We start from the raw sequence: 57,671 nt of genomic DNA, 5'->3' as shown, positions 1-57,671 counted from the left end.
GCTAATGCTGTCACGCTTTTATTTCCAGCATGGGTTTCACACCCATTGATTACTTTTTCTTTCAGGTCTTCCGTTAATTCCGGTGCTTCCAGTTTTGTCCAGGGCAATTTCAAAGCTGGTCCGAACTGTTTTAACATATGGCGCATTCCTGCTTCACCGCCGGCCATATGAAAGGTTAGAAAAGGACCCATCTGTGCCCAGCGCAGTCCCGCTCCATAGATAATGGCGGCGTCTATTTCTTCGGTGGTGGCTATATCTTCGTTGACAATATGAAGGGCTTCCCGCCAAAGAGCTTCCATCAGACGATCGGCCACATGGCCTTCTACTTCCCGCCGGACAATCAGTGGTTTCATGCCAATTTCCTTGTAAAAGCTTTCTGCCCGGGTTAGTACTGCCGGTTCTGTTTTTTCTCCTGCCACTAATTCTACCAGTGGTAACAGGTAGACTGGATTAAAGGGATGTGCCACTAAAAGCCTTTCCGGACAGTGACAACCTTGTTGTAACACGCTGGGCGTAATACCGGAAGTGCTGGAAGCAATAATGGCATCCTTCCGGCAGGCCTGGCTGATGGCTCCCAGGACTTGATGTTTTAGTTCCAGAACCTCTGGAACATTCTCTTGGATAAGATCCGCTTTTTCTACGGCTTTTGCCATGTCGGTCTCAAAAATAAGATCCTCCGGAGAAGTGCCGGGACTGATGCCCGTTTTTTCTAAAGAAGGCCAGGCTTGTTGCAAGGATTTTCTAAGATTTGCTTCTGCATCCGGTGCCGGATCTGTGGCAATCACCTGAATGCCATGGGCCAGGCAACGGGCAATCCATCCAGCGCCAATAACGCCGGTTCCTACCACGGCTATTTGAGATATGTTTGTCTTTTGATTCATCAAATGCTCCCTTCTGTACAGCTTTATTTCAATTGTAGTAATGCTTTTGCTTCTTGGGGTGTCATAGGTTCTTTGCCGAGTTGTTGAAGAATATCAATGCCTTTTTCCACCAGGGTTTCGTTTTTGGCAAGCACACCCTTGGACAGGTATAAATTATCTTCCAGACCCACACGAACATGACCGCCCAATAAGGCTGCCTGAGCTAGGATTTTCATTTGCATGGCTCCAATGCCAAAGGCAGACCAGGTTGCTTTTTCCGGTATCCGGTTACGCAGGTACAGCATGGTTTCTGTATCCGCGGCGGCTCCCCAGGGAATTCCCAGACAAAACTGGAAATGAGGGTTTCCATCAATAAAACCTTCCTTTATTAATTGATTGGCAAAACGCAAATGTCCGGTATCAAAGCACTCCAGTTCTGCTTTGGCACCACTTTTCTGAATCAGCGCCGCCTGCTTTCGTAACCATTCGGTTGGACTGATATACACCATATCTCCAAAATTAAGGCTTCCGCAATCTAACGTACACATTTCTGGTGCGAGAGTGGCTATGGGTTCATGCCGTTCTTCGGCTGTCTGTAAATCGCTATTTTTTCCGGCCTGATAAGGGTTTTCTTCATCCGGATCAAAATCCCCACCGCCTCCGGAAGTAATGTTGATAATCAACTCCGGATCGGCTTCTCTGATCCGTTGAAGGATTTCTCGATATTGTTCCACATCATGGCTAATCCCTCCGGTTTTTGGATCTCTGGCATGAATATGAACTACGGCTGCCCCTGCTTTTCCTGCCGCCAGAGCCGAGCTTGCGATTTCTGCCGGTGTTACCGGAACGTAGGGATTTATTTTAGTCGTATCTCCAGCTCCTGTAACGGCACAGGTTAGCATTACTTTATTCTTTAGGTTAATGGCTTCTGTCATTCTCTTTCTTCCTCCTCTCTCATCAAGGCTGATTGATTGTCAGCTGATGATCAATTATCTGACATATTAAACCGTCCAGACGGTTTTCTCTTGCACGACTATATCATGAATTTTTTGGAACATCAAGAGGAAATTTTTTTCAGACACATCCGACTATATTGACAAAAATATGCTAGGATGGTAATCTATTAGTGTTTTGTGTCTCTTTATGGGTATTTTTTAGATATCTGTAAAAAAATAATGAAAAGGAGGATTATCAATGTTCAAAAAGTTTACAAATGCTTCTGTAAAGTTGGTTCAACGTTTTTTGCCCGACCCGTTTTTATTTGCTGTTATCTTAACCCTAATTGTTTTTCTTCTGGGTATTTTCTCAACAGGCCAATCTCCTATTAATATGGTAAATCATTGGAGTGGCGGTTTCTGGAACCTGCTGGCATTTTCTATGCAGATGGCCTTGGTGCTGGTCACCGGTCATACCCTGGCCCAGGCGCCTATTATCAAAAGAGGGCTTCGAAATCTGGCCAGCGTGCCTAAGTCTCCCGGATCGGCGATTTTTGCAGTTACGCTGGTTGCTTTAATCGCTTCCTGGATTAATTGGGGTTTTGGTCTGGTTATTGGTGCCCTTTATGCCAAAGAGCTGGCTAAGAAAGTAAAGGGGGTGGACTACCGCCTGCTGATTGCTTCCGGTTACTCCGGTTTTGTTATCTGGCATGCGGGTTTCTCCGCTTCTATTCCCCTGACATTAGCAACCGCCACCGCTAATTTGGAAGAAATGACCCGTGGTGCTGTTACAGAACCGATTCCTACCAGTGAAACCATTTTCGCTTTGTTCACTGTAGTACCAGTATTGGTATTAATCGCCACCATTCCTTTTATCAACAAGGCGATGCATCCTTCACCCGAAGATGCGGTAGTGGTGGATCCGAAGCTGTTAGAAGATGATATTGAACCAGAAATTCCTGTGAATCAGACACCGGCGGAAAAAATGGAAAACAGCCCTGTGCTGTCCATTGCCATCGGTTTAATGGGGGTCACCTTTGTGGTTCAGCATTTTATTCAGAATGGCTTTGATCTGAATCTAAATGTGGTTAACTTTATCTTCCTCTTTACCGGTATTATCTTACACGGAACTCCCCGACGTTTCTTAAATGCGGTAACAACCGCCGTAAAAGGTGCTGGTGGTATTATTATTCAGTTTCCTTTTTATGCAGGTATCATGGGAATGATGACCGGAGCCAGTGCCGAAGGGCTTTCTTTGGCACAACAGATGTCTACGTTCTTTGTGAGCGTTTCCACAGAAGTAACCTTTCCATTTTTTGCTTTTCTGAGTGCTGGAATTGTTAACTTCTTTGTTCCTTCCGGTGGTGGGCAATGGGCCGTTCAGGCACCTATTATGATGCCGGCCGGTGCTGAGCTTGGTGTGGATGCGGCCAAAACAGCCATGGCTGTTGCCTGGGGAGATGGGTGGACCAATATGATTCAACCTTTCTGGGCACTACCGGCGCTAGGAATTGCCGGTCTGGGCGCTAAAGATATTATGGGCTATTGCCTTATTAATTTAATTTATGTCGGTGTGGTGGTCAGTCTGTTTCTTGTCATCCTTTAGACAACTTTTCCCTGGAGGAAAACACACCCTGTTAACCATTGAAGAAGACCTTATTAAAAGTCTTTTTCAATGGTTTTTCTTTTCCAAAACAAGGATGCTAGAGTCTGGCGTTAAAGCATGTTATAATAGGATAATAGCCTTAGTATTTAATCATTCCTAAGCATCCTATTGATCCTTCATCCGCCTTATTAGTGAGGAGATTTATTTTATGATACAACAAGCCTTCAGAAAACTCTATTTTCTAAACCGCCTACTGATCAAAGACCCTTGGGTAGTAATCATGCTCAGCGGTTTTTTTATCTATATCCTGGCGGTTTTTCGCCATGCGGATCTTTTGGCCAACACCACATCCGTGCTTACCCTTTTCAGTGCTTCCTATCTTCTTTACCGATCCGTTCAGAAAACTTCTTATCCTTATGATAAATGGTTGTTTGGCTATGTTTTCTTTTGGTTTTTTGCCGACACGGTTTGGTTTGTCTTAGCCTTAATGCCTACAAAAGATCCCATGCTCTTTCCTTATATGGATCTTATTTATACCATCCCGCCTGTTTTTTTGGTGATGATGATCATTCACTGGGTAGCCACTGAAGCCAAAAGATGGAATCTTTACCAGCTTTTTTTAGATTTTGCGGCGGTTCTGTTTCTCCTGCTTTATCTGTTAGGTCAGCGTTTTTACCAGCACTTTCTTATGGAAAGAAGCTTGGGTTTTGACGATATCGTGATGGCTCTCTTTACCTTCATGGGTCTTTTTATTCTGGTCTCCAGTGTCACTCTTTATCTGTCTTCCTATCGACGTGAAAAAAGCATTGCCTTATGTGTCATTCTTATAGGTTTGATGCTTTATGGAAGCATTGAATTTCTTTATGCTTATTTGAGTTTGTTGGATCTATATATCGCTAATTCTTTTATTGATATTCTTTACTTAATACCACCTGTTCTTTTTACACTTTCGCTTTACCATCAACAAAATCATCAGCCCCACCATCATCAATATCCGACTGTCACTGATCCGCCGGCTCCACACCATCCCTTAACCTTGCCGGATAATTATGGAAAGCGTAAAGCTCCCTATGTTTTTTTACCCCTTGTGCTTATCCTGTTTTTCTTTGGTGACATCAGACCTGGAAAGCTACTAACCACGCTTATTCTTCTTTTTCTTTATTATATGATGTCTCAGAACATCCAACTGTCCATTAAAAACTATCATTTATTGCAGGAAGCTAAAGAAGCCAACCGGAACCTGGAAGAAAAAGTGCAGGAAAAAACCAAAAGTTTGGAAGAAACCAACCAAGTACTGGCCTATTATTCCTATTTAGATCCTTTAACCGATCTTTCTAACCGACGGGCTTTTATTGAATACATGGACGCGCTGACCATTAGGCAACAATCGGCTTTTCACCTTTTTTATATGGACTTAAACCGATTTAAGTATATTAATGATACCCATGGGCATGATGTAGGAGACAAGGTCTTAAAGACCATTGCCCGGCGTCTTTCAGAAGACTGGACAAAGAAAGGAAGGCTTTTTCGGATTGGCGGAGATGAGTTTGCTCTCATTGTAGAAGGCTTTTATCAGCGACATGCCCTGTCCGACATTGCAAAAAGAATTGTTCAGGTCGTTGAAATGCCTATTGCCATTGATCCTTACCATTTTTACCTAGGAATCAGTATTGGTATTGTTTCTTATCCCAAAGATGCTAATACAAGAGAATCACTGATGCGGTATGGAGATATGACCATGTATCAGGCAAAAAACGCTTTCGCTCAAAGCCATTATTATTTTTATGATTCTTCTATCAAAGACCTGATTCATGAAAAACATGTGCTGGAAATGTTACTGAAACAGGCAAATGCCAACCAGGATTTTTTTCTTGTGTTTCAGCCCCAGTATGAAATTGATGGAAAAAAACTGATCGGTTTTGAAGCCCTTTTACGTTGGAATCATCCAGATCGTGGATTTATCTCTCCGGCCCAATTTATTCCTGTAGCGGAAGAAACCGGATTGATTATCCCTCTTGGAGAATGGGTCTTGAAGGAAGCTTTTCGAAACATTAGAGAGATTAATGAAACCTATGAGACACATTATCGGATCTCTATTAACGTCTCCCCTGTCCAATTGCAAAGCCAAAAATTTATGGACACCTTATTAGATCGTATGAGGGCTGAAAAAATTTCTCCTTCCTGGATTGATCTGGAAGTGACGGAGGGAGCCGCCTTCCGGCAGGGTCATAGTGTCGAAGCTTTTTTTGATCATCTTAGAGAACTAGGCATCAATGCTTCTCTGGATGATTTTGGTACCGGCTATTCTTCTCTAAGTTATATTAAGCGATATGATATTGACCGCTTAAAAATTGCCAGAGAATTGATCAACGGTATTCATGAAGAGGACAGTGCTAAGGAAATTGTCCGAGCCATTATTTTAATGGCAAAAGGCCTGCACCTTACTATCATTGCGGAAGGGGTCGAAGAAGAAGCTCAGCTATCCTTATTACAATCCATGGGCTGCCATGAAATACAAGGTTATCTGTGGAGTAAGCCTGTCCCCAGGCATGAACTGGAAGAAAAAGTGATCAAGCCTTCCTTAGTTAACACACGAAAATAGAAAAACGTTGACAAAGAACACCCCGATTGTTATACTGTTATACGCAACTATAACAGTATAACAATCGGGGTGTTCTTTTATGATTCAGTGTGATCATATACATTTTCGTTATCAAAAACAATCTATCTATCAAAACTTTCATTGGGAATTATCATCAGGAAGCATTTGTGGCTTTCTTGGCCCTAATGGTGCCGGAAAAACCAGCTTATTCAAACTTTTAACCGGGTTAATGTTCCCTCAAGAAGGAAGTATTTCTGTCTTAGGGCATGATCCAAAACATCGAGAAGGAAGATTTTATCAAAAAATAGCTTATGTGCCGGAAGATTTACCTGTCCCTGAGATGAGCCCTGAAACCTATGCTCATTTTTGTGGACCAATGTACCCTAACTACGATGAAGCTTCTTTTCATCAACTTTGCGATGATTTTGAAGTTGACAGACAGAAAGCCTTTACCCATTTCAGTGCCGGTGATCTTCGAAAAGCATGGCTTTCCTTTGCTTTTTCCTGCAAAACCGACCTGTTTATTCTGGATGAACCCTCTAAAGGGCTTGATATTCATGCACAATCCACTTTACGAAAAACCTTGACCGATATAGCTGCCGACGGTTCCACTATTTTACTCTCTACCCATCATGTTCGCGAAGTTGAAGGATTGTTAGACCACGTTACAATGATCAACCGGAGTGGTCAGCTTCTTCTCAATCTACCTATTACTGATCTTCACAAGAGCTTCCGTCTAAAACGTACTTTGTCAAAAGAAGCCTTCCCTGAGAATTCTTTAGCTTGTCGTCGTGATGCTTCTGGATGGACTCTTTTACTAAATGAACCTTCTGCTCTTTCGGAAGATATCCCTCTGGAATTACTGTTTACAGGGCTTTGTCGTAAAGAAAAGGAGCTTTCTGATGAGTAGAAGCAATCAATGGCCTAAAATAACATTTTTTTTGTCTCTCTACCCAGGTTTCTTGTATTGGCGATACTTGATCTTACCTTTTCTTGGTGCTTTTTTAGCTTTTTCAACTTTTAATACTAGTTCTCGATTAGTATCTATTGGCTTTTTCCATGCTTTATCCTTCCTTTCCATCTTTTATGTTTTCTTTCTCTTGGCACTGGGATGGATCGGTTCTAGCTTTAGAGACAGTATTTTTGGACAACGAACTATTGATGCGATTCTTCTCATGCCCATGGGCCGAACAGAAACATTATCTTGGTTAAAGATGAGAAGTACCTGGATTCCCGGTTTTTTAACCTTATTCGGGGCAATGGTATACCTTTTCATTGCAAGACTGGATGCCTTCTATTCTTTACTGAGATCAGCCCCTTATGCTTTGGCTTCTCTTTACCTGCTAAGCCATTTGCTTTGGAAAGGATCTTTTTATTCCGTGGATGCTGGTACCTTTGTTGGAAAGGTCACTGAACGGGAAGATAACAGAATCTTCGCTATGAATATCTGTTTTACTGTTAGTCCCCTTCTTCTCTCCTTTCTCCCTTACCAAGCTCACACTATTTTGGGGCTGTTTTTGATCGTCATAGGATTTTTCTGGGGAGAGTCAGACAGCCATGAACTTCAATCCTTTGGTAATGCTCCTATTCTGAATTCTTTAACAAAAAAAGAAACGACTAATACCTTCTCTGCTCTAACTTCTATTCGTCCTTCTTTTTTTCGTTATTTACATTATCGTTATTTGTCACGTTTTCAATATCCACTAACCTCTTTTTTGATTCAGTTAGTATTAGTGTTATTGCTCACAACGCTTTATTATGCCATAGGCGGTTTATATCTAGTAAGCAACGATATTTCCCTTTTTCATCGAAGCCTTTATCTCAGTTTTCTTGTTTGTTTTGCCACGATTTTTCTGTTTCATGACGGAGGAACGACCCGCAATCATTATGATATAAAACTATTGATTCCTTTAAGCCAAAAAGAAAAAATAGTTGCGGATTCCTTAGGAGATACTTTTATTACAGGGCTTTACACATGCCTCAATCTTCCGATAGTGATCTTTTTCATTGGCATTTCTCATCGCTTATTATCTCTGTTTACGTCACAGCCAATGATTCCTATAGATAGATTAATCATAAGCTCCGCTGGATTTGCTCTCTCTTTTTTCTTTTTATCCATTTTATCTTTCAGCTTGATCGATTCGTTCCTAACAAGCCTAATTGTTTTCTTTCAAAAAATAAGTTTCTTTAAGACGGGTTACTGGTTGCATCGTATTGGCGCTTTCTTTCTATACCTCATCCCTCTTATCGCATCGATTGATCTGAAACACGAAGAATATATAAGTCTTGAACGTTTTTTAGGATATCCAATGATCCTTGCTTATTTCGTTTTCTTCTTCATTAGTCAATATGGCCTTTACTGGGCTGAAAAAAGGATTCAGGTGATTCACCTATGACACCAGACTTTAACGAAGAGTTAACCATCTATCGGCAAATTGCTCTTAGCATTGAAAATGCTATCCTTGAAGGGATCCTAAAGCCAGAAGAAAGGCTTTCCTCTTTACGAGAGAGCGCTGTCGAAATGGAAGTAAATATTAATACCATTATGAAAGCGTATCATTTATTGGCGTCAGAAAATATTCTTATCAAAAAAAGAGGGCTTGGTTTTTTTGTCAGCCCAAATTCCATCGATATTATTCAACAAAAGCGACGAGAAATATTTTTTTATCAAACTGTTCCAAAAATATCAAAAACCATGGAATTATTAGGAATTCAGATGGACGAATTAATCCATGCCCTCAAAAAAGAACCCTAACTTCATGGAAAGAAAGGAAAAATGAATGATGTTTATCTTACTTCTTTTCACGTATCAGATGTTTCGACTGCTTAATATTCTTTACATCAAAAGGACGAAAGCTGGAAAAAAACTGGCTTCTTTCTCCCAAAAGAGTGGGCTTAGATGGCTAAGCGCCGGACTGTTTCTACTGGGTCTCCTTATGAATTACTTTGCTTACTTAAACCACTGGCATTCTTTGCGTGGCATCCTATTATTTCAAGGATACCTTTCCTTATTATTATGGGAAAGTTGGAGTTTTATCCATTTTTATGAGAAAGGAATTGTTTTTTCTGGCCGATTTGTTTCTTGGAAAGATATTAAAGAGTATAAAAAACTGGATGACGACTCTTATTTATTAGAAATTGGAAAAAGCCCTTTAAAGGCGATGACCTTTCGAAAGGTTTCTCACAAAAAAGCTCTGGAAAGGTTATTGAACCATCAATTAGAGGTTCAACATTGAATCATCATGACGGATCGCCCTATCCACTGATCGATCATTCGTTTTTGTAATATTTTGTATATTCTGTTTTATTTATTTTAGCATGGGTATTTATATTGACAAGCATGCTGACGTTTCTCAAAATACGTTTATACTACTTTCTTTTACTACCTACCTTACTTATTGTTACGATGCCACCACCAAGCTAATATGATCTTTCATAGGAAAGCAGCTTCAGAGAAAGGGTGATTAAAATGAGTATAAAGAAAACATTATTACTATCAGTAGGATCTATCGTTTTTTTACTGGTTGTTAATGCCACCATTATGACCTTATTAAAAACCACACAGGATAATCTGAGTTATCATCAGGAAATTCGGTATGACAGCTATCTGTTAGCTGATGAACTGCGACAGTCCTCCGATGATTTAACCAGATTAGCCCGACTATATGTTGTGGAAAAAGAAAATGATCCGGAACAGGCCGCTGAATATTTGCGACAATATAATGCGATCTTAGACATTCGTAATGGCGTCATTCCAAGACCAGCACAGTATCATCTGATTTATTGGGATCTTGTAGCCGTAGATGAAAATCCTCCAACTCCTGATTCCAATGTAACCCGTTCCCTACTGGATCTTATGGCCGATTTGAATTTTACAGAAGAAGAGTTTGAATATTTAGCTCAAGCAAACGCCAATTCTGATGGATTGGTTGAGACAGAAGTTACTGCAATGAATTTAGCGGATAACAATATCGGACCTTCTGAAAGAGACGTTATGCAACCAGGAGAATCTCCCAGAGATACCGCCATTCGCATTATGCATGATAAGCAATATATGACTTACAAAGCCGAGATTATGCGTCCCATTAATGATTTTTTTATTGCATTAGAAAACAGAACATCTGGTACTGTGAACGCTCTCGAAGCAAGGGTAGCAAGGTTAACCATTGCTGGAATTGTTAGCCTTATCCTTTCAATTTTGATTAGTGTATGGCTTCTTTACCGACTCATTTTCACCGTACTTAAGAATATCCGCATCCTTCAGCATAGTGTGCAGGAGCTTGCTCAAAAGGGTGGCGACCTGACACAAAGTATTGATATTAACACAAATGACGAACTTGGTCTGCTTTCCTCCAGTGTTAATCAGTTTATCAAAAACATTGCTGGCATTATTGGAGGCGTCTCCCATTCAGTAGAACAGGTTAACACCCACGCAAAAGAAGTCTCCACCAATGCAGAAAATGCCTTATTATCGGCTCAGGAAAGTGCCCGTGTCATTAATGAAATTGCAAATAGTTCCTCTGAACAAGCAAAGGATGTAGAAGTATTGGCAACTTCTGTCAATCAAATTGATCATTCGTTGAATAGCGATTCCGAACGCATGCATTCTCTTAATCAGGCAACAATGGAAATTGACAAACAAAAAGAAGATGGTTTTACCATATTAGCCGATCTTATTCAAAGTGCTAATCAAAGCGATCAAACAATGAAAACCATTGATGAAGTTGTACAAAGTTCTAATGAGAGTGCCGAAAAAATTGAAAGTGCCAGCACCATGATTCAGAGTATTGCGGACCAAACAAATCTATTAGCATTGAATGCCGCCATCGAAGCTGCAAGAGCAGGTGAAGCAGGAAAAGGTTTTGCTGTTGTAGCCGAGGAAATTCGAAAACTTGCCGAACAATCTAATAGTTTTACTAATGAAATTAAAACCGTTATTGATGAATTAAAGTCCAAATCTTTGGATGCAGTTAAAACCATGCAAACGGCTAAGGATATTTCTAAAGTGCAAAATCAAAGTGTATCGGCTACCGAAGATAAGTTTCATGCTATCGCCAAAGCCATTGATTCCATCAAGGATATTATTAGTTTACTGAATACTTCCCGAAAAGAAATGACTGAAAATAAAAACCGTATTGTTGAACTGACACATAACCTTTCTGCCATATCAGAAGAAAATGCGGCCAGCACAGAAGAATCTTCTGCCGCCATGCACGAGCAACAAGAACATATAGAGCGAATCGTGTCTTCACAAGCAGAAGTTGCTAATTTAGCCGATGAGTTAAGTGAATTAATTAAAAAGTTTACTGTATAAAAGCACAGTAAACCATGACTTAAAAAGAGTTTCGCTCACTTGTTTTATAGCCCCTACCTATTGAAGGCAGGGGCTAATTATTTTTGCATCAAATGGTTTCTATTTGAATAAAGATGTCTGCAGGTTTTCCAGCGGCCTTCCTTCTTTAAAAGCTTTAATATTTCGATAAGCTAACTGAAAAGCCCGTTCCGGTACACTGGTAGAAAGAAAAGAAACATGAGGTGTCACTAATACTTTTGGATGACTCCACCATAAGCTTTCTTCCGGTAAAGGCTCTTCCTGAAAAACATCCAAAGCGGCACCTTTTAGTCTTTCTCGATTTAAGTGATCCATCAGCGCTTCTTCTACAATCACAGGTCCCCGGGAAACATTAATCAGCAGCGCTTCTTTTTTCATCTGTGCTAGTATTGCTTCGTTGATCAATCCCTCCGTATCTTTTGTGAGAGGAAGTGCCAGCACTAAGATATCCCATTCTCCTACCACTTTTGCCAGATGGTGAATGGAATGACATTCATGAAACGCCTCTATTTTTCGTCCATCCCGGTTGATGCCTACCACTTTTGCTCCAAAGCTATGAAACCGTTTTGCTGTCTCTGTTCCAATACTTCCAGTACCCACAATTCCCACGGTTTTTCCATATATTTCTTCCATCTCCCGATGTTTTTTCCATACTTTTCCTTCCTGAGCCTTTTCATAAAATCGGCTATTTCTATAGATTTCCATGGTTTTTAAGAGCACCCATTCGGCAATGGGAATACTATAAATGCCCCGAGCATTGCAAAGCTTAATGTTTTTTTCACGAAGATATTCCATCGGTATATGATCGATCCCCGAGCTGGTTAGCTGGATCAGTTTTAGGTTATGAAATCGTCGAACATCGGTATAGTTAAACACCTGATAACTAAAAAGAATGTCCGCATCCCAATGTTCTTCTGCTACCGGTTCTTTTTCTTTTGGCCAAAGGACCGGTTGACAACCGAGATCTCTTAACAAATCCAGCTTATCTTCCGATAAATGGTACCCGGCGGTTATCAGTATTTTCACGTCTATTCCTCCCTATTTCATCTCATATTTTCTTCCATTTACTCGTATTTTCTTAGTATTTCATTTATCTTCAAGAAGCTCCTTATCCTCTATATCACTATGATATACCTCTTAGCGGTTACTGAATCTTTACCCTTCTTTAATGCATTTTATTTGCCTTTGTTTCCAATCCTTCTTTCATTAGAAAACTAGCTGTAAAACCAATGATGGCGGCCAAAAGAAAAAGAAGAGCTCCTGCCTGATAGGTTGCCGCCGTTTCTTCTGTTCTTAAAAACCAGGCAAACAAACTGTTAATCACCGATGTTCCAAAAAAAGGAGCCATGTTCACAAATCCGGTAGCAATACCGGTATATTCCTGTGGAATAAGTTCCTTGGTGTTCGTAAAGCATAGCATAGGGCTGATGGATACAGAACCGGTAATAAAGAGGACCGGAATTAATAGCCACATTTTTTGAAAAGCCGGTAGAATCAGAATCATCATCGCCCATCCTGCCACTAATAATAGCAATGCAGTCTGCAATACCCGCTTTCGTTTTTGTAACCGGTCAGAGATCATTCCAATCGCCGGGGAACCAATCAAAACGCCTGCCATGTAGATCATAATAAGGTTAGCTGCCTGTTCCAAGGGTATTTCGTAAACATAGCGAAGAAAATGAGGACCCCATAGGCCTGAAAAACTCATATAAGATCCAAAAACCATAAATAAAATAACCGCATTGACCCATGCATAAGGATTAGAAACCACTACTTTTAATCCTTCTGTAATCTTTTGTGGCTGCTTTTGTAGCTGCTTTTGTGGTTGCTTTTCTGTACTTTTTTCCAGTTTTTTATACTCTTCCTTCCCTTCTTCTGCGTCATTTTTTGCTGGCGGCCGATCGGTAATCCAGCCGTAAATGATCAAAATAGGCATTAAGGTAATAATGGCCAGTATCAGATGCCCACCTCTCCATCCTAAAGCATTGGTTAAATGATAAAAAGGTGCCGTTGCCAGCATCCCTCCCACATTACCAATGACGGCTGTCATACCGGCAATGGTGGCAAATTCCGTAGGCTTAAACCATAACGCCTGAATCTTAAATATGGACGTAAAAACCGTAGCCGCACCAAAGCCTATCAACGCTCTGGCGATATAGAGCAAAATGGGCGTAGGGGACAAGGCAAAGAAGATGGATCCTATGAATACAGCTGACATCCCCATAAGTACCACTCGTCGTGGCCCCTGTGCATCTACCATAATGCCGCAGGGTATCTGTAAAAAGCCATAGGTATAAAAATACATGGAGGATAATAAGCTAATCCCAGCCGTTGATAAAAGCAAGTCTTCCCGCAGAGGATCGGCAATAATACCAATGGAATACCGATGAAAAAAGCCAATCATAAAGGCCAGTCCAAAGACCAGCCAGACCACATATTTAGAAGAAATTTTTTTCATAATTTCAAAGCCTCCCGCTGAGATTTCAGCCAATATTCGCCGTTTTTTATTAATGGAACTGGATCATCCTTGCTAAAATAATAGAGACTGGATTGATTCATAACATCGCTCCTTCTTCCTGATTATATATCATTCCGTCTATTCTATCAGAAGGAAGATGCTTTGAAAATCCTTTAAAGATCATTAAAAATTTTCATCATCAAATTTGCGGCATTAAGATTATTTAGAATATCCACGGGTAATGGAATAGTAAGTATTTTTCATTTACAATTGCTATACTACTTATCCTATCTTTCGTCCTACCAATACCCTACTGCTATTATTTTACCTTTTAGGGGGTTATTCTATGGAAGAAAAAAAAGCACCCATGAACCATGATGTGCTCCTGGAAATTGCCAAAAGTATTCCCGGCTCTCTTTTTCAATGTGAGTACAATAAAGCTGATGGTTTCTCCATTACATATGCTTGCCCTGAATTTTGGAATATTTTTCAAATGAATTCCCAACCTCTTCCTTATTTTCCAGACTCCGATTTTTTTGACATGATTTTAGAGGAAGATTTAACAGCCCTCTACCAGTCCATGACTAAATCCATGGAAGATCAAGATCTTTGGAGCCTCGATTTTCGAATTCAATATCCCACCAAAGAAGTCCGATGGGTACATGCTTGGGCTAAAGCATCAGATCAAAACAAAAATGATTTTTGCTGGAACGGATATATAAAAGATATCACTGATGATAAAATGCAACGTTTATCCTTAATGGAGGACCAAAAAAGATGGCGTTTTTCTCTTGAAGAAGCCGGTGCCGGGTTTTGGGAGTGGGATATCAAGAATGAGACTATTTATCGTTCTGCACAAACCCTTCGGATGATTGGTTTTGAAGAAGGTGAACTAGCCAGCAATACTCAGTCCTGGTTTGAACGCATCCATCCGGAAGATCGACCAGACTGTCCAGACTGTGATATTCCTTATCATGAACTAAAACGATGTGCGATTTGTCCCGATGGATGGTTCGATTCAACCAATACCATCGAAATGACGTATCGGATTCGAAAAAAAGACGGTGCTTATCTTTGGGTTTTAGACCGAGGAAAAGTGGTGGAACGAAATCCAGATGAAACACCCCGGCTTTTTTTTGGTTATATTATCGATATTACCAGTCAAAAGAATCTCGAAGAATCTCTTAAAGCTGAACGTGCCTTATTTGAACATGGTCCAACATCTATTATCAGAATAAAAAACAAAGAAGAATGGCCGATTGTCTATTCCTCTAAGAATATTAGTAACCTAATTGGATACTCATCTTCTGAACTAACGCTACAAGAAAAACCTTTTTTAGATTTAATTCATCCTGATGATCAGGCAAGAGTCTTAAGAGAAGCGAAAGACATTGAACGAACCAATAAAGTGTCCCAAAATTTTATCTATCGTTTAATTAATGATCAGAGAGAGCCTGTATGGGTTTCCGTTGTTTCTAAAAAAGATACTCGTTTTGAAGATTCAGAAGACCATTTTATTGGGTATATTAATGACTTTACCTATATCATGCAATCAAAACGTCAGATGAAAACCGTTATGAACGCTGTCAAAACCCTTATTCTTGTTATTGATCCATCAGATGATGCTATTTTGTTTTCCAACGAAGCCGCCCATCAGATTTATGGAAAGCTTGAAGGCAAAAAATCAATTGACCATTTTTGGTCATATCACCAATTTTCCACTTCCGGAAAAAAATATCCTTCTGAAGAATTGGATGAAATGGATTTTGTCACTTTTCATCCAGAATCCACTAAATGGTATGAAACTAGTGTGGCAACCATCGAATGGATCAATGGAAAGTATGTACATTTAGTGATTCAAAACGATGTCACTGAATTAATAGAGGCTTTGGATTCTTTGAAACAAAGTGAGGAGGAAAAAGAGTCTTTACTCAGAGCGATTCCAGATAATATTTTCATCTTAAATACTCAGGGGAAATGTCTGAAAAGTTTTATCCGGTCCTCAGAATCAACAAAAAAGAAGGATTGGATCATTCAGGAAAGACCATTGGAAGATTGTTTTTCCAATGCGGTTGCCAAGGAATTATTAGCCGCTTGTCAACAAGCAATACAAACCAATGAAATTATCTTCTTAGAATATGAATTAACCATTGACCATAAAACCAAACAATTTGAAGCACGATTTCTGAGACTGAATCAAGATACCATTCTAATGATAGAAAGAGACATGACTAACATCAAAGAATTGCAGCAAATAACAGAAAATGCTCTAAATGTTGCTCAGGATTCCGTTCAAGTGAAAAGTCAGTTTTTAGCAAATATGAGCCATGAAATACGAACACCGATGAATGGTATTATTGGATACGTAGATCTTCTGTACGAAACGTCTTTATCGAAGAGCCAGGAGAAGTATGTTCAGGGGATTAACGCCGGAATTGAAACCTTAATGCATACGATTAATTCTGTTTTAGATTTATCTAGAATTGAATCTGGTCAGCTAGACCTTGAAAAGGTTCCTTTTAACCCACTAGAAGAAGTGGCTTATATTGTTGAAAGCTTTTTGCCCTATGCCGAAAAAAACAATAACCAGATAACCTTCACTCATAAGATTCCCTCTTCTTTACATGCTACGCTACTCGGGGATGCATACAGACTTCGTCAAGTATTGAATAATTTAATTAGTAATGCCTTGAAATTTACTTCTAAGGGATCAATCACTGTCTCATTGGACATGGTGCCTATTGACAATCAAAAAGTAAAGCTAACGGTTTCTATTACAGATACAGGAATCGGTATCCCTTCCCACCAAATCAACAATCTATTTCAACCATTTATGCAAGTGGATAGTTCTACGACAAGAAAATATGGAGGATCCGGACTTGGTTTACCCATTGCAAAACAAATTGTTGAGCTTATGGGTGGACACATGACCGTAGAAAGTGAACCCTTAAAAGGAAGTTGCTTTAGGGTTGTCTTACCCTTAGAAACAGAAACTCCCTTATCTGATCAGCTGTCTATCAATCATCAACTATCCATTCACAAAACAAAAGAACCAATGGATACCATCCTTATCATCGAAACTAAGCAAAACCGATCTCTTTTTCAACGGTTACTGCTAAAACAACAGGTTCTTTGTGATTTTTCAGTACATCTTCAGGAAGCTATCGAGTGGATAGAACAAAAGAACTATTCCGCCATTTTTATAGAAAACCAGTGTCTCAATGATGAATGGCTAGGTCAAATTTCACAAAATCATCCTGAACTTCCTTTGTTTCTATTATTGGATGATACAAAAAAATCACCCTCCCTATTCCAACATATTCCACAAATACCCTTACCACTCACAGCTAATAAAGTGCTTCAAGAACTTGAAAAAACAGGAAATACAAAGGAGGATTGATTATGAGCTCTTATCAACCAATTAACACAGAATTATCCTTAGCCCTTATGGAAATAACAAAAAAACTACCGGATGCGGTCTGTGTTATTGATGAAGAAAAAAGGATCCTTTTTGCTAATGAAAGTACGTTCTCCTTTTTAAGCCTAACACAAGAAGATGTATATCATCTGAACCTTGCCAGTTTTTATCCTGAAGAAGTTCAGCCATTTTTGGAGTCGCGGATCAAGCATGCAAAAAAACATGGGTTTTGGCGTGGTGAAACCATCATGACTGATAAAACAGGAGTAAAAATACCTGTTTCACAAATCATTATCAGTCATGATGAACACACGAAAGATGCGGCATTTTATTCAACGATTATTCAAGAAATTGAATCTCTTAAAACATCCGAAGTCATTTTGGCAGAACAAAAGGAAGAATTACAGCTTGTTAACCATCAGCTTAGGACAGCCCTTCACAGTAAAGATGAATTTCTGGCAAACATGGGTCATGAGCTTCGTACCCCTTTGAATGCTATTTTAGGCATGACAGAAACCTTGTTAGACCATGTATATGGTTCCTTAAATGAAGACCAGCATCATTGCCTAAAGGTGGTAGAAGAAAGTGGTCATCATTTACTTTCGCTGATTAACGACATCCTTGATATCGCCAAAATTGATTTAGGAAAACTAAGCCTTGATATTCAACCCTTTGACCTGAAAAAAATTTGTCAAAGCGCATTGGATAACATTATTCCCTTAGCAGAAGAAAAAAAAGTGCACGTTTCTTTTGACTATGATGACGCCATCACTCTTTTATTAGGAGATGGACGCCGTATCAAGGAAGTGTTAGTAAACTTATTAAAAAATGCTGTGAAATTTTCTCATTCCTCAGGCCGGATTGGACTGGTTGTCCGTGGGATTAATCCGGAAGAAAAAATAAGGATAGAGGTGTGGGATATGGGCATTGGGATTAATAAAAAGGACATGGATAGAATTTTCGAACCCTATCAGCAAGTAAGCAGCAGCCTTGACCGTCATTATGACGGGAGTGGATTAGGATTACCCTTATCCAAAGGAATTATTGACTTGCATCAAGGGGATCTAAGTATTGAAAGCATTCCTGGTGAAGGAAGTATTTTCACCCTTCATCTCCCATGGAAAAACCCAATCACAACGGATCCAGTAATAGGGACAGACAATGACAAAACCGATCTTTATTATCAAGAGCAGCAACAGCCTATCCGCATACTATTAGCCGAAGATAACGCTGCGAATATTGAAACCTTTCAACTTTATTTGAAAAGCAAAGGCTTTGTTGTTGAAACAGCTTTAACAGGAAATGAAGCGATTTCTAAGGCCATTTCCATTGATCCGGCATTGATCTTAATGGATATTCATATGCCTGAGTTAGATGGACTAGAAGCTATTCAATACTTAAAATCTAAAGAACATACAAAAGATATTCCTATTATTGCCTTAACAGCTTTAGCTATGCCTCAGGATCAAGAAAAATGTCTAAAAGCAGGTGCTGATTATTATCTTTCAAAACCTATCCGCCTTCATCAGTTATATCAAAAAGTCTTGGAAACCCTTCATAAACACGATTGATGATCGTTATTTATGCCATAAGCTTAGAATGGAGGTAGAAAACAGATGAATCCACGTATTTTTATTGTTGATGATGAAAAAAATTCTCGATTAACCATAAAAGCATCTTTACATGGATTAAGTTATGATCTTTTTTTTGCTGAAAATGGCTATCAGGCTCTTAAAGACTTGCCGCAAATAGATCCTGACCTAGTTCTCTTAGATGTTATGATGCCGGATATGACCGGATATGAAGTGTGTAGAAAAATTCGTGAACTTTCTGATCATAAAGAAGTGCCTATTGTTTTTATCACTTCTCTTGATGATAAACAGTCTTTATTTCATGGTTTCGAAGCCGGTGGAGATGATTTTATTACCAAACCTTTTAATCGCATTGAACTATTAGTGAGAATTAATGGCATTCTTCGCCTAAACCGTTTTCGAAAATTACTGGGAGAACGCAAACGCTTTCAATGGCTCATTGACCGAGCTGATGAAGGTTATATCAGCATCAATGATTCCTTTCATATTCTTTATGCCAACGAATCAGCTCAAAACCTATTATCATTACCAGACCATTACTCCAATCCTCCTTGTCATTTGCTAAAAATTACGGATAAATACTTTAACCGAAAACCGTTGCCTGCCTGGGAAGCGTTTTTAAGTGGTTCTTATCCCAATGAACCTCTTTACCTGATTCGACCTGAAACAGACCAACATCCTTCTCTTTGGCTTGAAATCACTTGTATTTCACAACCAGAAGATGATCATTATTTTTATCAGATCAAAGATGTAACTTCTAAAGTTGAGCTAACCATGGAGATAAAAAAATTTCATAACTTTGTTTCCCATAAGTTAAATACACCCATGAATCATCTGCTTCCTTTTCTTGAATTATCTTTGATAAGCCTTCAGGATCAAAACTATGACGATGTTTCAGAATATATTCACTGTGCCCAAAATGGCGCTTTAGAACTTCATCAGCAGGTTCAACGTATTCTTCAAACATTAGGATCAAAAAATGCCAGTTCCAATCTTACTTTGTCAATGAACGAAGCTAAGGACTTGATGATGTCCGTTTTTGACACCCATGAAATTGATCACTCTAAAGTAACTCTCTCTTTACATCAAGATCCTCAATGTGTTTTGCCTTTATCATCACAAAACTTTCAAAGCCTTTTTCATGAAATTATATGGAATGCTGTGAAAAATCATCCTAAAAAAAATCCAACCATTGATATACAATCTTTCTGTAATAATGAAAAAAAAGAAACTACTATTCTCATCCGAAATGATGGTACTTCACTCAGCCCTCATGAATTAAAATCTATCGGCCATTTTTCACCCTACTTTCAGGGCGAAAAGTATTTTACTGGTCAAAAGGAAGGAATGGGGCTTGGTTTAAGCGGTGTCAAAATAATGCTATGGAATATAGGAGGAAAGTTTAAGATAAGAAATGGTTCTGATGAAGAAAGTGTTGAAGTGACTATTTCAATCCCTTCCTGTCAAAAATGCCAACCTTCGATAGAAGCCCGACCTGATGAATCGTAAAAAACCCCTCCTTTTTTAGGAGAGGTTTTTTCTACTATCTAATGTTTCTATTCAGCTTATCTTCTATGATGATGTCTCAGACCTTCATGTTGATGACCATCACCTTGACGATGACCTCTTTCACTGGTTCTTCCAAAACCAATGCCTAAAGACCGATGATCTTCTCTTCCGGAAGCATCTCCCAGACAATGTTCCATTCTTTCTTGTACTATTTCCTTAAACTCAAGGGCTTCTTCTTCTGTTAAGCGTTCTAGCTCAACCAATTCATCAATGCGTTGTATTTTCATTTCTAATCGTTCTTCTGTGGTAGCGTCCAGATTTTTCCATTGTTCTCCGTCGGCGTTTCCTCTACCCGAGGTATCGGCAAATACCATACTGGCACTCAATCCTACTACCAACAAACTTAAGGCGGCACCTTTTAATACATTCTTCATTCTTACCATCTCCTTCTTCATTATTTGATTTGGTTTCTTTCATTCTTTAGTCCCTCTCCGTACCATCTTTTTCAGAAGGCTCTTTCATCGGAGGTGACTATGAAACTCATTATAAAGAAAGATTGTGTCCATTCTGTGAAAAAACAATGAAGAAATGAAGAAATAAAGAAAAAATTTTATTACCTATATTAAGAAAGCTTCATTTTGAAGAAAAAAGCCACTCCATTTTCTTTGTTTTCCACTCCATAATCACTGTCATGAAGATCTAATACGCTTTTTACAATAGCCAATCCTAAACCATTACCTGCCCGTCTGTCATCGCCACGGTAAAAACTTTCCCATATCAGCGATATTTTTTCTTCTGGAATGGGATCTCCCGTATTAAAAACCGTTACCTTTGCCTTTTTTTCTTTTCTTTCCAATGCCAAAGAAAGAATACCACCTTGATAGCTATGGTTAAGCGCATTTTTTAGCAAATTGTACATTACTTGTTCTAACCGTTGATAATCACCAATAACGATCACTGGTTCTTTGGGCAGAATGATTTTAACTTGGAGGTTTTTTTCTTGAAAAAACAATTGGAACCGGTCTTTTGTTTCTTCCAGCAACTCTTTTAGATCCAAAGGTTTTTGTTCCACTCGAAAAACACCGGATTCCAGTTGTTCCAAATCCAGTAAATCTTTTACAATGCGGCTCATCTGATGGCTTTCTTCCTGAATCGTTTCCAAGTATTCCTTGGCTTCTTCCTCTGTGGATGCCACTCCATCTTCTAGGGCTTCAGCATATCCTTGAATCAACGCGATAGGAGTTTGTAATTCATGAGAAACTCGGGCTACAAACTGTTTTCTCAGTTTTTCCAGATTCTTCTCTTTATCTAATTCCATTTGTAAGGCTTGAATGGTTTGATCTAACTCATGGGTTAACTGTTGAAAAGACATTCCCAGCTGACCAATTTCATCGGCCGGTATTTTTTTCCAAGGCAAAGAAAAACCGGTGGTTGATTTTTGCTGAACGGCATGATTTAACTGAAGCAAAGGTCTGGTAATGCTTTTTGAAAAACCTAGGGATAGAAATAAAGCAAGGACCAGTGCCAGTACGGCTAGCAGCAAATTAAACTGTGCTGCAATTCCTAAGACTTCTTCCATAGGTTGTAGGGGTACTTGAAAAAATAGATAATAGGGTTCAATAGGTGTTGTTAAGGTTAGAAAATTTTGTGGACCACTTTGGCCCTGAGTTTGATGCATGGATGCCCTTCCTTTTTCCATATGCCGCATCATAGAATGATGAGATGGCGAAGAGTGATGCATCCGTCCGCCTCTACCAGAAGTTTCTTCATTGGCTTGTTGAAGAATGCGACCGTCTTCGTCCATCAATAGAATCCAACCATGCAGTTTTTCAGCCATTTCATCCATTGCTTCTTGCATAGGATCTCCTAAGCCCGTTTCTTCCATTAATCCTTTTAAGTGTTGTTCAGCATTTTCAATTTGTCCGGATTTTTGATAAATATAATAGGGTTCCAAAAAAAAATTCTGAGCCGTCCATACCAGTCCCAGAATCAGAAGTGCGAAAAGAGTAAATAAGAAACTTATTCGTTTGGCAATGGATATGTTCATTCCTTCGTCACCTCAAAAATGTACCCAACTCCCCGAAGGGTGCGGATTCTCTGACTAACATCCCCTAATTTGTGCCGCAATCGTTTGACATGGGTATCGACAGTACGATCATCTCCGTAATAATCGTAACCCCATACTTTATTTAAGATGGTTTCCCGTTCCATTGCCTGGTTACTGTTTTTTAAGAAAAGTAATAAAAGTTCATACTCTTTAGGTGTCAGGTCTATTACCTTCCCTTTCACTTCAACATGATGCCGATCTGTATCTACCCACAACTCACCAATCTGATATTGTTTTTCTTCTGAAACCACACCACTTCGTTTTAGCAGTGCTTTGCTGCGGGCCATCAGTTCTTTGACACTAAAAGGTTTTGTCATGTAGTCATCGGCTCCCAGTTCAAAACCAAAAAGCTTATCATTTTCTTCACTGCGAGCGGTTAGCAAAATCACTGGAACCTGACTTTCTTCTCTGATTCGTCGGCAAACCGTCCATCCATCATAGCCAGGCATCATAATATCTAAAATCACCAGATCCATAGGATGATCTTCAAACAGGGTGACACCTTCCACACCATCAGCGGCTTCAAAGACCTGATAATTTTCTCTTTTGAAGTAGGTAGCTACCAGTTTTCGCAGTTTTTCTTCATCTTCAATGACCAGTACAGAAGGGTTATGCATTTATTTCACTCCTTATGTTTTAAAAGAGTCTGATAAGAAAGGGTTACGTGGATTCTTTCGGGAGAATATCTAATTTTTTTAATGTTGCTTCCAGTTTTTCTTTCGTATATGGTTTTACCAGATACGCATCGCAACCCTCTTCAAAGGCTTTATAAATATTATCCGTTTCTTCCAAAGCCGTTACCATGATGATTCGTGGTTCTTTTTTATTTTCATTCTTCATTTTTTCCTGTATCTTTCGAATCGATTGTAAGGTCTTTAATCCATCCATTTTAGGCATTAAAATATCAAGGCAAATTAAATCAAAACCCTCCCCTTCTTTTAGGGATTGAAGAAAGCTATTAACAGCATCCATGCCATTTTCTACAAGAGTACATTCTCCATAGATTTCCAGAAATTTTTTCAGTACATAACTGGAAGGATGATGATCTTCAGCAATCAATATTTTCATTATTTGCCTCCTCTACTTCTTCTGCTCCTTTTACTTCTTCACCAGATTTCCAGGCAATTAATATTTTTCGGATCATTTCTTTTTCATTCTGGTATCGAATAATATGTTGTATTGGGGTAAAAAAGCGTTGGCCGGTATATACTCGTTTATTTCTTTTCCCGTCATGCACCAAAAACATGCTGATTCCCATATCTTTTAACTTTTGATATACGGTTTCAAGAGATTGCATTTCGTCTTCTCTAAGTTTTGATAACAAGCTGATATCAATCAACAGTATTTTATAACGTTCTGGTTCCATTTCTAAGGTGATATTCTGGAAGGTTAGGATCATATTCTGTCCTTCTTTTACTTCCATATACCGTATGATAATTTCGTTTTTTATCATACGGTATACTTCTTGCAACAATTGCAAAAACATTTTTTGAAGAATAAAAAAAAGTGTTTCATGATCCAGAGCATCCACGGTTTCATCTCTTTGCTTCATATTTACCAAATCTTTGATGATGTCTAAGTGATCTTTTAGCTGATCATAATAAAAATCATTCTCCAACAAAACCGATTTTGAATGGATTTTAATTATCACAAATTCTACTTTTTTCCAAAAAGAAGGATCCATGGTTTTCTTTTGTTTTTCATTAATCAACTGAATCACTCTTGATATTTCACGAAAAAAATAATCAAAAAAATCTTTATCCGATATAGTTAGAACATGTTTTTGATAGGCTTCTTTTAGATCAATAATAACAAAATCCTTAATATAGCCTATTTCTATTTCTTTATGAAGTTCGTTTCGATTTAACGCAGTCTGGAAAATAAACTCCATTTCAAAGTGATGGTTCTCTTCATCCATATTCCTTATCTTTTCTACAGATGGTTTTGCATAATCAATCACACCATTTTCTTCTAAACTTTTTAGAATCAGAAATTGGGTAACGGCTGGCATTGGATTTTCTGGCTCCATCATAATCTGGATAAAGTATTGGTTAGGGTAAGATAATGTCTGTTCTTCCACCTTGTTTTCGTGGATAACCTGTTTAGAAGCTATCTCTTCTTTTTCTGCTTCATCCTTTTTTTGTTTAACCGTCTTCTTTGTTGTCTTTTGTGCTCCAAAGGCACCGATTTCTTGTTTAAGGATTTTCGATTTTTCTATTAACTGAGCAACCAGGTCAGGCTCTGTAGCAGGGTTTTTTCTGTTTTCGACCATTTGATAAATGGTATCAACCGCCTGATAGGAGATATCCAGAATGTCTTTACAGATGGATAATTGTTTTGAACGTATCAAAATCCAGATATCTTCCAGTTGATGGGTCAGGTCTTTTACTTCTTCATAACCCATGGCATCTGACGAGCCTTTAATAGAATGGGCGCATCGGAAAAACTGATTAACATATTCTTCAGAATATCCTTTTTCCAAATGCTGCAGGCATTTTTCACATTGATCCAATTGTTCAAAGGTTTCTTCGAAATAAACCATCACCATAGAGTCCACAGAAGCACCTTCCTTTATCGTTTTATTCTTTAGGTTTTCTTCTTAGGTTTCTTTCTATATGTTTATCTTTTACCTCTTATCTCTTTCCTTAAACTTTTTTTCTTTGTTTAGAAAATGCTGCCTTTGCGCTACAAATCCTTGTCTTTATTAATCTTTTAAGTTGCTTTATTTTTCTATTTTTTCCATACCTCCCATATAGCTTCTTAAGGCTTCTGGTATGATTACGGAACCATCGGCTTGCTGGAAATTTTCCAGAATAGCGGCTAAGGTTCGGCCTACAGCCAATCCGGATCCATTTAGGGTATGGACAAAGCTTACTTTTCCGCCGTCTTTAGGCCGGTAGCGGATATTGGCTCTTCTGGCCTGAAAATCTTCGAAATTACTGCAGGAAGAGATTTCTACATAGCGGTCATAACTTGGCATCCATACTTCTAAGTCATACTTAAAGGCAGCTGTAAAGCCGAGATCTCCTGTAGCGATTTTCACAATCCGATAAGGAAGCTGAAGGGTTTGCAACACTTTTTCTGCATTTGCCACTAAGCTTTCTAATTCTTGATAGGAAGTTTCCGGAGTAGTGAATTTCACCATCTCTACTTTATTAAATTGATGCTGACGGATCAGACCTCTTGTATCCCGACCGGCTGATCCGGCTTCAGAACGAAAACAAGGGGTATAGGCGGCATAGTATAAAGGCATGGCTTCTTCTTCCAGAATTTCATCCCGGTAAATATTGGTAACAGGCACTTCGGCTGTTGGAACAAGAAAGAAATCTTTTTGAGGAATCCGAAAAGTATCTTCCTCAAATTTAGGCAATTGACCGGTACCAGTCATACTTTGACGGTTGACCATAAAAGGTGGTAACACTTCTTCATACCCGTGTTCGTTAATGTGAAGGTCCAGCATAAAGTTAATAAGAGCCCGTTCCAGCCTGGCACCGGCTTTCTTATAGAGAACAAAACGGGACCCGGTTACCTTGGCAGCTCTTTCAAAATCTAAGATATCCAAATTGCCACCCACATCCCAATGGGCCTGATGTTCAAAATCAAAGGCTGGTTTTTCTCCCCAGGTTTTTACTTCCACATTATCTTCATCTGTTTCACCTTGTGGCACTTCCGGATGAGGAACATTAGGAATACGCATCATTTTTTCATGCAAGGTTTCTTCCACCTGTGTTATCTTGGCGTCCAAATCTTTTATACTGGCTGATAGTTCTTTCATTTGCGTCATAACTTCTGTTGTATCTTCCCCGGCTTTTTTTAGTTTTGGAATTTCTTTTGATACTCGGTTTTGTTCGCTTTTCATTTGTTCTACTTCCTGAAGTCGTTTTCGGCGTTCTTCATCTAAGGCTACTACTTCGTCCAGGTCGATATCGGCTTCGCCTCGCCGATTCATAGCAGCTTTCATACTATCCAGTTCATTTCTAATACGTTTCATATCTAACATTTGTTTTTCCTCCTTTTTTCTTCACAAAAATAGCCTTCATCCCCTGAAGGGACGAAGGCCTTGATCTCCGCGTTGCCACCCTGATTGACTTTCTTTGTTCAGAAAGTCCTCTCTAAAACCCGATAACGGTGGGCTGCCGGCTTTTTACAGCAACTCCAGGCTGGTTTCAATTCTTTCCTTTATCGACTTTCAGCCACCGTCGACTCTCTATAAAAAGAAAAGGAATTTACTGGACCCTTCTTAGTTAATGGATACATTTTTCTGTATTTTATCATATCTACGTTCACTTGACAATTCTTTCAAAAAAGATAACCTCTATTTCTTTCTCTTTGTTACTGGCTTTCCAAGCGTCTTAAGGCTTCTTCCAAGCGGTTTAAAGCTTCTCCGTAAGCTGCCCAGTCTCCTTGTTGAGATGCTCTCTGTGCTTCGTCAAAAGCACGGTTGGCTTCTTGGATAATCTCCTGAACCGTAGCATCGGTAAAGTCATAAGAGGGCGTTTCTTCTGGTCTTTCGGCTGGACTTTCTTCCGATATGTCATCTTCCTCTATTACTTCCTCCGGTAATGCTTCTTCTGGCACATCATCTTCCTCCGGTATGCTTGGTGGCCCAGCACCGAAAAGACTTTCCAAGGCTTCTTCCAAGGTGTTTTCCATCACAATATCATCCCCAAAAGCAGCAATCACCTGTTTAACTTCCGGTGGGCTTTCAGAATTTGCCGCTCTTATATAAAGGGGTTCTACGTATAGCAGACTGTTTTCAACAGGAATGACTAACAGATTACCTCTTATTACTTCAGAACCTCCTTCTCCCCAAAGGGTTAAGCTTTGTGAGATTCTTTCGTTTTGATCGATACGGGCTTCGATTTGCCTTGGCCCATAAATATTTCGGTCTTTCGGCATCCGGTATAATACCAGTTCTCCATAATGTTCTCCATCACTTCGGGCTACCAGTTTAGCAACCATATTATTTAACCGGTTAGGGGTATAGGGTACGGATAATAAAAACTCTTCTTTTTCCTCCTCCGGCAGGGAGTAGATCATATACTGGGATTCTACAGGCTGAAATTGACCGGAATATCTTTCCTGAGCGATATTCCACAAATCCTCGTCTAAATAAAAAACAGAAGGATTACTCATATGATATCTTTCATACACCACGGTTTGGATATCAAATATTTCCTGAGGGTAGCGAATATGTTGTTGAAGTCCTTCCGGCATGGCTTCCAAAGGCTGGAAAAGTCCTGGAAAGATATTGCTGTAGGTTTGAATCACTGGATCTTCCGGTTCGGCAATATAAAAGTCGGTGGTGCCATGATAGGCATCAACCACTACTTTCACTGAGTTTCGGATATAATTCTTATTTCCTTCCATATAAGGAGTAGCATAAGGATATTTATCGCCTAAAGTAAAGGCGTCCATCATCCAGTAGAGGCTTCCTTCATGAATAATAAGATAGGGATCCTCATCGTAATGAAGAAAAGGAGCTATTTTCGTAACTCGATCCATCACATTTCGGTCAAAAATAATACGGCTTTCTCCGGAAATGCTGCCAGATAGAAAAATACGGAAATTTCGTTCTCTCAGAGCATACAGTGCTCGATTAATTCCTTTTAACTCAATGCCTGCCTCTCCTTCAAATCTGGTTTCTGCATTATCTTCACCCATTGGATAATCAAATTCCATTTCATCCGTATTCACAATAATATAATGGTTGGTCAGTTCTCCAAAATATATTTCCGGCCGGGTAATTTCTTTGTCAATCATACTGACTGGTGGAATGTTACGGATAAATAATTCTGGTTGTCCCTGTGTTGTTACCTGATTGACCGGTGACAGCACCGCCCCGTATCCATGGGTATATTTTAAGTGCATGTTTAACCAGGTTTTAGCGGAGTCACTGATGCGATCCATATTCAGTTCTCTGGCGGATAAAAAAACCTGCCGGTATTCATCATTAATGGTATACCGGTCGATATCAACATCCTTAAACTGATAATAAGGTCTTATCGCCTGCAATTGATTATAGCTCTCCAATGCTGGTCGATAATCGTTAATACGGATATTGTTAATGGTTTGAGGGTTTTTCTCCAAGTCTTCTCTTGTTAGCCGATAATCCACATCAAACTCCATTTCATAGACGTCATCCAAGTTATAAGCTTTTCGGGTAAATGCTATGTTTCTTTCAATATAAGGGGTTTCACGGGCTAATACATTAGGTTCTACCATAAACCGTTCCACACCAATGGAAAGGATTTGCCCCAGGATAGAAACCACTAGTAATAATATAGGTGCAGCGATCATTAATTTCTTTTTCTTTTTCTGGTACCCTAGCCATAATAGAAGGGCCGCCGCAACACTAACAACCATTTGAATCCGGTACAGCGGAAGGTTTACCTTAATATCTGTAAAACTGGCACCATAAACAGCTCCCTGGGGAGAATAAAGAATGTCGTAAAGACTGACAAAAAATCTTGCTCCAGTGGTTAAAAAAAACAATACACCCAGTACCACTAAATTACCGGCACCAAAAGATAAGAACCGGTTAAGCATTTGTGTTCGTGGATTTTCTCCTTCGGATACTTCTACTAAAGTTGGTCTTCTAAGAAAAACCATTGCTCCAAAAAAGATAGCTGTAATGAGAACCAGTAGAAATAGAAGGGTAATAAAAGTACCCAAGCCTTCTCTAAGCAATGGCCATGTAAAGAAATACCAGGCCAGATCATTCCCAAAAACCGGGTCATTAATCGCAAACGGTACTTGATGGCGAAAGGTTAATAATTGCCACCAATACTGTCCGGCAATGGAGGTAGCTGTTATAAACGCCATAAGGCTTGCCGGTAGTAATAGCCATCGGTTAATGGTTTTATTGGATACGGTTTGATGAAAACTGGCTATTTTTTTTTCATAGCGATTTTTCATAAACCGGAAATAGTAATAGTAAAAAAATCCGGACAGGAAAAAAATGGGTACTCCCAGCATTAGTTGGGTTTGTATTTTTTTAAGAAACACCCTTTCATAGCCTAGGTCTTGAAACCACTGTAAATCAGTGATAAAAAGAATGATTTCATTGAAAAACAGCGTTCCAATAATAAACGCCGCTATGAGGATACTGATTACTTTTTTTCCTTTTGTCATACGTTTTTCACCTGCTTCCTAGTCATTCAGCAAAATGTAACGGTTTGTATAAGATAACTTTTTACCTTGCATCATGGTCTTTACATCATGGTTTTTACATCATGGTCTTTTTTAGCTCTTTCTTGAATTTTTCAATAATTTTTTTCTCCATCCGTGAAACCGTCATTTGAGAAACTTGTAAGGTAGTTGCTACCTGCATCTGGGTTTTATTCTCAAAAAACCGATCTTGAAGTACGATTCGTTCTACTTCGTTAAGCTTTTCCATGGCCTGATAAATAAAATCACGATTTTCAATAAAATCAAACATTTTATCAGGTTCACCGATCAGGTCCATAAACTGAATATCCTTATCTTCCCCTTCATTATCGTAAGTCAGGTCTAGGGATTTTGGTGTATATACCTGATTAGCCTCCATGGCTTCGATGACTTCTTCTTCCGTACAGTTAAGATACTCGGCAATGTCTTTTATTTTAGGAGTTCGTTGAAGTTCTTGTTGCAGAGTGGATTTAGTGGTGTTGATTTTTTTTGATAATTCCTGAATTCTTCTGGGCACACGAATGGACCAGCCTTTATCCCGGAAATATTTTTTGATTTCCCCGATAATGGTTGGTGTGGCAAAACTGGAAAATTCATAACCTCTTTCCGTATCAAATCGTTCAATCGCATAGATTAAACCAAGGGATGCCACTTGATAAATATCTTCATAGTCTATCCCTTTATTAAGGTATTTTCTGGAAAGAATTTCAGCGATAAACAAATGTCTTTTTACCAATTCATTACGGATATATACATGCCTGTTATCTTTGTATAATAAAAATAATTCTTTATCACTGAGCGAGTCCATCGGTGGTATCTCTTTAAGATCAGATTCTTTTTTTGAAAAAGATGTATGCATCAGGACTCCTCCCTTAGATTTTTTATCATTCTGATAGATGTGCCCTGGTTGCTTCCAGAATCAATATGTACATCATCCATCAGGGATTTGATGATAAAAATCCCCAGTCCTCCTTCTCTGAGTTCTTCCGTATTAGGTTCCGGAATACTCTCTTTTTGATATCCCTTGCCAAAATCAGAGACAGAAATCGTTAAACGTGCTTTTTCCAATAAAAACTGGACGATAAAATTATCATCTTTAGGACATCCTCCATGCATAATAGCATTGGAGCAGGCTTCTGAAAGGGCCACTTTGATATCTTCGATATCTTCAATATCAAACCCCATACGATTAGCAATTGATGCAACCGTCAGTCTTACTAGGCTAACATACTCAGCTCGATGAGGGATTGAAATTTCAATCATCTCTTGGGTGAGCTCTTTACTCATTTGGCTTAACTCCTTTGTTTTCAAATTCACAAATCATCCCACACTTTTCTTATAGTTATTTTATTCTACCACTATTATTTTATCCAATCCTGTGATATTTAATAATTTTTTTATGCTTGGCTTCATGTTTTTCAGAATAATACTCTTGTTTTCTTTTTGTAATTTTTTAAGTGCACTAATAAAGACACTGAGGCCTGTACTATCAATATAATCTAACCGATCACCTAAAATTTTAACATCTTCTGTTTTTTCGCTCAGCATTTGATTAACCGCTTCTTTCAGTTGGTCTGCTGTATGAAGGTCTACTTCTCCTTCAAGAACCATAATCCATTTTTCTTCTGATTCGTTGTATGTTTTTTGAATTGTCAGTGCCAATATACTTCCCTCCCTTTGTCGTATTAGGTATGCTTTTCGTATATTGTTTTCAAAAAAGAACACTTATAGGTAATTATAACAGAAGATACCGAATTTCACCATGTTAACCATAAAATAGAGTGTAAAATTTTCTTAATATGGGTATCTTCTTATGTCATCAAAGAAAAAAGCATGTCAGTCTTCTTCTTAGAAGACTGACATGCTTTTATTCCTCGCTTTGATTCTCTATTTCTGTTTTCTCTTCTTTCTGTTCTGTCTCTTCTTCCTGTTCTTCATCGATCCCTTTATCCATCGGATCTTCTTCTCTTCTAGGTACCAATGCCATCGAGATGATGTAATGATTTTCATCTGTTCTCATTAGTTTAACCCCTTTGGTTCGTCGATTAAGGCATGGAATCGGCTGCATATCCAAGCGTATAATACTACCATCTTGATTAATCAGCAGCAGCTCATCATCATCATAGGTAAGCCTTGCACCAATGATTTCACCGGTTTCTTCACTATATTGGTAGGTGTATAGTCCTTTCCCACCTCGGGACTGAACTTTATATTGGTTGATATCGGTTCTCTTTCCATAACCTCGTTCACTCACTACCAGTAAATCGCCGTCTTCTTCAGAAACAACCATGGACACCAGTTTATCATCTTTTTTCAGTTTAATGCCCCGGACACCCATGGAACTTCTTCCTGTTTCTCTTATATCTTTTTCATTAAATCGGATGGCGATCCCTTTTGCCGTCACCAATATGATTTTTTGATCATCATTCACCATACGAACGCTGATCAGTTCATCATTTTCTTTTAGATTAATGGCTATTAATCCTTTTTTACGACCTCTTTCAAACTGGCATAACTGGGTTTTTTTCACCAGCCCTTTTTGAGTGGCCATCATTAAGTACTGTAACTGACAATTTTTATTTACCGGAATGGTGGCACTGATTTTTTCATCTGAATCTAATTGTAATAAATTCACAATGGCCGATCCTTTAGATTGACGTTTACCTTCCGGTATTTCATAGGCTTTCATTTTGTAGACTTTTCCTTTATTGGTAAAGAAAAGAAGAGAACTGTGGGTAGAAGTGATAATAAGCCTTTCCACAAAATCATCATCTCTTGTACTCAAACCACTAATTCCTTTTCCGCCTCTTTTCTGGCTTTTATAAATATCCAGTGGTACTCGTTTACAATAACCAAAATGTGTCATGGTAATGACCACGTCTTCTTCAGCAATAAAGTCTTCCATATTGAGTTCATTTACATCTTCTTCAATATCCGTACGTCGGGGGTCCCCATACTTATCACGGATTTCTGTTAATTCATCTCTTATAATATCGTTGATCAAGGTTTCACTGGCTAAGATTTCTTTTAATTCTTTGATTAATGCCAACGTCACTTGATAGTCTTCCATTACTTTATCGCGTTCTAAGCCGGTTAAACGTTGCAGCCTCATATCTAATATTGCCTGAGCCTGTCGGTCTGAAAGTCCGAACTGATTCATCAGCCCTTCTTTAGCTTCTGCTCCTGTGCGAGAACCTCGGATTAGTTTGATGACTTCGTCCAGATGATCTAACGCTATTTTAAGGCCTTCTAAAATATGGGCTTTGTCTTCTGCTTTTTTAAGATCAAATTGTGTCCGCCGGGTAATAATTTCTTTCTGGTGTTGAATATAATGGTGAATCATTTCTTTCAGGTTTAAGATTTGTGGTTGCCCGTCAACTAAGGCCAGCATAATAATGCTAAAGGTGTCTTCCATTTGAGAATGTTTATATAATTTGTTTAGAATAACATTGGCATTGGCGTCTTTTCGAAGTTCAATCACAATACGCATACCAGTCCGGTCACTTTCGTCCCGTAGGTCTGTGATTCCTTCTATTTTTTTGTCCCGGACTAATTGAGCTATTTTTTCAATTAGCTTCGCTTTATTTACCTGATAAGGAAGTTCTGTCACAATAATTTGTTGTTTTCCTTTATCCATTGGTTCAATAGCAGCTTTTGCCCTTACCTTAGCCCGACCTCTGCCGGTACGGTAGGCTTCAATTATTCCTGCTTTCCCAATAATGGTAGCACCGGTTGGAAAATCCGGTCCTTGTATAAAGGTCATCATTTCTTCCAGGGATATTTCCGGATCATCCATATACTGAATGGCACCATCAATCACCTCACCTAAATTATGAGGAGGAATAGAAGTAGCCATTCCGACGGCAATTCCGTTAGATCCATTGACTAATAAGTTTGGATAACGGCTAGGAAGTACTTGTGGTTCTTTTAATGTTTCATCAAAGTTGAGTGTAAAATCAACGGTTTCTTTTTGGATATCCCTTAACATTTCAACAGCAATTTTTCCTAACTTTGCTTCTGTATAACGCATAGCCGCCGGGCTATCACCGTCAACGGATCCAAAGTTTCCGTGCCCATCCACCAGCGGGTAACGAATTGAAAAATCCTGAGCCATCCTGACCATTGCAAAATAAACAGCACTATCTCCATGAGGATGATATTTACCTAAAACATCCCCGACAATACGGGCTGATTTTCGATGTGCTTTTTCTGGTGCTAATCCCAGTTCATTCATGGCGTATAAAATTCGTCGATGGACAGGCTTAAACCCATCTCTTACATCTGGCAAAGCACGACCCACAATAACACTCATTGCATAGTCGATATAAGATTTTTTCATCTCTTCCTCGATGCCTATCGGGAGAATTTTATCCATTTCTTGTTCCATCGCCTATTATCCCCCTCTTATATGTCAAGGTTGGTGACATATTTTGCATTGTTTTCAATAAACTGTCTTCTTGGTTCCACTTTTTCTCCCATCAAGGTAGTAAAAATTTCGTCCGCCACAGCGGCTTCTTCTATACTAACTTGTAATAAGGTTCTTGTCTGTGGATTCATGGTAGTATCCCATAGCTGTTCCGGATTCATTTCACCAAGCCCTTTGTAACGCTGAATACCAACGATACCTTCTTTTTCTGGGCTCATTTCCTGCATCTGTTTTTTCATTTCTTCATCCGAATAGGCGTATCGCTGATCTTTCCCTCGGCTCAGTTTATATAAAGGCGGTTGAGCAATATAGATATGACCACTTTCCACTAAGGATTTCATATGACGGAAAAAGAAAGTAAGTAATAGTGTCCGAATATGAGCACCGTCTACATCCGCATCCGTCATAATAATAATTTTATGGTAACGCAGCTTATTTAGGTCAAATTCATCCCCAATGCCGCAGCCAAAAGCTGTGATCATGGCTCTTATTTCAGAAAAATTTAACATTCTGTCCAACCGGGCTTTTTCTACGTTAAGAATTTTTCCCCTTAAAGGTAAAATCGCTTGGGTAGCCCTATCTCTGCCTTGCTTGGCACTACCTCCCGCACTATCACCCTCGACAATATATATTTCACAAAGAGACGGATCTCTTTCAGAGCAATCAGCTAGTTTTCCAGGAAGTGCTGTGTTTTCCAGGACCCCTTTACGACGGGTAAGTTCTCTGGCTTTTTTAGCCGCTTCTCTGGCTCTTTGGGCACGAAGGCATTTATCCATGACAATTCTGGCGTCAGCCGGATTTTCTTCCAGAAAAGAATCCAAAAATTCGCCGGTAAAACCTTCCACAATTCCTTTTATTTCACTGTTGCCCAGTTTTGTTTTTGTCTGACCTTCATATTGTGGGTCCATTAATTTCACAGAAATAACGGCGGTTAATCCTTCTCTTATGTCTTCTCCCAGCAGGTTAAGGTCTTTTTCTTTCAGGTATCCATTTTTTCGGGCATAATCATTAATAACCCTGGTCATTGCTCCTTTAAACCCACTTAAATGAGTGCCACCTTCCTGGGTATTGATATTATTAGCAAAGGTGAAAATATTTTCTGTATAGGAATCTGTGTATTGCATGGCAATCTCTACAATGGTATTATCCCGTTCTTTTTCAAAATACATAATGCTTTCATGGATGGCTTCCCGGTTTTTATTAATATGACGGACAAATTCTCTAATCCCTCCATCATAATGAAAAATGCTCTTTTTTTCTTTTTCTGGTCGGGTATCTTCCAGATTAATCCGAATGCCTTTATTAAGAAAAGCTAATTCTCTTAATCTATTTTCTAAAGATTCATAACGAAACAATACTTCTTCAAATATTTCCGGATCCGGCTGAAAAAACATGCTGGTACCCGTTTCTTCTGTTGCTTCTTTCTGACATATTTCTGATAAAGGAATGCCTTTTTGATATTCCTGCACATGCCGATAGCCTTCTCTTTTCACTTCCACCTTCAAGTATTCTGATAAGGCGTTAACAACTGAAATTCCAACACCATGAAGACCACCGGAAACTTTATAGCCATCACCGCCAAATTTTCCACCGGCATGCAAAATAGTCATCACCGTTTCCAGTGTTGATTTTCCTGTTTGGGGATGAACTTCTACCGGAATGCCCCTACCATTGTCCGATACCTGGATGGCATTATCATCACTGATAACAACCGTAACTTCCGTACAGTAACCAGCTAAAGCTTCATCAATACTGTTATCAACGGCTTCATAAACCAAATGATGAAGTCCCCGGCTTCCTGTGCTACCAATGTACATACCAGGTCTTTTTCTTACTGGTTCTAAACCTTCCAAAACCTGTATCTGATCTGCATTATAGTTAGGCTGTTGGTTTTCCATAATTTCCCTCACTTCTATTCTTTTGGTATTTCTTATTTAACTATTGGAAACACGGTCTTTTAAGGTCATTGGCGAAATAGAAGAAACCAGCACAATATGCTCTGGTCCTTGTTGATCCTTCCTCTTCTGTTGCCCTCGTTGGTTTCTTTTTTTTTGTCTTGTTAAAGAAGGTGATAAAATAACCAAAGATTTAACAGATTCATCACCTTTATGAAAACAAGTCAGTGTTGATTTTTCTGCATGACTTATTTTTCGAATGTCCATAATGGCGATGATTTCTTTTTTTCGGACCAATAAATTATCTCCAATATGTAAATACATAGCGAATAGGGATCAACTCCTCTTTGAATTGTCCTTAACATATTCATTATATCGTTTTTGTTGATTTTTGGAAAGCTTTCCGGAAGGAAAGCTGCAGGTTGTAGACAAAGTAATTTGAACTCGGTTATAACACTACGATCTTGTGTGTTTTGGTCGAAAGGTCGAAAACAGAAATCCAAACTCACTCGTGCCCTGCGGGTACTCTTTTCAAACAAGGATTTCTACCGGTTTTCTCTCTTTTTCGAAAAACACATACAAGCTCTTTGTTAGATGTCCTCGCCTCAAATTACCATGTCTACATAATTTGTCTTCAGTCTAAGCTTTCCGGAAGGAAAGCTAATTTACCATGTTTTTTTCTTTATTTTTCCATCTTGAATCAAAAAAAAGCTACCTTCAGAATTTTTTTTCATTTTTTCATCAAAATGAGTGGTCGTGATAAAGGTTTGTATTGGTTTTAGATAATGCAGTAAATATTCTTGACGTTTATGATCCAATTCACTGGTGACATCATCTAACATCAATACAGGATATTCGCCAGATTCTTTTTTTACCCATTCTAGTACCGCCAATTTAAGGGATAAAACGACGGTTCTTTTTTGTCCCTGTGATCCAAATCGCCTTACTTCCATCCCATTAATCATAAAATGAATATCATCCCGATGAGGGCCTAAATGTGTTGTCCGATGGTAAAGGTCCTTTTTTCGGTACCTTTCCATTTCCCCTTGAATATAATCCCTTAAATCCACTTGTGCATAGCGATACCAATCCTTTGGTAATTTTATCCCCGGACTGTATTCCAGATCTAAAGCTTCTTTTCCTTCCGTTATTGCTTGATGAATTGGTTTTGCCAAGGCTAATAATTCTGATAAAAATTGGTGTCGCAACTGTAGAACCATACTGGCATATTCGGATAATTGCTGATCCCACACCATAAGTTGTTCTTCGTTGACATCCATTTTTTTAAGTAATTGATTTCGTTGCTTTACTATTTTTTGGTAGCTTTTAAGGCTGTGATAATAACGTGGTGAGGTTTGAATGATTTCGCTATCCATAAACTGTCTTCTTTCCAAAGGGCTGTCTTTAACAATTTTAAGGTCTTCCGGCGAAAAAAGAACGGCTTTCACCGTTCCTAATAAATCGCTAATTGATGTCACGCTTAAGCCATTCTTCTTAACCCTTTTCTTCTGATCTTTTTTTAACAGCATTTCCAGGGTTTTTTCGCCTTCTTGACTGCTTACTTCCAGTTTAATATAAGCCTGATCTTCCTCTTTTTTTATTAATTCCCTATCTTTTCTGGTTCGAAAGGAACGAAGGGTGGCACATAAATACAAAGCTTCCAGCAAATTAGTCTTCCCTTGAGCATTTTCGCCAATAAAGACATTCAGACCAGGACCAAATGTCATTTCTTCCTGATCATAATTCCGATAATTTTTTATTTTAACGCTGTTCAGAAGCAATCTATTCACCTCTTTTTCTTCAGGCTTTTAGGTGATCTTGATCTGTTGATGGTCTACCGTCACTTCATCGCCAGGATATATTTTTTTCCCTCTCTGGTATACGATTTCTCCATTTACGGTGACAATACCAGCATTAATAAATATTTTTGCCTGACCACCACTATCCACTATTTCAGCCGCTTTCAGTAATTGATCCAGTTTTATCCATTCCCCTTCAATCTGAAAAGATTTCATTCCTTCTCCCTCCTCTTTCAATCCGCATGCGAATGAACACTATTCATACTATTCACATTATTTATTCTTCTTCCGTTGTTGCCATTCTGACAGGAAGAACTAAGTGTAAATAGTGATCTCCTTCTACCGGCTTAATAAGTGCAGGGCTTCGGTGATTAATGATATGAATGGCAATTTCTTCTTCTTCAATAACTCGTAAAGCGTCCATTAAGTAACGGGCGTTAAAAGCAATCTCCATATTATCTCCTTCTTGCTCCACCGTCACCTTTTCTTTCATCTGACCAGTTTGTGTATGAGAAAACATCATTAATTCACCATTTTCAAGGTTCCATTTCATTAAGCTGCTTTTTCCTTCGCTTCCCAATAAAGAAGCACGATCTACCGCACTTTGAAGGGCATCTTTTCTTAGAACCATTCTGGTTTCGTGTTCATTTGGCAAAATATTTTCATATTCAATAAAGGCTTTCTCAATTCTTCTGGAGATCATTTTTGTATTGTCCAGAGAGAAAACAATTTGTTTATCCGTAAAAGCAATCTGCATGGGAGACGGTGTATCTCCTGTAATCTGAATTAATTCATTCATGGCCTTTACAGGTATGGTAAAACCTTCTTCTAAATCAGATTCTACCGGACTGTTTCGATAAGCTAACCGAAACCCGTCAACACCGATTAACCTTAGGTTCTGGTCTTTTAATTCGACTCTTAACCCTAGCAGGGAAGGTTTTGTTTCATCCTGAGAGGCACAAAATACCGTTTGGTGTACCATGCTTTTAAATAACTCCTGTGGAATCGTAAAAGAGTTTTCCGCCATCACAATAGGTAATTCCGGAAACTCTTCTTTTTCCAGTAAATGCAACGTGAAAGAAATATGGTCACAGGATATGGTTAATTGATTCTGTTCATCTACCGTAAACGTCACTGGTCGGGAAGGTAGTTTTCTTATATAAGAGGATAATAACTTTGCATCAGCAACAAAAATGCCATCTTCTTCCACTTCTGCAGAAACAAAATGTTCAATTCCTATTTCCAGATCTGTCGTGACTAATTTCAAGTAGTTTTCTGACGCTTCGACGAAAACACCTTTCAGAACAGGAAGGGTTGTTTTGCTGGAAACGCCTTTTTGAACCGTAGATAAACTTTTCATTAGGTCCTTTTGATCGATGGTGAAACGCATTGTGGATAACCTCCTTTTATTATATGGAACTCGAAGAACAGACAACAAAAAAGTAAAAGTTAGTAGTCATAGTAATAGGCCCTGTGAATTTGTTTAAGATCCGGTCAAAATCTTGTTTTTTCAACGTTTTGACCTGTGAAGAAACTTGTGTAAAAAATGTTTTTTTATCCACATTTACCACAGTCAGGTGCAAAAAATTAATGGATAAAAACTTATCCACAATTTATCCACAGCCTTTTCACATTTTTTACACATGGTGATGGGGATAGGTTAATCCCCACCTTTTATTTCTCTTAACATTTCTTCAACCCGTTGTTTTAAGCGATCATCTTTTTCCATTTCTTTGACAATTTTATCATGGGCATGCATCACTGTTGTATGATCCCGATTACCAAATTCTTTACCTATTTTAGGTAAAGATAAATCGGTCAGTTCTCTGGTTAAATACATGGCGATTTGTCTGGGAAAAGCAATAGAACGAGTACGTTTGGTAGAATCTAGATCTTCTGCTTTGATGCTATATTGATTAGAAATATATTCTTTAATAAATCCTACATTAATCTGTTTTGACTGAGTAGTGAAGACTTCATTAATAATACGACTGGCGGTATCAATATTCAGTTCATTATTATTAAGTTTGCAATGGACTACGATTCGGTTTAAGGCTCCTTCTAACTCCCGGATATTGGATTGTATTTTTTTAGCAATAAAGAGTAAAACATCATCAGAAACATTTAATTGTTCTAAATGAGCTTTTTTTCGCAGGATGGCAATCCTTGTTTCATAATCCGGCGGTTGAATATCGGCAATTAAACCCCATTCAAATCGACTTCGAAGCCTTTCTTCCAAAGTAGGGATTTCTTTTGGTGGTCGGTCACTGGAAATAATAATTTGTTTATTATATTGGTGAAGGGCATTAAAAGTGTGGAAAAACTCTTCCTGGGTTCTTTCTTTATTAGCAATAAACTGGATATCATCAATCAGTAATACATCCACATTTCGATATTTATTTCGAAATTCAATGTTTTTATCATCCCGGATTGAATTTATCAGTTCATTGGTAAAGGTTTCTGAAGATGAATAAAAAACTTTCATTTGTTTATTACTTTGTAAGATGTGATGGCCAATGGCATGCATCAGATGCGTTTTTCCTAAGCCGACACCTCCATAAATAAAGAGGGGATTATAGGCTTTTGCTGGTGCCTCAGAGACAGCTACCGATGCGGCATGAGCAAAACGGTTACTGTTACCAACCACAAAGGTATCAAAAATATACTTGGGGTTAAGATTATTGTTAGCTGTCTGAATCGTTGTGGCTGTTTGAGTTTTCTCTGTGGAAGATTGATTGTTTCCTGTTTTTTCTTCTTCTGTATTAGTAACTAAGGTTGTGCTATCAACTGTTTTCACTTCATCAGGGAGCTGAAAAACCACGTCATAAGAACAGGATGTCACCTCTTTGATGGCATTTTTGATTAGGATGAGATAACGGTCACTTAAAATATTTTTAATAAACTGATTGGGGGCACGAAAAATAATTTGATTTGCATCGTCCTGTACCCTTAAAGGTTCGATGACTTTAATCCAGGTATCAAAACTAACACCGGTCACTTCCTGTTCAATGACACTAAGTGTTTCGTCCCATATCTGTGATAACTGCTGATCCATGCTGTAAACCTCCTGTAGCTTTCCATAATAATAAACCCGCAAAGTTATTTGCCTGTGAATTTGTGTATAACTCTGTGGATTAATTGTTAAAATCTTGTTGATGAGTCCTATTATATAAAGAGTGGCGAAAGATAGCAAATAAGCCTTTATCCACAAAACATATTTTCTGTTTCTTTTTTGATAATGAGTTTTTATCAGCAGGATAGCTTATTTACCCACAATTTTATCCACACCCTGTGGATAAGTATGAATAAAATGACAAAATTCATTTTAATTCTTAAAGCTACATAAATCAAGGAATTTATCCACATTTATTCATGAAACACATTAATTTTTTTATGGTTTATCCACATTTACTTGAGTAAAAATTTTTTTCCACATTTTTTGTGGACTTACTTTTCCACAGTTTTCTTTTCTTGACACTAGAATAGGATATCGTTATAATCTATGTGTATCAGTGTCTGATTCATCAGTTGTTTATGTGGATTTTATCCTTCGCCGCTGACCAGATGTAAAGGGGGTGCATTCACGGTGAAAAGAACTTACCAGCCAAAAAGAAGACAAAGAAGTAAAGAGCATGGCTTCCGGAAAAGAATGAGAACAAAGAGCGGAAGAAATATATTAAGAAACAGAAGAAGAAGAGGAAGAAAAGTGCTGACTGCATAAGGCCGCGGGATGTGGCCTTTTTCTGTATGGGATTTATCTCTAGATAAGATTTATCTCTATAGAATGAAAAGAATACTTTCAGCGGGAGGGAGGAAATAAAGTGAAACCCGTCCCGACTATTAAAAAGAACAAAGAATTTCGTACGATTTATCAAAAAGGAAAATCGGTGGCGAACCGTAACTTAGTCCTTTACTATCGAAAAAATCCACAGGTAGAAACACGAATAGGCATTACGGTATCAAAAAAAGTCGGAAAAAGTGTGGTACGGAACAAAGTAAAACGACGGCTAAAAGAAATATTACGGGAAAAGGGTGACCAGCTGCCCAAGGGCTATGATTTGGTATGGATAGCTCGTATAAGCTGCAGTGAAGCAGATTACCACACGCTGCAAAAAGCCGTTACACATCTTCTGAACAGAACTTTCTTTTCGAAAAATCGATCCTCAAAAAAATCGATGGAAAAAGGATCTGCAGAATAAAAAAGGATCATGGATAAGGATTGAACTGATGAAAGCAGGTGTTACCTAATTGTGGATAAAGCGGATAGTCATTTTCCTTATTAAAGGATATCAGCGTTACATATCACCACTAACAGGAAGCGTCTGTCGCTTTTATCCTACCTGCTCTCAGTACAGTCTGGAAGCTTATGAAATTCATGGGTTTTTGAAAGGAACATGGTTAACCCTAAAACGTCTCTCAAAATGTCATCCATGTCATTCAGGAGGAGTGGACCGGGTACCTGGCAAAAAGTAATAGATATAAAAGCAGTTAATAAAGCAGTTAGTAGAGCAGTTAAATAAAAGAAGTTAATAAGAGCAAATAATGAGAGTAAGTTAATGAGACTCATTAATAGGAGCCTTTAGGTAAAAAAGAAGATATTAATAAAGATATTGAAAAGGTATTAAAGAAGGTATATTGAATATTGGAGGTTATGATTTTGAGATTTTTCGCTGAACCCTTAAGTCAGCTGTTACATCTTGTGTATGGTGTAGTTGGTGATTATGGAATTTCCATTGTTATTTTTACGATTTTGGTGAAGCTTGTTTTAATTCCCCTTACGGTGAAACAGACCAAGTCGATGAAAAAAATGCAAGATATCCAACCAAAAATCAAAGAACTACAAAAGCAATATAAAAACGATAAAGAGAAAATGAACCAAAAAGTGATGGAGTTATATAAAGAACATAATGTTAACCCAGCTGGTGGTTGTTTACCTCTGCTTATTCAATTTCCAATTATTATTGGTCTATTTACTGTCTTAAGAGTACCAGCCGATTACGGCTTTACACCTGAAATGGTTCAACAAGGATTTTTATGGATAGAAGATATTTCCGCAACTCCTAATATTGTCTTCAGTGAATTCTCAGCATCAATGATTCCTGAAATGATTATGCCTTTATTAGCAGGAGCGACCACCTATCTTTCCAGTAAAACCATGCAGGCGGCCAATAAAGGTGGCGGAAATCCACAACAGGAATCGATGCAAAAGATGATGCTTTATTTCTTTCCTTTAATGCTTATTTATATGTCGATGCAATTTCCGAATGGTTTAATTTTGTATTGGGTGGTAAGCAATTTATTCCAGACGGCACAGCAATTGATCATTAACCGACCCACCCCCTTATCTACCGGTAAAGGAAGTGAAGCCTCGTGATCCAAAAAGTACATGCAACTGGAAAGACGATTGAAGAAGCTGTAGAAAACGGATTGAAAGAGTTAGGTTGCTCCCGTGACGATGTGGAAGTAAAAATTCTTGAAGTACCTTATAAAGGATTTTTAGGTGTTTTTGGAAGCAAAGAAGCTGAAGTGGAATTAGAGCGGAAAGATCAGACAGAAGAAGTAACTAAACAATTTTTACAATCTTTATTTGAAGCCATGAGTTTAGATGTGACCATTGATATGAAGATTAAAAGTGATCAAATGGATATTGAACTCAGCGGACCGAATATGGGCGTTGTGATAGGAAAAAGAGGACAAACCTTAGATTCTATTCAGTACCTTACCTCATTAGTCGTTAATAAACAACGTGATAAATATATGAAAGTTCATATGGACACAGAAAATTATCGACAGAAGAGAGAGGAAACACTTGTTCGATTAGCTCATAAAATGGCTAAAAATGTAAAAGCTACCAGAAGAAAAATGGTATTGGAACCAATGAACCCTTATGAACGAAGAATCATTCATGCCGCTCTTCAGAGCGAACCGAAAATTCAGACGTTTAGTGAGGGAGAAGAACCTTACCGTAAAGTAGCCATTGCATTAAAGAAATAAACAATTGCATTCACATTCTAAGAGGAACCCGGTGAAAACCGGGTTCTTGTTGATAAAGTAATGATAGAAAGGAAGAAGTGGATCATGGAAGATACCATAGCGGCCATTTCAACAGCTTCTGGAGAAGCTGGCATAGGGATCATACGAATTAGTGGAACAGAATCGCTGCAAAAGGCGCTTATGATCTATGAAACAAAAAACGGAAAAAAAGTAACAAGGCTTCAGGACCGAAGACTTACTTATGGAAAGATCATGGATCCACATACTGGAAAGATGATTGATGAAGCATTGGTCTGCTATATGAAAGCGCCTCATACCTATACAACAGAAGATGTGGTGGAGATTCAATGTCATGGTGGTTATATCTCCTTAAAAAGAATTATGGAAGCTTTGTTAGATCAAGGAGTTCGATCAGCGGAGCCCGGTGAGTTTACAAAAAGAGCTTTTTTAAGTGGTAGATTAGATCTTTCTCAGGCAGAAGCCGTTATGGATTTAATTGGTTCCAAAACAGATCTTAGTCATGAAGCAGCTCTCGGACAATTAGAAGGGTTTTTATCTGGCAAAGTAAAAAAAATGAGGGAGGAACTATTGGATCTGATGGCAGCCATGGAAGTGTCCATTGATTTTTCGGAAGAAGAAGATATCGATGAAGTAACTTTTGAGGATGTTTATGAAAAAACCATCCCTATAATGGATGATATCCAGTGGTTAATCGATTCAGCAAAAACAGGAAAAATCATTCGTGAAGGATTAAAAACCGTTATTATTGGGAAACCGAATGTGGGAAAATCCTCATTAATGAATGCTTTGCTGAAAGAATCCAGAGCCATCGTGACAGATATTCCAGGAACTACCCGGGACGTCATTGAAGAACAATTGAATTTAAGAGGGATTCCCTTGGTTTTAATGGACACCGCCGGCATCAGAGATACAGAAGATGTGGTAGAAAAAATGGGAGTCGAAAGAGCAAAACAATTATTTGATCAAGCTGATTTAGTAATGATGATGTTAGATGCCTCTACTCCCGTTACTTCTGAAGAAGTGGCATTACTCAACATGGTACAGAAGCGGAAAGCCTTAATCATTATTAACAAAACGGATTTACCATCGGTTTTAGATGAATCTTCATTGCCAGAATGGATCGATTCAGATCAAATTCTTAAACTGTCTTTACTGGAATCCTCCGGATTGCTTCAATTAGAGGAGGCTTTAGAAAACCTGGTTTATGATGGTGAAAAAAATGCCAGAGAAAAAGAAATGGTGACTCATCTCCGGCATCAGCAAGCCTTGGAAAAAGCATATGATTCCTTAAAAGAAGGTGTGAAGGCATTGGAATCAAGAATGCCGCTGGATTTTGTTCAGGTAGATTATCAGGAAGCAATGGACCAATTAGGAGCTATTATTGGTGAAAGTGTTAAAGAAGACCTGATTGATCATATTTTTTCTAATTTTTGCATTGGAAAATGATAGGATTTCTGAAAAAAGAAGGTTTGTGCCTAGTTTGTCCCTATAGAGGGATAAGAGGTAGAAATTGGAATTTTTGTGACTGCAAGCTTATAGTAGGCTTGTAGCCTGTAAGAGAATAGAATAGAAGATTAAAAATACAAATCATGTCATTAAAGTATCGTGTTGGTAGTATGATAACGCAATATTAGAAAGAACGGGTGAAGGAAATGAAATTTGATGCAGGTAATTATGATGTTATTGTAGTAGGAGCAGGGCATGCTGGTTGTGAAGCTGCTTTGGCACCTGCCAGAATGGGATATAAAACCTTATTATTAACCATCTCTTTAGACGCGATTGCAATGTTAGCCTGTAATCCTTCTATTGGTGGAACAGGAAAAGGCCATCTGGTGCGTGAAGTAGATGCCCTTGGGGGGCAAATGGGATTAACGACAGATGAGGTTTTTATTCAAAGTAAAATGCTGAACACAGCCAAAGGTCCAGCCGTTCATTCATTAAGAGCGCAGGCTGATAAAAATCAATACCATCAGTCAATGAAAAAAACCATTGAAAACCAGGAAAACTTAGAATTAGTGCAGGCAGAAGTGGTTGATTTAGTGATTGAAGACCAGAAAACCAAAGGTGTTGTCGCCCGAAGTGGTGCTATTTATCGAAGTCAGGTCGTTATTTTAGCTACAGGCGTATACTTACAGAGTAAAATTTTTATTGGAGAGATCAATTATGCGTCCGGCCCCAGCGGTATGTTTCCTGCCCAGTACCTTTCTGAAAAGCTAGAGTCATATGGAATTAAATTGAGACGTTTTAAGACAGGAACTCCTGCCAGGGTAGATGGAAAGACTGTGGATTATAGTAAAATGAAAAGAGAAGACGGAGATCAAGAAATAGTGCCTTTCTCGTTTCTAAACGAAAACATAGATATCCAGCAAATTCCTTGTTGGTTAAGTCGAACCACAGAAGAAACAAAAGCTGTGATTGAGGCAAACCTTCATCGCTCAGCCATGTATCGGGGAGATATTCATAGCACTGGAGTTCGTTATTGTCCTTCTATTGAAGATAAAATTATTAAATTTAATGAAAAACCGACCCATCAATTTTTTCTGGAACCAGAAGGAAGAGATACCTGTGAAATGTATGTTCAGGGAATGAGTACGTCTCTTCCGGAAGAAGTACAGCTTCAAATGTATCGGACAATGATCGGTTTAGAAAATGTTAAAATGATGAGACCTGGTTATGCCATTGAATATGACTGTATTGATCCTACCCAACTGCATCTGTCTTTGGAAATGAAAGATATTCAGAATTTGTTCTGCGCAGGACAGTTTAATGGTTCTTCCGGATATGAAGAAGCCGCTGCACAAGGATTGATTGCTGGCATTAACGCCGTGATGAAGATTCGTGGAGAAGAAGCCTTTGTCCTAGATCGGTCAGAGGCTTATATAGGCGTACTGATTGATGATCTGGTGACAAAAGGAACCAACGAACCTTATCGGATGATGACTTCCCGTGCAGAATATCGATTAGTCCTAAGGCAGGATAATGCTGATGAAAGGTTAACAGAAAAAGCTTACCAAATAGGATTAGCCACAGAAGAAAGGTATGAGCGATACCTTCAAAAGAAAGAACAAGTAAAAAAAGAAATGAAACGCCTGGAAAAAACAGTGATTCCGCCAGATCAGATCAACGCTTTTTTAAGAAAACATAAAAGTGCAGAAATAAAGGTAGGGATTTCTCTTAAAGATGCTATCAAAAGACCAGAGATAAGTTATGAAGCCTTAAAAGAGATTGATAGAGAGCGTCCTTCTGATATCAAAAGAGAAGTGGCACATCAATGCGAAGTACAGATTAAATATCAAGGGTATATAGATAAACAAATGAAGCATGTGGAACAGTTTAAGAAAATGGAACAAAGGCCACTATCTCCGGAACTGGATTATGGCTCCATAAAAGGATTAAGGTTGGAAGCACAGGAAAAATTGTCTACCATTAAACCCACCTCCTTAGGACAGGCTTCCCGCATTACCGGCGTATCACCGGCAGATATACAAGTCTTATTAGTCTTTTTAGAACAACAGAGAAGAATGAAATCATTATAAAAATTTCAAACTGGAGGTGAGATAAAGAGAATGAATGAGCACCAGAAAAAAAGAATGAAAGAAGGTATGGAAGAAATTGGGTTTTCCTTAAAGGATCACCAACTCCATCAGTTTAGAGATTACTTAGAGCTTTTACAGGAATGGAATCAAAAGATGAATCTGACAGCAATCAAAGATGCGGATGAAATTCTTACTCATCATTTTCTTGATTCGGCCACCTGTTCCCTTTATCCATCCTATGGAGAATGCCACCATATTTTAGACTTAGGGACAGGAGCTGGTTTTCCTGGAATTCCTCTAAAAATTTTATTTCCAGAACAGTCTTTTGTCTTAATGGATTCTTTAAATAAAAGATTGGTTTTTTTGGAAAAAGTGAAGGAAACATTGGGCCTCACCTCCTTAGAATTAGTTCATGCTAGAGCAGAAGAAGGGGCCAGGCAAAAACCTTATCGTGAAAATTTTGATGCGGTTGTTTCAAGGGCAGTAGCTTCCTTGCCGGTGCTATTGGAATATACCATTCCATTTTTGAAAGTAGATGGATGGTTCTTTTGTCAAAAAGGACCTCAATGGAAAGAAGAAATAGAAGAGGCTAAAAAGGCTATGCAGGTTTTTTCTGTTCGATTAGAAGATAGCTTGGAAGTAAAGGTCCCTTTTACAGATTTAAATCATCAATTATTAGTATTTCGAAAAACAAATGCCACTCAAAAGACTTACCCAAGAAAAGCAGGAACTCCCTCCAAAAAACCAATACTCAATTCGCTGTAAAATACAATAAAATGCAACACTTAAAAAGCCTCTATAGATTGATATAGAGGCTTTTTAGCGAAGTGTTTCACGTGAAACACTTCGCTAATTGGTATAAAAACAAGAAGAGTATCCTATAGAGAGGTGAACTTAATGAGCTATTTCTTATTATTAATAGAAGTAGAAGTGAAGGATTTTTTCTCTCACTTATGACTCTAGTATAATAAAGAAGATACTTTTCCAATACTAGCAAGAAATAGAAAAAAAGCAGCATTCAATATATTGATTCTATAGTTATTAGATTGCTTTTTATACCTCCATTCCATCAACGCACGAAAGCTATAAAAGATAGCGATCGCTCCCATTACATAATAAAATCGGAAGGATTGAGGATAAGCAAAGACGAGTAAATATAAAACAAAAATTATTACTATCGTTAATTCGGACCATTTATGCGTTTTATTCACATGCTTATAGAAGGTGTTTTCGTCTTTGATGTTATACTTTTCTTTAACCTTCATATATTGGTGTATAAAAAACCCACAGCCAGTAAAGAAAATAGTCGATAAAAGAATAAACGTAGCAAACGGGATAATGATCACCTCGCATCAAAAAATAATTGTCATATATAAATGATAACAGATAGGCTCATTATAATACAAGGATAGCGAATGCGATTAAACAGAGGGATAGGATGACATTCTAATGAACTTTAAAAAATATACCAAGAAGGAAAAACCCGAGTGTTTCACGTGAAACACTCGGGTGAAACCTTTGGCATTTAAGAGGTGTAGAGAATTTTGGATTTTATTTGGATAAATCTGGGAAGTGGTTATACAAAAAATCTGTATAATCTTTTGAAACAAAAAATCCATTTTTATAAGTAATTTCTATCCGCAACTTCTCTAAGGAATCCGAAGAAAAGGCGGGGAAAGATAAGGCCCATACTTTAGAATAATAATCAGGGAATTCACCCGGAGGCATATTGCTCTTTTCTTTTTCTTCTAACGATAAATCTTTTTCGATTACCTGTCCGTCAATATGAAAATAAGCCTTTGCTTTTTCTGGAATAAAATTCAAGGAGGGATGGGGCTCTCTCGGTGAATAAGGATCATTATAATAATCTTTCTGGTAAAACATAGAAAAGCCTATTTCCACATCTCCTTCCTTAAAATCAGGTTTATTCTGGTGGCTGATCGAAGTAAAAGCAGGCACTAAATCTGGTGGTTGGTGTAAATAAGAGGGAATAGAAATGGTTTGACTGGAATGCTGATAGTTTCCCTCAGAAACAATTTGAATGCGATAATCCTGAAGAGCTGTTACCTCAATAAAAGCCCGGTAGGAATTAATGCCAATGGAAGTAGCAGGAAGTTTTTTCCAATCGCCTGCTGGTTTTTGATCTTTCAACAGGGGTTGAACCTGCAAACTAATTTCAGCCTCATCGGTTGTTTCGGATAAAGACCATTCGTATTGAAGGGTGATCGTTGAGTCATCATCATTGATTTTACGGATCTGCCAGTGATCATAGACAACCCAGTGGTCTTGGTTTAGTGTTTCTTTTATATCATCTAGGACTCGAGAAACATCATTTCTATTGGAAGTGAAGAGAAGTTCTTGATGAATATCGCCAATACTCTGGCTTAAAGACATCTGTTGATACAAAATCAAACAGAGTAAACCTAAAACAAGCATTTTAGGTAACACTTTAGTCAGGTGGGATGGAGTGGGTTTCATTTAAAAGCCTCCTTTAAATTTGTTGAGCATAGATGCGGATCAGCATAAGTAGAAGGGAGGATCTGTTGGTATGTCGCTTAACCTTTGATGAAGAAATACTTGATCCATTAGCAGTGTACCCTATAAATCTTTAAATTGCAAAAATAAAAAATTCCAGTCTTTCTGAGTAAAGACCGGAATTTTTTTCAATATCCTTTATAGTAGGGTTGAAGTTCTATAAAAATGATTTTCAGCTTCTAGTGGATTTTTCTTTTAAGATAAGCCTTTGAAGTTAAGTAGGTCTTTAATATTCACACCTACCTGAATAATTCCTCTCTTGCTCTGTTTGGAAACTCCGGTGAACTTATAGTATTCACCGTCAATATCTCTCTTTTGAATACTTTGAACCACTTCTTTATTCTTGTCTTCAAGTATTTGATAAAATTCATAAGCTTGGGATGCTGGATCATTTTCTATGGTAAACCCAATTCCCATCGGATTATTACAATATTCCGTGACTCCTTTTTCGTTCAAAATATAAAACTCGGAAATATTCGCTTCTTTGGCAAGTTTTTCCAGATAAGCATTATCAATAAACCCTTTTGATTCTAACTCAGCTACTTTGCGAGCTACTTTTAGCAGTTCACTGTCTACCTGTTGTTCCAGTTTTTTAGTAAAAGCAGAAAAACGGGTAGAGACATCCATAATATCCTGGGCGTGATGTATGTTTTCTTTTTCGTTCGTTACCTGGGATTCGATTTTACTTCTCATTTCACTCATCATTTTTTCTAAATTATTGGTAAATAAAGCATTGTTGTTAATATTGGTAGCTAAGCTTTCAATCGCTACGTTTTGTTCTTCCATACTGGAAGAGATTCGGTGGATTTGGGCAGTGATTTCTTCCATAGAAGATTGAATGGTAGTTAATTCTCTTCCTGCATTTTCACTTTGATCTTTAATAGAAACCGATTGTTTTGCACAAGTAAAAGCTCCTTGCTGCAAGTTTTTGAAACTTTTTTTAATCTGATCCAAATGGTCGCCTATTCGTTGAGAAGTTTCATCGCTTTCCTCGGCTAATTTTTTTACTTCCTGTGCCACTACAGCAAAACCATGACCCGCACTTCCACTACGGGCCGCTTCAATAGATGCATTGAGAGAAAGTAAATTTGTTTGTTCGGAAATAGCTTTAATTTCATTGCTCATTTCACTGATCATCATTAAAAGATGCTCTAAATTTTTCACTTCCTCGGCGGTCTCACTCATTAAAGATTCAATAGCCTTTGCTTCATTAAGGGTTAAATCAATCCCTTTGGTGTTATGTAGAATTTTCTCTTTTGATTCATCGGTTAATTCCTTAAAGGTTCTGGTGTTTTCAAGGGATTCGATGTTTGTACCTAGTAATTCTTGGGAAATGGAAGCATTTTCTTCTGCTTCCGTAGCACTTTTATGAAGGTCTTGATTGATGGTTTCAATATTTGTAAAAATTCCTTCCATCGCTTCCAAATTCATAGAAGCAACTTGCCTTAACTGACCGGCAAAATTCTTAAGCTGTACTTCTGAAAGTAAGACTTGATATAAAAGGCCCTTCATGGTTTCTTCCAATTTGGGCAGGGTTTCTATTAAATCCTTTGCAAAACTGGAGCCGCAGGGAATATTCTTTGTATCAGATAAAAAGTTACCATTGCTATAACTCCTTAACATTTCTGTGATGGATGCCAGATCCTGAGCTCGCAATTGATCTTCCCACCGATGATACATGTAAAGAATTGCTGTATTGACAAGGATTCCTGCCAACACTTGAACGCCAATCGATAGACCGGTTCCAAAGAGATGAAAAATGATCAGGTTTGCTGCTACCAGTATTAGACCGGTTCCAGCCAGGAAAAGGGTTCTTTTTTTCATTGTAATCCACTCCTTTTTTCATTCAACATAGCACATTAGTTAGATCATTAGTGTTAGATCATTAGTGTTAGATCATTAGTGTTAGATCATTAGTGATGAATTGTTTATGTTTTTCCCCCGCCTTTCTGGAAATAGAATTTTTAGCTTCTGGTAGAAATACACTCATTACTCGAAGTGTATCCTAAAATAAATCCAATTGCAAAAGCATTTTTAGCGAAAATCTTTGAATATGAAACGAAAAAGCCGAAAATGGTCATTTTTAGTCTATTTTGAAAGCCTATAAACCTGCAAAATACTAGGGTTTTCAGAAAGCATTGTTAAAGAGTTCTAAAAACTCTATATATTTTCATGAAATGTTGTGACTAAATAACAAGGGGTGGTTTGATATAATAAAGAAAAAGTAGAGAAAATAGAATGTTCTTAGAGTTATCGGAAAATTGAAAAGATCAAAAGATACCAAATCAACAGGCAACACAGGCAACACAGGCAACAACAGGCAACAACAGTTAACAACAGGTATCAATAGATATAGATGATGGGGGTATTACAATGAATTCTTTTGAGTACTGTAAACCTAAAAGTGTTAAAGAAGCCATTCAACTTCTTGCCGAAAAACCAGCTACAAGTCATCTGCTCAATGGCGGGACTGATTTAGTTATCAGAATGCGCCAGCAGATCACAGAGCCGGAAAGAGTGGTAGATATTGGAGGGATTGAAGAACTTAAAAAAATCAGCTTCTCTAAAGAGGAAGGGTTGTTTATAGGAGCTTGCGTGTCATTGGCGGATATGGCTCATCATCCGGCCCTTGTCGAACACTACCAATGTTTAGCGGATGCAGCTGAAATGGTGGGGTCTGGTCAAATTAGAAACGTGGCAACGATGGCCGGGAATTTATGCAATGCTTCGCCCTTAGCGGACACAGCAACACCGGCCCTGGTATTGGAAGCCGTTATGATTGCAGAAGGCGAAACAGGAACCCGTGAAATACCAATCAAGGAATTTTTCAAAAATGTACGGGTGACGGCTTTGGAAAAAACGGAAATCGTTAAAGGGATTTATATACCTTATCATGAAAAGGCAGTAGGAAGTTTCCAAAAAGGCTCCAGACGCAAAGAAGTGGATCTGTCCACTGTATGTGTTAGTGCGCTTCGTTATGGAGAAAAGGTAAACGTTGCCATTGGTGCCGTTGCACCAACGCCCATTCGATTACCAAAAGTGGAAGCCTATCTGAAAGGAAAAAAAGTGACCAGTTCTCATATGGAAGAGATAATGAAATTGGTCGAAGAAGCAATAGCACCAATTGATGATGTTCGCAGCACAAAAGAATTCCGGATACATTTGGCAAAAACCTTGGTACAGAGGTGCTTGGTACAAATCGGTTTGGCGGAGGTGTAGAGAATGAACATTAAATTTACATTAAACGGAGAAATAATAGAACATCAGGTAGAACCTAATAAAACGCTGTTAAAAATGCTGAGGGATGATTTTGACCTTACCGGTGCAAAAGAAGGTTGCGGCGAAGGAGAGTGTGGCGCCTGCAGTATTCTTTTTGACGGAAAACCGGTGACTTCCTGCCTGATGTTGGCTGTTCAGGCAGATGGTCATGAACTCACCACGATTGAAGGATTATCGGAGGGGAATCAACTGGATGAACTCCAAAAATCTTTTATTAATACAGGAGCGCTTCAATGTGGTTATTGCACCCCCGGAATGATAATGACAGCAAAAGGATTGTTAAAAAATAATCCAGATCCATCCAGAGAAGAAATTAAAAAAGCGCTAAGCGGAAACTTGTGCCGATGTACCGGTTATAAACGAATTGTTGAAGCGGTGGAGCAAGCTGCAAAAAATAGCCGGTAAAGGAGAGATAGAGATGAAATATGTTGGTCAGAATCAATTGCGAGTAGATGGCATTAAAAAAGTGACAGGAGATCTTAAGTTTGTTGACGATCTAAAAATGCAAAAAATGCTCTATGCCAGTGTCAAGCGAAGTCCTCATGCTCATGCAAAAATCATCGATATTGATACCTCTTTAGCCGAAAATTACCCAGGGGTCAGAGCCGTGGTAACAGGCAAAGATTTTCCGAAAAGGGCAGGTTTATATCTGGCAGACAAAACTTTTTTTGCCGTTGATAAAGTACGTTTTACCGGAGAAGCCGTTGCAGCCGTAGCGGCGGATACGGAGGAAATTGCAAAGAAAGCAGCAGCATTGATCGAGGTAAAGTATGAACTATTGCCAGCGGTACATGATGCCAAAGAAGCTATGAAAAGTGATGCGCCGATTCTTCACCCGGAGTTGGGAGATTACAAAGTAGTACCGATCTTCAAAACCGTACCCGGTACTAATATCAGTGAGCATTTTAAGTTAAGAAAAGGAAATGTGGAAGAAGCTTTTGAAAAAGCGGATATGGTTTTTGAAAAAGAATATTATGTTCCTCATATCCAACATGCACCGATTGAAAATCATGTAGCTATTTCTCAGTTTGACCGGGAAGGCAATTTAACGGTCTGGGCTAGCTGTCAGTCTCCTTATGCGGTTAGAGCTGCTTTGTCCGATGCTTTTGATATTCCACTGCATAAACTACGAGTAATTTCACCAGCCGTTGGCGGTGGTTTTGGAGCAAAAGCTGGTACAACGTTGGAAGGTATCATTATTCCACTTTCAATGAAAGTTGGCAATAGACCAGTTAAATTAACCTATAATCGAGAAGAAGAATTTATCAGTTCTTATGTACGACAGGCATTACATTCTAAATTTAAGACAGCGGTCAATAAAGATGGAAAAATCCTTGCTGTGAAAAATGAATTTATATGGGATGGTGGTGCCTATACAGAATACGGTGTTAACATTGCGAAATCAGCTGGTTTTGCAGCGGTAGGTCCTTATGATGTGGAAAACATTCATTGTGATTCCTACGCTGTTTATACGAATAATCCGGTTGGGGGTCCTTACAGAGGTTTTGGAATGGCAGAAATTCATTTTGGTATTGAGCAGAACATGGATTATATTGCCAGGCAACTAGAAATGGATCCGATTACCATCAGAAAAATCAATGCACAAAAACCAGGCGGTACGACAGCGACAGGAGCAAAAGTAGACGCAGCCTGCGGCCTGACCGAAACCTTAGATACGGTGATAAAAGAAATTGACTACTATACTCCTTCCGTACAACCAAAAGACCCGGATAAAGTAAGGGCTAAAGGAATTGCCTGCGGTATGAAAGCACCTTCTATGCCAAACAACGCTGGTTCTGCCGCCATTGTAAGAATTAATGAAGATGGATCCGTGATGCTTTCTGTCAGTGCTCAGGATTTAGGCCAGGGATCTGATACAGCCTTAGTTCAAATAGCGGCAGAAGCATTACAGATTCCTCCTGAAAAAATCAGCATTAAAACAGGAGATACGGATCATACGCCTTACGAGTGGCAAACCGTTGCCAGTAGAATTACTTATTCTGCCGGAAATGCGATTATTAAAGCATGTGAAGATGCGACACAGCAGTTAACACAACTTGCTTCCCAAAAAATGGATGTTCCACAGGAAGAACTATTCTTAGAAGATGAGCATCTTATATGGAAAAAAGATCCGGACAAAAAAGTGGCGGTTAAGGCTCTTGCCTTGGGGTTACAGTTTGAAGATGGATCGGCGATTCATGGGCCTATTATTGGCAGAGGATCCTTTGTACCAGAAGGGGTTGTTAACTTTGATCCAGAAACAGGCTTATCTGAAAAACCAGTAGTTTTCTGGACCTATGGTGCTTATGGTGTGGAAATCGAAGTAGATAAGAAAACAGGAAACATTCAAGTATTAAAAGCAACGACATGTTTTGATGTTGGAAAAGCCATTAATCCGGAACTGGTAAAAGCTCAGTGTGAAGGAGCTGTGGTTCAAGGTCTTGGTTCAGCAATCTTTGAAGAAATCATAATGAAAGATGGAAAGTTCAAAAATCCAAGCTTTGCGGACTATAAAATCCCGACAGCTGATGATATGCCAGAAATGACGATTCACATAGCGGAAAACCCGCAATATGACGGACCTTATGGTGCCAGAGGAATGGCGGAGCCAGCAATGATTCCGGCAGCACCTTCCATCGTCAGTGCGTTTTATAACGCTACAGGAGTAGTGGTAGAGGAGCTACCCTTAAGTGCTGAACGAGTGGCAAAAGCATTAAAAGAATAAGCGATGATGAATGGATGTAAGCCGTTATCAGCAAGGCAATGAAAACTGGAAAAGTATCCTCGAAAGCCAGCAAGGTATCAAAAAGAGAAGTAAGAAATGAACCAAGAAATGTATTAAGAAAAGAAATTATTTCAAAAAATACTCAAAAGAAAAAATAGGTGTAAAGGAATCATAGAAGACATGATACAATCATAAAGAAGTTTTCGGGGATACTTAATGATAAGAAAGGAGAACGTTGTCATTAAAACCAAAAAGAGGAGGAAAGTACATGAGTAAAGATGCTGAAAAAAATCAAGTAATGGGGAAAGACCCGGAGTTTGCATCAGCGGAAGATTTATCAGGGAATTTTAACAAAGGGCAGCAGGTTCTGCTAGGCTTTCAACACACCTTAGCTATGTTTGGTGCTTGTATTTTAGTCCCTCTGTTAACAGGGCTCAGTGTATCCGCAACATTATTTTCAGTAGGGGTTGGAACACTGATCTTCCACTATTTTACAAAAGGAAAAGTGCCAGGATTCCTAGGATCCTCCTTTGCCTTTATTGGCCCCCTCATTATTGCAGGTGAGCAGGTAGGACTCCAAGCAGCCCAGGGCGGTATTATTCTGGCCGGTCTTACATATGTCATTGTAGGATATCTGATGGAAATAGCCGGACCTGAAAAAGTAAAAAGAATTTTCCCGCCGGTGGTTACAGGCCCTATTATCATGATCATTGGTTTAAGTTTGGCGCCAGTAGGGATTGATATGGCCAGCGGTCACTGGGGAGTAGCCTTAATCACTTTGGGTGTTGCAGTTATCGTCAACATATGGGGACGAGGCATGATCAAAGTATTACCGATTGTTATCGGCTTAGTAGCAGGATACATCGCTTCCCTAGCTTTCAACTTGGTAGATGGTTCACAAGTAGCGGAAGCCAGCTTGGTAGGAGTTCCAGGGTTTACCCTTCCAGTATTTAATTCAACGGCCTTATTATTAGTAGCCCCGGCCGCCATTGTTTCAATCATTGAGCATTTTGGAGATGTATTGGCTATTGGAAGTACTATTGGTAAAGACCTTCGAAAAGACCCGGGAATTCCAAGAACCTTTTATGGTGGCGGGGTAGCTACGATGCTATCTGGTTTCCTTGGTGGTCCTTCGCTGACCACTTACGGAGAAAACGTAGGGGTATTAGCTCTGACAAGAGTTTATGCTACTTTTGTTGTCAGTATGGGAGCTGTTTGGGCCATTGCCTTATCCTTTATTCCTAAGATCGAAGCAGCGATTCATACGATTCCAGTACCCGTTATTGGTGGAATATCAGTCTTACTATACGGAATGATCGCCGCTGTTGGTGTTAGAACTGTTGTTGAAAACAAAGTTAACTTTATGAAGTCTAGAAACCTGATTGTTGCTTCCGTTATTTTAGTACTTGGTGTTGGTGGGGTTGGTTTTCAAATAGGAGATATCGAGTTTAGTTCTATGGTTATTGCCGCTGTATCTGGAGTGTTGCTAAATCTAATTTTACCAGGTGCTGATGTAGAATAACGCCTTAGAAAAAACGCCTTAGAAAAAACCATGTTGCCAGAAAAAGCAATCATCAAAAAGATAATGATCACAGCCTTTTATAGCCGTGATAGAAATCAACTACAAGTATCCATATCATCTATATGGATACTTGCTCTTTCCCAACAAAAAATCCAATAAAACATAGGAAATCAAAAAACATAGGAAAAGGAGGTGCAGCTGATCAAAAGATCAGCTGAAGAAAAATGAGAGATAAAAAACGAATTGTTATCGCCCTGGGAGGAAATGCCCTGCAGGCAGATCCTAATGATACGACAGCTAAGGCTCAGTTAAAGACAGCAAAAGAGACCGCAAAACCTATTGCCGACTTG

At 38.6% G+C, this 57,671-nt stretch carries 47 protein-coding genes and 1 other annotated feature (2 of these 48 cut by a window edge); of the genes, 23 read left to right on the top strand and 24 right to left on the bottom strand.

Annotation, left to right across the window (positions count from 1 at the left end; translation table 11 throughout):
- Together BLV55_RS10950 and BLV55_RS10945 are read right to left on the bottom strand one after the other, a co-directional pair.
- Window positions 1-881 carry the 5' portion of a 3-hydroxyacyl-CoA dehydrogenase NAD-binding domain-containing protein gene (locus BLV55_RS10950; protein WP_093314354.1) on the bottom strand. 85 nt of this gene lie to the left of the window's left edge, so only the first 881 of its 966 coding nucleotides appear in the window; its start codon is at window positions 879-881; its stop codon lies off the left edge, out of view.
- A gap of 23 nt (window positions 882-904) precedes the next feature.
- Window positions 905-1,795 (bottom strand): beta-keto acid cleavage family enzyme, encoded by an 891-nt coding sequence (locus BLV55_RS10945; RefSeq protein WP_093314352.1) that lies wholly within the window; start codon window positions 1,793-1,795, stop codon window positions 905-907.
- A gap of 259 nt (window positions 1,796-2,054) precedes the next feature.
- Here BLV55_RS10945 and BLV55_RS10940 point away from each other — a divergent pair, with 259 nt between their 5' ends.
- The 7 genes from BLV55_RS10940 (at window position 2,055) to BLV55_RS10910 (ending at window position 11,317) form a co-directional block, all read left to right on the top strand.
- Window positions 2,055-3,401: a short-chain fatty acid transporter gene (locus BLV55_RS10940; RefSeq protein ID WP_093314350.1), complete on the top strand. Its 1,347-nt coding sequence runs from the start codon at window positions 2,055-2,057 to the stop codon at window positions 3,399-3,401.
- A 208-nt stretch (window positions 3,402-3,609) separates the two neighbouring features.
- Window positions 3,610-6,003: a putative bifunctional diguanylate cyclase/phosphodiesterase gene (locus tag BLV55_RS10935; RefSeq protein ID WP_093314348.1), complete on the top strand. Its 2,394-nt coding sequence runs from the start codon at window positions 3,610-3,612 to the stop codon at window positions 6,001-6,003.
- Between the two features lie 79 nt (window positions 6,004-6,082).
- On the top strand, window positions 6,083-6,913 hold the full coding sequence (locus BLV55_RS10930; protein ID WP_093314346.1) for an ATP-binding cassette domain-containing protein: 831 nt from the start codon (window positions 6,083-6,085) through the stop codon (window positions 6,911-6,913).
- Complete coding sequence (locus tag BLV55_RS10925) at window positions 6,906-8,399, top strand: hypothetical protein (protein ID WP_093314344.1); 1,494 nt, start codon at window positions 6,906-6,908, stop codon at window positions 8,397-8,399. Before BLV55_RS10930 ends, BLV55_RS10925 begins: the two co-directional genes overlap by 8 nt.
- Window positions 8,396-8,758: a GntR family transcriptional regulator gene (locus BLV55_RS10920; protein WP_093314342.1), complete on the top strand. Its 363-nt coding sequence runs from the start codon at window positions 8,396-8,398 to the stop codon at window positions 8,756-8,758. The genes BLV55_RS10925 and BLV55_RS10920 overlap by 4 nt, the downstream gene beginning before the upstream one ends.
- 28 nt (window positions 8,759-8,786) lie before the next feature.
- The gene (locus tag BLV55_RS10915) at window positions 8,787-9,239 is read left to right on the top strand and encodes a hypothetical protein (RefSeq protein WP_093314340.1); all 453 of its coding nucleotides are present in this window, start codon (window positions 8,787-8,789) and stop codon (window positions 9,237-9,239) included.
- Between the two features lie 233 nt (window positions 9,240-9,472).
- Window positions 9,473-11,317 (top strand): methyl-accepting chemotaxis protein, encoded by a 1,845-nt coding sequence (locus BLV55_RS10910; protein WP_093314338.1) that lies wholly within the window; start codon window positions 9,473-9,475, stop codon window positions 11,315-11,317.
- A gap of 99 nt (window positions 11,318-11,416) precedes the next feature.
- Here BLV55_RS10910 and BLV55_RS10905 read toward each other — a convergent pair whose 3' ends face one another.
- Window positions 11,417-12,361 (bottom strand): NAD(P)-dependent oxidoreductase, encoded by a 945-nt coding sequence (locus BLV55_RS10905; RefSeq protein ID WP_176968381.1) that lies wholly within the window; start codon window positions 12,359-12,361, stop codon window positions 11,417-11,419.
- A gap of 139 nt (window positions 12,362-12,500) precedes the next feature.
- Window positions 12,501-13,793: an MFS transporter gene (locus BLV55_RS10900; protein ID WP_093314334.1), complete on the bottom strand. Its 1,293-nt coding sequence runs from the start codon at window positions 13,791-13,793 to the stop codon at window positions 12,501-12,503.
- A 346-nt stretch (window positions 13,794-14,139) separates the two neighbouring features.
- Between BLV55_RS10900 and BLV55_RS10895 the strand changes: the two genes are divergently transcribed.
- Genes BLV55_RS10895 through BLV55_RS10885 form a run of 3 tightly spaced genes read left to right on the top strand, consistent with a single transcriptional unit; the run spans window position 14,140 to window position 20,312 of the window.
- Complete coding sequence (locus BLV55_RS10895) at window positions 14,140-17,193, top strand: PAS domain-containing protein (protein ID WP_093314332.1); 3,054 nt, start codon at window positions 14,140-14,142, stop codon at window positions 17,191-17,193.
- A 2-nt stretch (window positions 17,194-17,195) separates the two neighbouring features.
- A complete protein-coding gene (locus tag BLV55_RS10890) occupies window positions 17,196-18,782 on the top strand; it encodes a PAS domain-containing hybrid sensor histidine kinase/response regulator (RefSeq protein WP_093314330.1) in 1,587 nt (528 codons plus the stop codon).
- Between the two features lie 45 nt (window positions 18,783-18,827).
- The gene (locus tag BLV55_RS10885) at window positions 18,828-20,312 is read left to right on the top strand and encodes a hybrid sensor histidine kinase/response regulator (RefSeq protein ID WP_093314328.1); all 1,485 of its coding nucleotides are present in this window, start codon (window positions 18,828-18,830) and stop codon (window positions 20,310-20,312) included.
- A gap of 56 nt (window positions 20,313-20,368) precedes the next feature.
- Here BLV55_RS10885 and BLV55_RS10880 read toward each other — a convergent pair whose 3' ends face one another.
- The 17 genes from BLV55_RS10880 to dnaA all read right to left on the bottom strand — a co-directional run bounded on the left by BLV55_RS10880 (window position 20,369) and on the right by dnaA (window position 40,764).
- Window positions 20,369-20,746, bottom strand: coding sequence for a hypothetical protein (locus BLV55_RS10880; RefSeq protein ID WP_093314326.1), 378 nt, complete (start codon window positions 20,744-20,746; stop codon window positions 20,369-20,371).
- A 188-nt stretch (window positions 20,747-20,934) separates the two neighbouring features.
- Window positions 20,935-22,359 carry a sensor histidine kinase gene (locus BLV55_RS10875; RefSeq protein ID WP_093314324.1) on the bottom strand — a complete coding sequence of 475 codons (1,425 nt, stop codon included), beginning with the start codon at window positions 22,357-22,359 and terminating at the stop codon, window positions 20,935-20,937.
- On the bottom strand, window positions 22,356-23,036 hold the full coding sequence (locus BLV55_RS10870) for a response regulator transcription factor (protein ID WP_093314322.1): 681 nt from the start codon (window positions 23,034-23,036) through the stop codon (window positions 22,356-22,358). Before BLV55_RS10870 ends, BLV55_RS10875 begins: the two co-directional genes overlap by 4 nt.
- Before the next feature lie 43 nt (window positions 23,037-23,079).
- On the bottom strand, window positions 23,080-23,487 hold the full coding sequence (locus tag BLV55_RS10865; RefSeq protein ID WP_093314320.1) for a response regulator: 408 nt from the start codon (window positions 23,485-23,487) through the stop codon (window positions 23,080-23,082).
- Window positions 23,468-24,967 carry an Hpt domain-containing protein gene (locus BLV55_RS10860; protein WP_242870109.1) on the bottom strand — a complete coding sequence of 500 codons (1,500 nt, stop codon included), beginning with the start codon at window positions 24,965-24,967 and terminating at the stop codon, window positions 23,468-23,470. The genes BLV55_RS10865 and BLV55_RS10860 overlap by 20 nt, the downstream gene beginning before the upstream one ends.
- A 174-nt stretch (window positions 24,968-25,141) precedes the next feature.
- Window positions 25,142-26,419 carry a serine--tRNA ligase gene (serS, locus tag BLV55_RS10855; protein ID WP_093314316.1) on the bottom strand — a complete coding sequence of 426 codons (1,278 nt, stop codon included), beginning with the start codon at window positions 26,417-26,419 and terminating at the stop codon, window positions 25,142-25,144.
- Between the two features lie 44 nt (window positions 26,420-26,463).
- Window positions 26,464-26,670: a binding site (T-box leader), on the bottom strand.
- 81 nt (window positions 26,671-26,751) lie between these two features.
- A complete protein-coding gene (locus BLV55_RS10850) occupies window positions 26,752-29,553 on the bottom strand; it encodes a UPF0182 family membrane protein (RefSeq protein ID WP_093314314.1) in 2,802 nt (933 codons plus the stop codon).
- Window positions 29,554-29,647: 94 nt separating this feature from the next.
- Window positions 29,648-30,448, bottom strand: coding sequence for a SigB/SigF/SigG family RNA polymerase sigma factor (locus BLV55_RS10845; RefSeq protein ID WP_093314312.1), 801 nt, complete (start codon window positions 30,446-30,448; stop codon window positions 29,648-29,650).
- Window positions 30,448-30,876, bottom strand: a complete 429-nt coding sequence (locus tag BLV55_RS10840) for an ATP-binding protein (RefSeq protein WP_242870107.1) — start codon at window positions 30,874-30,876, stop codon at window positions 30,448-30,450. Before BLV55_RS10840 ends, BLV55_RS10845 begins: the two co-directional genes overlap by 1 nt.
- Before the next feature lie 60 nt (window positions 30,877-30,936).
- Window positions 30,937-31,251 carry an STAS domain-containing protein gene (locus BLV55_RS10835; RefSeq protein WP_093314310.1) on the bottom strand — a complete coding sequence of 105 codons (315 nt, stop codon included), beginning with the start codon at window positions 31,249-31,251 and terminating at the stop codon, window positions 30,937-30,939.
- 205 nt (window positions 31,252-31,456) lie between these two features.
- Window positions 31,457-33,976: a DNA gyrase subunit A gene (gyrA, locus tag BLV55_RS10830; protein WP_093314308.1), complete on the bottom strand. Its 2,520-nt coding sequence runs from the start codon at window positions 33,974-33,976 to the stop codon at window positions 31,457-31,459.
- A gap of 17 nt (window positions 33,977-33,993) precedes the next feature.
- Window positions 33,994-35,913: a DNA topoisomerase (ATP-hydrolyzing) subunit B gene (gyrB, locus tag BLV55_RS10825; protein ID WP_093314306.1), complete on the bottom strand. Its 1,920-nt coding sequence runs from the start codon at window positions 35,911-35,913 to the stop codon at window positions 33,994-33,996.
- 36 nt (window positions 35,914-35,949) lie between these two features.
- Window positions 35,950-36,207 (bottom strand): hypothetical protein, encoded by a 258-nt coding sequence (locus BLV55_RS10820; protein WP_143033199.1) that lies wholly within the window; start codon window positions 36,205-36,207, stop codon window positions 35,950-35,952.
- A gap of 368 nt (window positions 36,208-36,575) precedes the next feature.
- Window positions 36,576-37,691 (bottom strand): DNA replication/repair protein RecF, encoded by a 1,116-nt coding sequence (recF, locus tag BLV55_RS10815; RefSeq protein ID WP_176968380.1) that lies wholly within the window; start codon window positions 37,689-37,691, stop codon window positions 36,576-36,578.
- 27 nt (window positions 37,692-37,718) lie between these two features.
- Window positions 37,719-37,925 (bottom strand): RNA-binding S4 domain-containing protein, encoded by a 207-nt coding sequence (locus BLV55_RS10810; RefSeq protein ID WP_093314300.1) that lies wholly within the window; start codon window positions 37,923-37,925, stop codon window positions 37,719-37,721.
- 61 nt (window positions 37,926-37,986) lie between these two features.
- Window positions 37,987-39,099, bottom strand: coding sequence for a DNA polymerase III subunit beta (dnaN, locus tag BLV55_RS10805; RefSeq protein WP_093314298.1), 1,113 nt, complete (start codon window positions 39,097-39,099; stop codon window positions 37,987-37,989).
- Window positions 39,100-39,369: 270 nt separating this feature from the next.
- On the bottom strand, window positions 39,370-40,764 hold the full coding sequence (gene dnaA, locus BLV55_RS10800) for a chromosomal replication initiator protein DnaA (RefSeq protein WP_093314296.1): 1,395 nt from the start codon (window positions 40,762-40,764) through the stop codon (window positions 39,370-39,372).
- Between the two features lie 531 nt (window positions 40,765-41,295).
- Between dnaA and rpmH the strand changes: the two genes are divergently transcribed.
- The 8 genes from rpmH (at window position 41,296) to rsmG (ending at window position 48,025) form a co-directional block, all read left to right on the top strand.
- Window positions 41,296-41,430 carry a 50S ribosomal protein L34 gene (rpmH, locus tag BLV55_RS10795; protein WP_093314294.1) on the top strand — a complete coding sequence of 45 codons (135 nt, stop codon included), beginning with the start codon at window positions 41,296-41,298 and terminating at the stop codon, window positions 41,428-41,430.
- Between the two features lie 100 nt (window positions 41,431-41,530).
- Window positions 41,531-41,908 carry a ribonuclease P protein component gene (gene rnpA / locus BLV55_RS10790; protein WP_093314292.1) on the top strand — a complete coding sequence of 126 codons (378 nt, stop codon included), beginning with the start codon at window positions 41,531-41,533 and terminating at the stop codon, window positions 41,906-41,908.
- Window positions 41,909-41,957: 49 nt separating this feature from the next.
- Window positions 41,958-42,182, top strand: coding sequence for a membrane protein insertion efficiency factor YidD (yidD, locus tag BLV55_RS10785; protein ID WP_330386614.1), 225 nt, complete (start codon window positions 41,958-41,960; stop codon window positions 42,180-42,182).
- Window positions 42,183-42,366: 184 nt separating this feature from the next.
- On the top strand, window positions 42,367-43,083 hold the full coding sequence (locus BLV55_RS10780) for a YidC/Oxa1 family membrane protein insertase (protein WP_093314290.1): 717 nt from the start codon (window positions 42,367-42,369) through the stop codon (window positions 43,081-43,083).
- On the top strand, window positions 43,080-43,703 hold the full coding sequence (gene jag, locus BLV55_RS10775; protein WP_330386613.1) for an RNA-binding cell elongation regulator Jag/EloR: 624 nt from the start codon (window positions 43,080-43,082) through the stop codon (window positions 43,701-43,703). The genes BLV55_RS10780 and jag overlap by 4 nt, the downstream gene beginning before the upstream one ends.
- A gap of 84 nt (window positions 43,704-43,787) precedes the next feature.
- Complete coding sequence (mnmE, locus tag BLV55_RS10770) at window positions 43,788-45,170, top strand: tRNA uridine-5-carboxymethylaminomethyl(34) synthesis GTPase MnmE (protein ID WP_093314288.1); 1,383 nt, start codon at window positions 43,788-43,790, stop codon at window positions 45,168-45,170.
- 206 nt (window positions 45,171-45,376) lie between these two features.
- Window positions 45,377-47,260 (top strand): tRNA uridine-5-carboxymethylaminomethyl(34) synthesis enzyme MnmG, encoded by a 1,884-nt coding sequence (gene mnmG, locus BLV55_RS10765; RefSeq protein ID WP_093314286.1) that lies wholly within the window; start codon window positions 45,377-45,379, stop codon window positions 47,258-47,260.
- 30 nt (window positions 47,261-47,290) lie between these two features.
- Window positions 47,291-48,025: a 16S rRNA (guanine(527)-N(7))-methyltransferase RsmG gene (gene rsmG / locus BLV55_RS10760; protein WP_242870106.1), complete on the top strand. Its 735-nt coding sequence runs from the start codon at window positions 47,291-47,293 to the stop codon at window positions 48,023-48,025.
- A 194-nt stretch (window positions 48,026-48,219) separates the two neighbouring features.
- Here the strand turns inward: rsmG and BLV55_RS15045 are convergent, their stop codons facing one another.
- The 3 genes from BLV55_RS15045 to BLV55_RS10745 all read right to left on the bottom strand — a co-directional run bounded on the left by BLV55_RS15045 (window position 48,220) and on the right by BLV55_RS10745 (window position 51,619).
- Window positions 48,220-48,525 carry a DUF4181 domain-containing protein gene (locus tag BLV55_RS15045; RefSeq protein WP_093314284.1) on the bottom strand — a complete coding sequence of 102 codons (306 nt, stop codon included), beginning with the start codon at window positions 48,523-48,525 and terminating at the stop codon, window positions 48,220-48,222.
- 286 nt (window positions 48,526-48,811) lie between these two features.
- On the bottom strand, window positions 48,812-49,738 hold the full coding sequence (locus tag BLV55_RS10750; RefSeq protein WP_093314282.1) for a hypothetical protein: 927 nt from the start codon (window positions 49,736-49,738) through the stop codon (window positions 48,812-48,814).
- 252 nt (window positions 49,739-49,990) lie between these two features.
- On the bottom strand, window positions 49,991-51,619 hold the full coding sequence (locus BLV55_RS10745; RefSeq protein WP_093314280.1) for a methyl-accepting chemotaxis protein: 1,629 nt from the start codon (window positions 51,617-51,619) through the stop codon (window positions 49,991-49,993).
- Between the two features lie 549 nt (window positions 51,620-52,168).
- On the opposite strand from BLV55_RS10745, the gene BLV55_RS10740 reads away from it, so the two are divergent.
- The 5 genes from BLV55_RS10740 to arcC all read left to right on the top strand — a co-directional run.
- Window positions 52,169-53,014, top strand: coding sequence for an FAD binding domain-containing protein (locus BLV55_RS10740; RefSeq protein WP_093314278.1), 846 nt, complete (start codon window positions 52,169-52,171; stop codon window positions 53,012-53,014).
- Between the two features lie 3 nt (window positions 53,015-53,017).
- Window positions 53,018-53,479, top strand: coding sequence for a (2Fe-2S)-binding protein (locus tag BLV55_RS10735; RefSeq protein ID WP_093314276.1), 462 nt, complete (start codon window positions 53,018-53,020; stop codon window positions 53,477-53,479).
- Between the two features lie 13 nt (window positions 53,480-53,492).
- Window positions 53,493-55,799 (top strand): xanthine dehydrogenase family protein molybdopterin-binding subunit, encoded by a 2,307-nt coding sequence (locus BLV55_RS10730; protein WP_093314274.1) that lies wholly within the window; start codon window positions 53,493-53,495, stop codon window positions 55,797-55,799.
- A 268-nt stretch (window positions 55,800-56,067) separates the two neighbouring features.
- Window positions 56,068-57,321 (top strand): uracil-xanthine permease family protein, encoded by a 1,254-nt coding sequence (locus BLV55_RS10725; protein ID WP_093314272.1) that lies wholly within the window; start codon window positions 56,068-56,070, stop codon window positions 57,319-57,321.
- Between the two features lie 224 nt (window positions 57,322-57,545).
- Window positions 57,546-57,671, top strand: the 5' portion of a protein-coding gene (gene arcC, locus BLV55_RS10720; protein WP_093314270.1) for a carbamate kinase. The gene runs 837 nt beyond the window's last position; only the first 126 of its 963 coding nucleotides appear in the window; the start codon lies at window positions 57,546-57,548; the stop codon falls past the right edge of the window.

The sequence above is a fragment of the Tindallia californiensis genome (assembly GCF_900107405.1).
GTDB classification, from domain to species: Bacteria; Bacillota; Clostridia; order Peptostreptococcales; family Tindalliaceae; genus Tindallia; species Tindallia californiensis.
This window is presented reverse-complemented; position numbering and strand designations above follow the sequence as displayed.

Bases quoted from the DNA above. Each gene is read 5' to 3' on its own strand.
- BLV55_RS10750 (WP_093314282.1), bottom strand. From the start codon at position 49,738: ATGAAACCCACTCCATCCCACCTGACTAAAGTGTTACCTAAAATGCTT.
- BLV55_RS10885 (WP_093314328.1), top strand. From the start codon at position 18,828: ATGAATCCACGTATTTTTATTGTTGATGATGAAAAAAATTCTCGATTA.
- BLV55_RS10945 (WP_093314352.1), bottom strand. From the start codon at position 1,795: ATGACAGAAGCCATTAACCTAAAGAATAAAGTAATGCTAACCTGTGCC.
- BLV55_RS10865 (WP_093314320.1), bottom strand. From the start codon at position 23,487: ATGAAAATATTGATTGCTGAAGATCATCATCCTTCCAGTTATGTACTG.
- BLV55_RS10880 (WP_093314326.1), bottom strand. From the start codon at position 20,746: ATGAAGAATGTATTAAAAGGTGCCGCCTTAAGTTTGTTGGTAGTAGGA.
- mnmG (WP_093314286.1), top strand. From the start codon at position 45,377: ATGAAATTTGATGCAGGTAATTATGATGTTATTGTAGTAGGAGCAGGG.
- mnmE (WP_093314288.1), top strand. From the start codon at position 43,788: ATGGAAGATACCATAGCGGCCATTTCAACAGCTTCTGGAGAAGCTGGC.
- BLV55_RS15045 (WP_093314284.1), bottom strand. From the start codon at position 48,525: ATGAAGGTTAAAGAAAAGTATAACATCAAAGACGAAAACACCTTCTAT.
- BLV55_RS10890 (WP_093314330.1), top strand. From the start codon at position 17,196: ATGAGCTCTTATCAACCAATTAACACAGAATTATCCTTAGCCCTTATG.
- BLV55_RS10900 (WP_093314334.1), bottom strand. From the start codon at position 13,793: ATGAAAAAAATTTCTTCTAAATATGTGGTCTGGCTGGTCTTTGGACTG.
- rsmG (WP_242870106.1), top strand. From the start codon at position 47,291: ATGAATGAGCACCAGAAAAAAAGAATGAAAGAAGGTATGGAAGAAATT.
- BLV55_RS10910 (WP_093314338.1), top strand. From the start codon at position 9,473: ATGAGTATAAAGAAAACATTATTACTATCAGTAGGATCTATCGTTTTT.
- BLV55_RS10870 (WP_093314322.1), bottom strand. From the start codon at position 23,036: ATGCATAACCCTTCTGTACTGGTCATTGAAGATGAAGAAAAACTGCGA.
- BLV55_RS10845 (WP_093314312.1), bottom strand. From the start codon at position 30,448: ATGCATACATCTTTTTCAAAAAAAGAATCTGATCTTAAAGAGATACCA.
- gyrB (WP_093314306.1), bottom strand. From the start codon at position 35,913: ATGGAAAACCAACAGCCTAACTATAATGCAGATCAGATACAGGTTTTG.
- dnaN (WP_093314298.1), bottom strand. From the start codon at position 39,099: ATGCGTTTCACCATCGATCAAAAGGACCTAATGAAAAGTTTATCTACG.
- BLV55_RS10840 (WP_242870107.1), bottom strand. From the start codon at position 30,876: ATGAGTAAAGAGCTCACCCAAGAGATGATTGAAATTTCAATCCCTCAT.
- gyrA (WP_093314308.1), bottom strand. From the start codon at position 33,976: ATGGAACAAGAAATGGATAAAATTCTCCCGATAGGCATCGAGGAAGAG.
- BLV55_RS10940 (WP_093314350.1), top strand. From the start codon at position 2,055: ATGTTCAAAAAGTTTACAAATGCTTCTGTAAAGTTGGTTCAACGTTTT.
- BLV55_RS10930 (WP_093314346.1), top strand. From the start codon at position 6,083: ATGATTCAGTGTGATCATATACATTTTCGTTATCAAAAACAATCTATC.
- BLV55_RS10860 (WP_242870109.1), bottom strand. From the start codon at position 24,967: ATGGTGATGGTTTATTTCGAAGAAACCTTTGAACAATTGGATCAATGT.
- BLV55_RS10850 (WP_093314314.1), bottom strand. From the start codon at position 29,553: ATGACAAAAGGAAAAAAAGTAATCAGTATCCTCATAGCGGCGTTTATT.
- BLV55_RS10740 (WP_093314278.1), top strand. From the start codon at position 52,169: ATGAATTCTTTTGAGTACTGTAAACCTAAAAGTGTTAAAGAAGCCATT.
- BLV55_RS10925 (WP_093314344.1), top strand. From the start codon at position 6,906: ATGAGTAGAAGCAATCAATGGCCTAAAATAACATTTTTTTTGTCTCTC.
- BLV55_RS10915 (WP_093314340.1), top strand. From the start codon at position 8,787: ATGTTTATCTTACTTCTTTTCACGTATCAGATGTTTCGACTGCTTAAT.
- BLV55_RS10735 (WP_093314276.1), top strand. From the start codon at position 53,018: ATGAACATTAAATTTACATTAAACGGAGAAATAATAGAACATCAGGTA.
- dnaA (WP_093314296.1), bottom strand. From the start codon at position 40,764: ATGGATCAGCAGTTATCACAGATATGGGACGAAACACTTAGTGTCATT.
- BLV55_RS10895 (WP_093314332.1), top strand. From the start codon at position 14,140: ATGGAAGAAAAAAAAGCACCCATGAACCATGATGTGCTCCTGGAAATT.
- BLV55_RS10730 (WP_093314274.1), top strand. From the start codon at position 53,493: ATGAAATATGTTGGTCAGAATCAATTGCGAGTAGATGGCATTAAAAAA.
- BLV55_RS10920 (WP_093314342.1), top strand. From the start codon at position 8,396: ATGACACCAGACTTTAACGAAGAGTTAACCATCTATCGGCAAATTGCT.
- BLV55_RS10935 (WP_093314348.1), top strand. From the start codon at position 3,610: ATGATACAACAAGCCTTCAGAAAACTCTATTTTCTAAACCGCCTACTG.
- BLV55_RS10725 (WP_093314272.1), top strand. From the start codon at position 56,068: ATGAGTAAAGATGCTGAAAAAAATCAAGTAATGGGGAAAGACCCGGAG.
- serS (WP_093314316.1), bottom strand. From the start codon at position 26,419: ATGTTAGATATGAAACGTATTAGAAATGAACTGGATAGTATGAAAGCT.
- BLV55_RS10745 (WP_093314280.1), bottom strand. From the start codon at position 51,619: ATGAAAAAAAGAACCCTTTTCCTGGCTGGAACCGGTCTAATACTGGTA.
- BLV55_RS10810 (WP_093314300.1), bottom strand. From the start codon at position 37,925: ATGAAATCTTTTCAGATTGAAGGGGAATGGATAAAACTGGATCAATTA.
- BLV55_RS10875 (WP_093314324.1), bottom strand. From the start codon at position 22,359: ATGAACATATCCATTGCCAAACGAATAAGTTTCTTATTTACTCTTTTC.